Raw genomic sequence first — 56,496 nt, 5'->3', positions numbered from 1 at the left:
GTCGCGGCCGACGACGTCCGGTTCCGCCAGCTCGAGATCGGGCGCGGGATCCTGCCGTTCGGTGGTGCGACGATGCGTGCACCGCGCCAGCTCGGGTGGGGCAACGCCATGCGCTGGCTGTTGACCGCCGAGGAGTTCGGTGCCGCCGAGGCCCACCGGATCGGCCTGGTCCAGGAGGTCGTGGCGCCCGGCGAGCAGCTCGACCGGGCGACCGCGCTCGCCCACCTCGTCGCGCGCCAGGCACCGCTGGGTGTCCGGGGCACCCTGGCCAACGCCCGGGTCGCCCGGGCCGACGGCGACGCCGCGGCCGCCGACCACCTGCGGGGCCTGCTGGCCGAGGTCCTGGCCTCCGAGGACGCCGCCGAGGGGGTCGCCTCGTTCCTCGAGCGCCGGGAGGCACGCTTCACCGGCCGGTGAAGCCGGCCCCGGGCCCCCACGCGGGAGACATCCCGGCCCGGTCGAGCCGGGCGATACCGTGATCGGTCGACCGGGAGGGACCGATGCTGAGAGAGACCGGACTGCACGCCGCACTGGTGATGGCGGCGATCGTGCTGGTGGGCACGATCCTCGACAACGTGGCCGTCGGTGCCGCGGTCGGCCTGCTGGCCGCCGCGCTGGTGACCCGGCAGTGGCCACGCCGGACCCTCGCCGAGCAGCCCGCGACCGACGAGGTCGCATGAGTCGCGGCGTCGCCTGGGCGATCGCGATCCCGATCGGGCTCGCGCTCGGGTTGGCCCTGGACGACCTGGTGCTGGGCGTGCCGTTCGTGATCGCGTTCGCGACCGCCTTCGGTGGCTTCCGGGGCCTGGGCGCGTCCTCCGACGAGCCTGACGGACCGAGCCGGGGCGATGGCTGACGACGTCCGTCGGTGGCTGGACCACCCCGTCGAGTCCGGCACCGCGGCCGGGTTCGGCCTGTACCTCCACGTGCCGTTCTGCAGCCACCGCTGTGGCTACTGCGACTTCGCGACGCACGTCGCCGACCCCGCCGATGCCGATGCCCAGATGGCCCGGTATGCCACGGCGCTGCGGCGACGACTGGTGCGCGTGCTGGACGGTGGGCGCGACGGTGCCGGCGAGCATCCCTGGCCCACCGTGACCTCGGTGTTCGTCGGTGGCGGGACCCCGACCCTGCTGCCGCCGGACGAGCTCGCGTCGATCCTGGCCACGGTGGACGACCACGCCGACCTCGCCGACGACGTCGAGACCACGGTCGAGGCGAACCCGGAGACCGTCGGCCCCGCGATGTTCACCGCCCTGGTCGACGCCGGGGCGACCCGGGTCTCGATGGGCGCCCAGTCGTTCGCGCCCCACGTGCTGGCCACCCTCGAGCGCGGCCACACGGCCGACCGTCCCGTGGAGGCCGTGGCCGAGGCACGTGCCGCCGGCATCGCGCAGGTCAGCCTCGACCTGATCTACGGCACGCCGGGCGAGACCGACGACGACTTCGCCCGCAGCCTGGAGGCGGCCCTGGGGGCAGGGGTCGACCACCTGTCGGCCTACGCCCTGTCGATCCACACCAATACCCCGTTCGGTCGTCGACGCGCCCGCGGTGAGCTGCCCGACGTCGACGACGACGTCGCCGCCGACCGCTTCGACCTGGCCCGTGACCGCCTGGCCGCGGCCGACTTCGAGCACTACGAGGTCAGCAACTGGGCCCGGACGCCCGGGACACGCTCACGCCACAACGTCCTGTACTGGCGCCATGGGGACTACCTGGCCTTCGGGGTCGGGGCCCACGGCCACCTCGACGGCCGGCGCTGGTGGAACCCGCGAGGCGTGGGCACCTGGCTCGCGGCGGTCGAGGCCGACGAGGATCCCGCGGCGGCCACCGAGCAGCTCGACCTCGACGAGCGACGGCTCGAGCGGCTGCTCCTGGGGCTGCGGCTGCGCGACGGCCTGCACCCCCACGACGTCCCGCCGCTGGACCCCCTCGCCCTGGAGGACGCGATGGCCCACGACCTGGTCGAGACCGCGTGCGGCCGGGTCCGGGCGACCGACCGCGGCTGGTACTTGCTCGACGAGGCCGTCCGTCGGCTCGCCTGATCGCGTGCCGTGGACCCAGGCAGCCGGCCATCGTCCTGCCGGGTGCCGGCCATAGGCTCGACCACGACGAGGATGCACATGATGGGTGACCACCTTCCCCCGCCGGTCGGCCGAACCGACGACCGGCCGGACCACGACGGGGACCGTCCCGAGCCTGGCGACCGGCCGCCTGCTGCACCGAGCATGGACGGACCGCCCCCCGCACCGGCGGTGGAGCCGGTCACGACCGCGGCCGAGGGGGTCACCGCCGACCTGTGGGCGTTCCGGTTCGCCGACCCCGTCATGGCCCAGGAGGCCCTGCTCGCCGCCATGCGCATGCAGTCCCACAAGCGTCTCAAGCTGGACGACGCCGCGATCGTCGTCCGGGACGGGCGGGGCCGGATCCGCATCACCCAGACCCGCGAGATGTCGACCGTGCAGGGGGCCATGTCCGGCAGCTGGGTCGGCCTGCTCGCCGGGATGTTCGTGCCCGGCGGTGGTGCGCTGGTCGGGATGGCGATCGGGGCGGCAGCGGGTGGGTTGTTCGCCAAGCTGCGGGACAAGGGCATCAACGACGACGAGATGAAGCAGTGGGGTGAGCAGCTCGGGGACGGCGAGGCCGCCCTGTTCCTGCTGGTCGAGGACTGTCACCAGATGCGCGTCCTCCACGAGGCGTCGAGGTTCCCGGCCACCCTGCTGACGTCCACCGGCGACCCGGAGTTCGCCGACAAGCTGCGGGAGCGCTTCGCCGTGGACCCCTGGGGACCCTGACCCGCTCCTCCTGCAACGACGAAACCCCGTGGAAGGATCCCACGGGGTTCCGTCAGGCGATCGTGTCTAGCGGCGGCCGGCGAAGTAGGCGGCGGCGGCGCCGGCGGCGATGGCCAGCACCAGCACGAGGCCGACCTTGCCCGAGCCGCCACCGTCGGAGTCGTCGTCCTCGGGAGGTGGGGGCGGTGGTGCCAGCGGCCCGCCCGCGGCGGGCTGGTTGGTGGCGGTCGTGCCGAACGCCCGGGCCAGTTCCTCGGCCTGGATCCGTGCCGACTGGCGCTCGGCGTTCGTCGCGGCCTTCTTCTTGCGACCCGAGGAGGCCTTCTTGAGCCCGAACCCGGCGGCGACGACGGCTCCGAGGCCACCGAGCACCTTGGGTCCGATGTTGCCGGCCGCCTGGCCGGCCATCTCGGTCACGACGTCGGGCACCGAGTCGACCAGGGCGTTGACGTCGCGCTCGAGTGCGGCCTTGGTCTGCTCGATGTCACTCAGCGCTTGATCTGTTGCCTTGCCCATGCGGCGTCCTCCTTGATCTTGTCGGTCGCCACGCTCGGGGCGGAAGACCCCTTGGTGGCCTGCGAACGAGCGATGAGCAGCGCGATCAGCGTCAGGAGCAGGAACACGCCCCCGACGATCAGGTACGCCGCCCAGTCGGGGACGACCCGGGTGAGGCCCAGGGCCCCGGCCACGCCGAAGAACCCGACCATGTACAGCGCCAGCACGGCCGCGGCCCCGCCGGCACCGGCCGCCTTGCCGAAGTGGGCGGCGGCCTCGGACAGCTGGGCCTTGACGAGCGCGATCTCCTGGCTCACCAGCGTGGTGAGGTGGCCGACGATCCGGGTGATGGCCTCGGCCGGGTTCTCCGACCCGCCGCCGGACCCGCCGGAACGCGGCGATCCCTGTTGACTCATGGTGGGCTCCTTCCTTCGCAGGGACGGTAGGGGATCGACTGGTGCGGTGCGAAGGCCCGATCGGGAAATCCGCCCCACCCCGGCGCTCGCGCCCGCTCGCCGTCCCGCCGACCGCCGGCACGCCGCCACCGGGGAACGTCGTCGAGCGACGGTTACGATGGCCGTCGGCGAGGAGCAACGATGCACGACGACGGGATCGCCCTGGACCTGGACGAGCGCAAGCAGTTGATCCTGCGTGCGATCGTCACCGAGTACATCGCCGGCGGCGAGCCGGTCGGGTCGGCTCGCGTGGTTGCGGTCGCCGGCCTGGACTGCTCGGCCGCGACCGTGCGCAACGAGATGGTGGTGCTCGACGACCTCGGCCTCATCCGCGCGCCCCACACCTCCGCCGGCCGGGTGCCGACCGACGCCGGCTACCGCGCGTTCGTCGAGATGCTGCGCGAGACGGCCCGTCACAGCAGCATCGAGACCAGCCAGCGCGAGCTGGTGGGCCAGCTCCTGTCGGCCGCCACCGACGTCGACGACCTGCTCGACCGCACCACGACCGTGCTCAGCCAGCTCACCCGGCTCGTCTCGCTGGTGATCGCGCCGGTGTTCGACGACGCCCGGCTGAAACTGGTCGAGCTGGTCTCCCTGACCCCGCACTCGGCCCTGCTGCTGCTGGTGTCCGACACCGGGTCGGTCACCAAGCGGGTGCTCGAGCTCGGCGAGGCCACCAGCGACGACGACGTGACCCGGGTCCGCGAGGCACTTCGCCCCCGGCTGGTCGGCCGTCCGATGGGCGAGATCGCCGAACTCGTCTCCGGCCTGGTCGACGAGGCGCCCGCCGAGCTGCGCAGCGTGCTGTCCGCGGTCGCCGCGGTCGCCGCGTCCTCGGTCGCCGACGAGGCGGTGACGCGCATGCTGGTGTCCGGCCGCGCGTCGCTGGCCACCGAGGGGCTGCCACGCAACGACCTGTCCCGGGTGCTGGCCCTGCTCGACGAACAGTCGACCCTGGCCCGGGTGCTGGACACCTCGGCCGGGGACGAGGACTCGCCGGTCGTGCGGATCGGCCAGGAGCACGAGCTCGCCGACCTCGAGTCCACCTCGCTGGTGGCGCAGCGCTACCAACTGGTCTCGGCCGGTGCCCTGGGGGTGCTGGGGCCGACGAGGATGGACTACGTCAACGTGCTGGCGACCGTCGGCGCGGTCGCCGAGCAGCTCCAGGCCACGCTCGCCGACCTGTCGAGCTGAGCCGCCCACGCGCCGGGGTGGCGGCTGGCCGTCGCCGCGTGCGACTCAATACCATCGGGTGTCCGGTGCCGATCGGCGCCGGTTCCTGCCTGTCTCCTCCTCCACCACGAATGCCGCGATGACTGACCTCTACGAGAAGCTCGGCGTGTCCCGTGACGCGTCGGAGGCCGAGATCAAGAAGGCCTACCGGGCCCGCGCCCGGTCGGCGCATCCCGACGCCGGTGGTGACGAGGAGGAGTTCAAGCAGGTCCAGCACGCCTACCAGGTGCTGTCCGACGCACAGGCCCGGGCTCGCTACGACCGCTTCGGCGACGACGGTACGCCCAACGGCCGCCGGGCCCAGGACCCGTTCGGGTTCTCCGGGGGACAGGGCGCCGGCTTCGGTGGCATCGGCGACGTCATCGACGCCTTCTTCGGGCAGGCCTTCGGCGAGCAGCCCCGGCGCGCCCGCCAACGCTCCAGCCAGGGCCGCGACGTCCTGGTCCGCACCGAGATCGAGCTCGCCGACGTGCTCACCGGCCTGAGCCGCACCGTCGAGGTCGAGGTGCCCGGCACGTGCCCGGACTGCGACGGCTCCGGCTCGGCGTCGGGCCGTGGACCCGTCACCTGCGAGGCCTGCAACGGCCAGGGCCAGGTCCAGCAGGTCGTGCGCACCGCCTTCGGCCAGCTCGCCACCGCGGTCCCGTGCGCGGCCTGCCGTGGGACCGGCTCGGTCGTCGCCGACCCGTGCCCGACCTGCGAGGGCGAGGGACGGGCCATGGACACCTCGTCGATCACCGTCGAGATCCCGGCCGGCATCAGCGACGGCGACCGCCTCCGCGTCACCGGATCGGGCGAGGCCGGTCGCAACGGCGGGCGGCCCGGAGACCTCTACGTCGAGGTGCGGATCGCCGACCACGAGATCTACGAACGGGACGGCCGCACCCTGCTGGGCGAGGTCGTCCTGCCGTTCTCGCAGGCCGCCCTCGGTGCCACGCTGACCGTGCCGACCCTCGACGGGGACACCGACCTGGACGTGCCGGCCGGCACCCAGCCCGGCAGCGTGCTGACCATCCGCCGACGCGGCCTGCCCGCGACCGGCGGGGGCAGCCGGGGCGACATCCGCCTGACCGTCCGGCTGGAGGTCCCCCGCAACCTCACCGACGAGCAGACCGAGCTGCTCGAACGCTTCGCCGCCATCCGCGGCGAGGACGCCCCTGGGGCGTCCGGGCTGTTCGGCCGGCTCCGGCGCGCCTTCTCCTGATCGCGCTGGTCGACCGGTGACCCCCTACGTCCTGCTCGCCGACAACGCCCTGGCCGACGCGGTCCCGGGCAGTGTCGTGGCCCTCGACGACGACCAGCACCACCACCTCGTGCGGGTCCGGCGCCACCGTGACGGCACCGAGGTCACGGCCAGCGACGGCACCGGCCGCGAGGTCGCGGCGGTCCGCGACGGTCACTCCCTGGTCGTCCGGTCCGTCACCGACCGGCCAGCGCGTGGCCCGGTCCTGGAGGTGTGGCAGGCGCTCGGCAAGCAGCGCAAGCACGACGAGGTCGTGCGGATGCTGACCGAGGCCGGTGTCGACGCCGTCACCGCCGTGACGACCCGCCGCACGCAGGTCGACCTCTCCGGCAAGGCCGAGCGGGTGCGCGAACGCTGGCGGTCCGTCGCCGACGCCGCCTGCACCCAGTCCCGCCGGTCACACCGCCCGCGCGTGGAGGGTCCGGTCGAGCTGGCCGAGCTCGTCGCCGACCTGGCGTCGTCGGCACCCACGTCGACCGATGCAGGCACGTGCGTCCTGGTCGCCGATCCGTCGAGCGAGCGGTCGCCCCTGGACGCGCTGCCGGCCGACCTCCCCGAGCGGATCGTGCTCGTGGTCGGGCCGGAGGGTGGCCTGGCCGAGGACGAGGTCGCCGACCTGGTGGCCGTGGGTGCGACCGGGGTGACCCTGGGCCCGACCGTGCTGCGGACCGAGCACGCCGGGTTGGTGCTCGCGGGGGTCGTGGCCGCCGGCACCGGACGGATGTCTGCCCGGTGACGACCCGGGCCGTCGGCAGCCCTCGCCCGGTCCGGGGGCGGCGTCCGTGCGGCGGGGGCCGGAGGTGGGCGTCGGCCCGGTGCCGGCGCCGTCCACGGCGCTACCCTGCAGAAGGCCGAACACTCCTGCTTCCGAGCAAGGCCACCTGATCTTCGTGTGCACCACGCCCGACCCGGCGGCGGCTGCGTGAGCGAATCCGCCGCCACCGCCCCCCACGCCTCGCCCCCTGGCTCGACCCCTGGCCCGACCACGGACTCCACGACGGCCCGGCTCGACGTGCCCGGCGACCAGGACATGGTCGCGCTGCTCGGGCCCGGTGACCGCCTGCTCGACCTGGTCGCCGACACGCTCGACGCCGACATCCACGTCCGGGGCAACGCCATCACCGTGTCCGGTGCACCGGACACGGTCGATGCCGCCATGACGGCCTTCCGCGAGCTCCTCGACATGCTGGACTCCGGCCACGGGCTGGACGAGCCCACCGTGCGCCAGGTCCTGCGCATGGTCACCGACGACACCGACGACGACCTCACCCCGGCCGCCGTGCTGTCCGAGGCCCTGCTGACCCACCGTGGACGCACCATCCGGCCCAAGACCATCGGCCAGAAGCGCTACCTCGACGACATCCGGGCCAACACGGTGGTGTTCGGGATCGGTCCGGCCGGGACCGGCAAGACCTACCTCGCCATGGCCATGGCCGTCCAGGCGCTGCGTGCCCGCCAGGTCAACCGGCTGGTGCTGACCCGTCCCGCGGTCGAGGCCGGCGAGCGACTCGGGTTCCTGCCCGGGACCCTGCACGAGAAGATCGACCCGTACCTCAAGCCGTTGTGGGACGCCCTGCGCGACATGATGGACACCGAGGAGCTGGTCGACCACGTCGATCGCGGGACCATCGAGGTGGCCCCGCTCGCCTACATGCGTGGTCGCACCCTCAACGACGCCTTCATCGTCCTCGACGAGGCCCAGAACACGACGCCCGAGCAGATGAAGATGTTCCTGACCCGGATCGGCTTCAACTCCAAGGCCGTGGTCACGGGCGACATCTCCCAGACCGACCTGCCCGGCGGGACCCGGTCCGGCCTGCGGGTCGTGCGCGACATCCTCGACGGGATCGACGGGATCGCCTTCGCGCGGCTGACGGCCGGCGACGTCGTGCGCCACCACATCGTCCAGCGGATCGTGGAGGCCTACGAGCGCCACGACGAGTCCGCGCGGGACGACACGTCGGATCCACGCTGATGACCGTCGAGTTGACCGACGAGCAGTCCGACGTCGAGGTCGACCACGAGCGGCTGGTGGCCCTGGCCCGACACGTGCTCACCGACCGACGCGTGCCCGACGACATGGTCACGAGCCTGCTGCTGGTGGACGTCGACACCATCGCCGGGCTCAACGACACCCACATGGGCAAGCCCGGCCCGACCGACGTCCTGGCCTTCCCCATCGACCAGCCCGGCACGACGCCGCCCGACGTCCCGGCGATCCTGGGCGACGTCGTCCTGTGCCCGCGGATCGCCCACGACCAGGCGGCCGAGCTCGGACGCGCCGGGGAGCAGGAGGTCGAGATGCTGGTCGTCCACGGCATCCTCCACCTGCTGGGCATGGACCATGCGACGCCCGACGACGAGCGCGAGATGTTCTCGCTGACCGACGACCTGCTCGCGTCGTTCGCGGACGACCGATGAGCGCACCGGGCTCCGGCCCGCCCCGACGGGGTGGGACGTCGTGACGGCGGTGCTGGTCGTCGCGGTGGTGGTCGGCCTGGCCGCCAGCGCCTGGCTGGCCAGTGTCGAGACGGTGCTGGTCCTGCTCGACCCGGTCACGGCCGTCGGGGCCGGCGCCGATCGTGACGACCGGCTGGCCTGGCTGGTCGAGCACCGTGGCACCGCGCTGAACGCGACGCTGCTCGCCACCGTCGTCGTGCGGGTCGCCACCACGCTGTGTGCGTACTTCCTGGCGAACCTGTGGCTCGACACGGTGCCCGCTGCGCTGGCCGCCGGCGTCGTCGTGGTCGTGGCCGGGATCGTCCTGGCCGAGGTGGGGCCCCGCACGCGCGCCCAGCGGGACCCGATCGCGGCGGGTCGCCGGCGGGCCCGTGGTGCCCGCAGGCTGGTCCGCGCGCTGGCGCCGATCGCCGGGGTGCTGGTCGCGCTGGGACGGGTCCGGGCCAGTGGCGACCAGGGCCCCTATCCGGACGACGAGGAGATGGAGGGCGACGAGCCCGAGCCGTTCGAGGACGACGAGCGCGCCATGATCCGGGCCATCTTCGAGCTGTCGAACACGATGGTGCGCGAGATCATGGTCCCGCGACCCGACATGGTCACCGTCGAGGCAGACACCACCTTCGACGAGCTGGTCGCCCTGCTGATCGACTGTGGCAAGTCGCGCGTGCCGGTGTACCGCGAGGACCGCGAGCACGTGATCGGGATCATCTACGCCAAGGACGTGCTGGAGCGACTCGCGAGTGGACGTCGCCGTCGCTGGATCGACCTGCTCCGCCCCGCGGCGTTCGTGCCGGAGACCAAGCCGGTCGACGACCTGCTCGAGGAGCTGCAGGCGGCCTCGGTCCACATCGCGATGGTGGTCGACGAGTACGGCGCGACCACGGGGCTGGTCACCATCGAGGACATCCTCGAGGAGATCGTGGGCGAGATCGTCGACGAGCACGACGACGAGACCCCGCTGGTCGAGGTGGTCGACGAGCGCAGCCTGCGCATCGACGCCCGGCTGCCGGTCGACGACCTCGCCGAGCAGCTGGGCACGAACCTGCCCGACGACGACTGGGACACCGTCGGTGGCCTGGTGGTGGCCGCGTTCGGGCGGGTCCCGTCCCCGGGCGAACGCGTCGAGGTGGACGACATCGAGTTCCACGTCGAGACGGTGACCGGACGACGGGTGGCCCGCGTGCTTGCGGTCCGACGCGAGCCGGCAGCACAGGACGACACGGTGACCGAAGGAGTGCGTGCATGACCGACCAGCCAACCGGGGACGACGGTGCGGGGGACGAGCCCGTCGACGGGCGTCGCCTGCGGGACTGGGTCGACCGCGCCAGGGTGCAGTCGTCCCGGGCCCACGCCGTCTACTCCGACTTCCCGGTGGGTGCGGTCGTGGTGACCACCGACGGGAACTCCTACGACGGTGTCAACGTCGAGAACGCCGCCTACGGGCTGACCATGTGTGCCGAGCGGGTCGCGATCGGCTCGATGGTCGCCGCCGGTGATCGCTCCGGCATCGCCGTCGTCGCGGTTGCCGGTCGCGGTGAGGACCCGTTGACCCCCTGCGGCTCGTGCCGCCAAGTGATCGCGGAGTTCGCCACCCCCGGGACCCTGGTCGTGTCTCGGGGCCGCGACGGCGACCTGGCTCGGTGGACGGTCGAGGACCTGCTGCCCGAGGCGTTCGGTCCGTTGCGGCTGGCCGCCGGGTCGCGGTCGCGAGATGACGGCGGCGACGCACCCGCCGACGACCCGTCGGCCGACGCAGACCCGTCGGCGGCCGCGGCTGTCGCCGGTCCGACGAACGGGGACGGATCATGACCGAGCTCGACCTCGAGGCCATCCTGGCCGGGGCGGACGAGGACCTGCCACCCGGTCATCGCAGCGGGCTGGTCGCCCTGGTCGGCCGTCCCAACGTGGGCAAGTCGACCCTGCTCAACGCGCTGGTCGGCGAGAAGGTCTCGATCGTGTCGGACGTGCCCGGCACCACCCGCAACGCGATCCGTGGGGTGGTGACCCGCGACGACGCCCAGGTGGTGTTCGTCGACACGCCCGGGCTGGCCAAGCCCCAGTCGCTGCTGGCCCGGCGGCTCAACGACGTGGTCCGGGACCACCTCGACGGCGTGGACGTGGTGGTGTTCCTGGTCGACGTCGAGGCCGGCATCGGCCGCGGTGACGAGTTCCTGGCCAGGGTCGTGCGCCAGGTGCGGGCGCCGGTCCTCGCCGTGGCGAACAAGGAGGACCAGGTCCGCCGCGACCCGGCCCTGCCACCGCAACTGGTGCGGTTGGCCGAGCTCGTGCCGGACGCCGAGATCGTCCCGACGTCGGCGCTGGACGGGTTCAACGTCGACGTCCTGCTCGAGCTGATCGTGGCCGCCCTGCCGGAGGGTCCGCGGATCTTCCCGACCGACCTGGTCACGGACCAGCCGGAGCGGTTGTTCGTGGCCGAGGTGGTGCGCGAGAAGTACCTCGGGCGCCTGCGTGACGAGTTGCCGCACTCGGTGGCGGTCGTGGTCGAGGACATCCGCGAGATCCCGGTCGACGACGACCCCGACGACCCGGACGATCCCGGGGAGATCGCGCTGGTCGAGATCGACGCCAGCATCTACGTGGAGCGTGACAGCCAGAAGGGCATCGTCATCGGCCATCGGGGCGCCACCCTGCGTGACGCCGGCACCGAGGCCCGCCGCGAGCTCCAGGCCCTGTTCGGTGCCAAGGTCCACCTCGACGTCCGCGTCAAGGTGGCCAAGGAATGGCAGCGCGACCCGAAGCAGCTCCGCCGCCTGGGGTACTGACGCCCTGGGTGCTGAGTCCCGGGGGCACTGATCCGGGGATCGTCCATCCCCTGCGGGTCGCGTACCGTTGACCCACGTGCGACCGCTGGAGGCGACCGTGAACGTCTTGTTGAACCTGCTGTGGCTGGTGCTGGCCGGGTGGTGGCTGGCGCTGCTGTACGTCGTCGCCGGCGTCATCAACATCATCCTGATCATCACCATCCCGGCCGGGATCCAGTCGTTCAAGCTGGCCGGGTTCGCGCTGTGGCCGTTCGGCCGCGCCGTCGTGCCCATCCCGGGTCGGTCGCCGACCATCTCGGCCATCATGAACATCATCTGGCTGTTCACGGGCGGGTTCTGGCTGGCGGTCGCACACGTGATCGCCGGGGTGCTGCTGATGATCACGATCATCGGGATCCCGCTGGGCGTCGCGAGCATGAAGATGGCCGGGCTCGCCCTGGTCCCGTTCGGCAAGCAGGTCGTGGACCGCAGTCGCGTGACGGCCACCGGCGACGCGATCGTCGTCGGCGGCTGAGCGAGCGGCAGGTGGAGGTCGAGCCGCCGCGAGGCATGGGCCAGCGCATGGTCACGCGGTTCGCGGCCAGCGGCCCGGGATCGTGGGTGTTCGCCCGGTTGCTGCACCACGTCGACCGTCCGGTCCATCGCCTGTCGCGCGGTCGCCACACGGCCACGAGCCTGGTGTCCGGACTGCCGGTGGCGATGGTCACCACGACCGGTGCCCGCAGCGGGCAGTCGCGCACCGTCCCCCTGGTCGCCGTGCCGACGTCGGACGGCCTGGCCGTGGTCGCCTCCAACTACGGCCAGCCACGCCACCCGGGCTGGTACCACAACCTGGTGGCAGACCCCCACGGGACCGTGTCGGTCGACGGTCGGTCGTGGTCCTTCCGGGCCGAACTCGCCGAGGGCGCCCGTCGTGACCGGATCTGGGCCCGGTGCCTGCGGATCTACCCCGGCTTCGCCACCTACACTCGCCGGGCCGCCGACCGCGACATCGCCGTCTTCGTCCTCCTGCCCACCTGACCCGGCGCCGTGGCCACGACGTGCAGGAGGTCGGCCCGGGACGGGGTCAGTCTGGGCGTGCCGCGTCGAGCGTGGCCTCGAGCGTGGCCGCGAACAGGTCCCCGGTGGCGTCCTCGTCGAGCCATCGGAACTGGCCGTTGAGCTCGAGCGCGACCGCTCCGTGCAGGACTGACCACCAGGCGAGGGTGCGGGCCGCGAACGACGCCGAGACCGGGACCGGCGCCTCCTCGCTGATGGCCTCGGCGAGGCGGTGCAGTCCGTGGGGCGGATCCGCCAGGTCCGGGACGTCGAGGTCGCCGGACTGCCAGGCCACGTACGCGGGCAGGACCAGCGCACGGGCCATCCGGGCGTTGGCACGGGTCGTGGCGCCGTCCAGCGGTGCGGCGTAGCCCTCGATCGGCTGGCCGAACAGCAGGTGGAACTCGTTGGGGTGGGCCAGCGACCACGTGCGGTACGTGCGCCAGGTCGCACGCAGGCGGTCCAGCGGGGGGGCGTCGGCGTCCGCAGCCTCGGGGACCTGGCGGGTCCGCCCCAGGTCCGAGACCTCCTCGGCCAGGCCCTGGGCCAGGAACAGGTGGTCGGCGAGGTCGGTGTAGCCGTCGGTGATGAGCATGGTCAGCAGCGCGTCGCGCCCGTCGTAGTAGCGATACAGGCCGGCGGGGCTGATCCCGACGTCACGCGCGATCGCGCGAAGGGACAGGTCCGCCGGGCCGACGGCCCGCAGTTGGTCGCGCGCCGCCTCCCGGACCGACGCCAGCAGTTCGGTGCGGAGTGCCTCGCGTCGTCCGACCACGATGCTGCCTCTCGGTCGGGGCCCGGGGTCGTGCGCCCATCGCCCACGATGTTACCACCCCTTTCTTCGTGAACACTGTCCACATAAGATGCGAACAGTGTTCACGTCGATGGTCGACGAGCCGGACACGGAATCCAGGACGAACGGAGCGGGTCATGACCACGCAGATCCTCGACGTCACGGTGCTCGGGGCCACGGGCGGTATCGGACGGGCCATCAGCCGGGAGCTGGCCGACCGCGGCCATCGCGTCACCGGCGCGTCCCGCAGTGGGGGACCGGTCGGCGACGACGTCGCCTCGACCACGGTGGACCTCACCGACCGCGCGGCCGCGATCGCCGCCTGCCGGGGTGCCGACGTGGTCGTCATGGCCGCCCAGCCGCCCTACCAGGACTGGCTCGAGCACTTCCCCCCACTGCTCGACAACGTCCTGGCCGCCGCCGAGGAAGCGGATGCCCGGCTCGTGTTCGTCGACAACCTCTACATGTACGCCCCCGCGGCCGGACCACTGGCCGAGGACTCGCCGGAGCACGCCACCGACCACAAGGGCATGCTGCGCCGTCGCCTCGGCGAGACGGTCCTGGCCGCGCACGAGTCGGGCCGGGTCCGCGCCACCATCGGCCGTTTCAGCGACTACTACGGCCCCGAGGGCACGAACTCCGGCCTGTACATGGTCGGCATCGCACCGGGGCTGGCTGGTCGCCGTCCGCGTGGCCTGTTCCAACTCGACCAGCCCCACACCTTCCACTACCTGCCGGACGCCGCCCGCGGGTTCGCGACCCTGGTGGAGGACGACCGCGCCGACGGGTCCGCCTGGATCCTGCCCGCCGCCCCCGCGACGACCCAGCGCGAGCTGCTGCAGCTGGTGGCCGACGAGACCAGTGGGAAGCGCCCGGGCGTCGTCCCCGGGTGGGCGCTGTGGCTGGCCGGACTGTTCGACCCGATGCTGCGCGAGTCACGCTCGGTGGTGGTCCAGTACGACCGCCCCTGGGTCGTCGACGCCAGCCGGTTCGACACCACCTTCGGGTCGATCGACATGACGCCCCACCGAGTGGCGGTGGCCGAGACGGTCGCGGCCTTCCGGGACACGTCGGCCGACGGGTCCAGCTCCGACGCCTCCGACGCCTCCCACGCCCACGCCCGTGCACGGAACTCGGCATGACCGCCTCGGCCGCCCCCTCGCCTGCCGGATCCGAACGATTCGGTGGTGAGCCGCCCACGGGACACGCGACGGCGACCCCTCGCCGCCCTCGCCGCCGGGTCCTGCGCGTGCTCGGAGCCGTCGTCCTGGTGCTGGTCCTGCTGACTGCGGCGGGCGTGTGGTTCTCGCCGATCGGTGATCGCCTGCGTGCCGATGCGGCTGCCCAGCCGCCCGTGTCTGGTGTCGAGGACGTGTCCATCGCCGACTCGACGTTCTCGCCGGCGTCATTGGCGGTGCCGGTCGGGACGACCGTGACCTGGACGTGGGTGGACGGCGAGGCCCACGACGTGGTCTTCGCCGACGGTCCCCGGTCCGACGTCCAGGCGAGCGGGTCGTGGACCCGGACGTTCGACGCGCCGGGCGAGTACGCGTTCTCGTGCACCCTCCACCTGTTCATGGACGGACGGGTCGTCGTCACCGCCGAGTGACGGCCCACGCGACGCGTCATGTCCAGTGGGTGCAGGACCGTGCGGAACGTGCACCGTTCTGCACCCGCTCACCGGCTGGTCGGTCGGGGTTCCGCGAGTGGGTGCAGGACCGAGCGGGATCCGCACCGTTCCGCACCCGCTCACGTGGTCGGGGCCCGCCGTGCATCCGCCAGTCCCGGGGGGGACCTGCCTCAGGCAGCCCGGGCCTCCTCGGCCTGCATCCACGCCACCGTGTCGGCAACGCACTCCTCGAACGGTCGCCACGTGATGCCGAGGTCCTCCTCGGCCGCGCTCGAGTCGCCGCAGGCACGCTGGAGGGAGACCCACAGGCCCTCGGGACCGCCGCCGAGGTCCCAGCCGAACCGGGCGCGGGCCATCCCTGCGAGCCGGGTCGCCGCGGTGGCGACCGGTGCCGGGACCGCCATGGTGCGGCGCGGCCGGCCGGCCGCCGTGGTCACCGCGTCGACGAGCTCGGGCAGGCTCGGGCAGTACGGCGCCAGCACGTAGCGGCGCGGACCACGTCCGGGCTCGACGAGGGCGGCGTGGGCGGCAGCCACGTCACGCACGTCGACCAGTGCGATCCCGGTGCCGCGGGGGAGCATCGACATCAGCCCGCGCATGCAGGCCCGGGCGAGCAGGTGGGACTCGCCCTCGTGCGGGTCGTGGGGCCCCCACACGCCACCCGGGTTCGTGATGACGACCGGGTGGCCGTGGTCCTGCAGGGTGCGTGCGTAGGCCTCCTGCCGGGCCTTGGACCCGGCGTACGGGAAGGGCGCGTCGCCGGGGGCCGTCTCGGTGGTCAGCACCTGGCCGACCTCGCCGTCGTGGATCAGTGCCAGGGTGGACGACACGTGCACGATCGGGTCCATCCCGGCGTCGATCGCCGACTCCAGGACGTGGCGCACCCCCCGCTCGTTGGTGCGGGCGATCTCGTCGGCCCGGTCCGGGTCGAAGGAGTACACGCTCGCGGCATGGACGACCGCGTCACACCCCGACAGGCCGGCCTCGATCGCACCGCGGTCGGTCATGTCGGCCAGCGCCACCTCGACGACGTTGGGGTCGACGCCCAGCGGCTCGAGCGCGGGGGCTACGCCGTGGACCCGGCGAGCGATGATCCGGACGTCGTGTCCGGCGTCCAGCAGGGCCGCCACCGTGTGGCTGCCGACGAACCCCGTTCCTCCCGTGACCGCGACCCGCATCCCGTGCCCCCACGTTCGTTGAACCTCGACGTCCTGCGGTCACCCTAGGTGGCGAAGGACGTCGGGTCGGCCAGGAAGGCGTCACGACAGCCCGGGCCGCAGAACCACACGGTGGTGCCGTCGTGGTCGACGTGCAGCGAGGCAGGAACGGTCGCGACGGTCATGCCACACACCGGGTCGATCGCCGTGTCCTCGGAGGTGTCGCCCGCACCATCCGTGACGACGACCCCGGCGTCGGGGTCGTGCGCGTGGTCCGGGCCCGGGGCCGCCTCGGCTCGATCGGCGCGGGCGGTCACGATCCCGGCCAGGATCGACACGGCGACCTCGTGCGGGGTCGACGCACCGATGTCGAGGCCCGCCGGGGTGTCGATGCGGGCGGCCTCGTCGACCTCCAGCCCCAGCGACGCGACCACCGCGTCGCCACGGCGCGGGCTGGCGACCAGTCCGACGTACGCGACGTCGGCCGCGACCGCGGCGGCCAGGGACTGCTCCTCGTCGCGTCCGTGCGACGCCACCACCACCGCGGCTGCGCCGTCCGGCACCGCGCCGTCCCAGCGCTGCACCTCCCAGCCGATCGCCGCCCCAACCTCGACCAGGGCCCGGGCGATCGGGGAGTCGCCGACCACCACGGCCAGCGGGGTCGGCAGGTCGGGTTCGAGGAAGACCTCCAGGGTCCCGCCCGAGAGGCAGTGGTTGTGCACGACGACCTTGCCGTCCTGGGCCGGTTCGGGATCGGGGGTGATCCGCACCAGCGCCGATCGGCCGGTGCGCAGGACCCGCAGGGACTGCTCGCGCACGGTCGCCTCGGCACAGGTGCCACCGACGAAGCCCTCGATGGTGCCGTCGGCCAGCACGACCGCCTCGTCACCCGGGTTGGCCGAGGTCGGCCGCTCGGCCAGCACCACGCGGGCGTGCACGAACGGCTCGCGGGCGGCCCGGAGCTCCTCGGACCGCCGCACCAGCGCGGTCCCGCTGCTCACTCGATGGCCAGGTCGGTGCGCAGTGGCGAACCCTGCATCGCACGCCACACGGCGGCCGGGGTCAGCGGCATGTCGGCGTGGCGCACCCCGATCGCGTCCAGGACGCTGTTGACCACGGCCGGCGGCGAACCCACCGTGGCGGACTCGCCGACCCCCTTGACGCCGATCGGGTGGTGCGGTGACGGGGTCACGGTCTCGCCCAGCTCCCAGCTCGGACACTCCATCGAGGTCGGCAGCAGGTAGTCCATGAACGACCCGCCGAGGTGGTTGCCGTCACGGTCGAAGGCCATCACCTCCATCAGCGCCATGCCGATGCCGTCGGCCAGCCCACCGTGCACCTGGCCCTCGACGATCATCGGGTTGATCCGCGGGCCGCAGTCGTCGACCGCGATGAACCGCCGCACCTTGACCTCGCCGGTGGCCGTGTCGACGTCGGTCACGCAGATGTAGGCGCCGAAGGGATAGGTGAGGTTGGGTGGGTTGTAGACGGTCTGGGCGTCGAGGTGGCCTTCGACGCCCTCGGGCAGCTCGAGGCTGCCGTGTGCGGCGAAGGCGGTCTCCTGGATCGTCTGGCCCTGCTCGGGGGCCCCACGGACGAACCAGCGGCCCGGCTCCCACTCGAGGTCGTCGGGGTCGCACTCCAGGGCGGTCGCCGCGATGATCCGGGCCTTGTCACGGATCCGGTGGCTGACGACCGCGGCCGCCGCGCCCGACACCGGGGTCGAGCGCGAGCCGTACGTGCCCAGCCCGAACGGGGTGTTGTCGGTGTCGCCGTGCACGACCTCGATGTCCTCGGGTGGGATCCCGAGTTCCTGGGACACGATCTGGGCGAAGGTGGTCTCGTGGCCCTGGCCCTGGGACTGCACGGAGATCCGCAGGATCGCCTTGCCGGTCGGGTGGATCCGCAGCTCGCAGCCGTCGGCCATGCCCAGGCCGAGGATGTCCATGTGCTTGCGTGGCCCGGCCCCGACCCCCTCGGTGAAGAACGACAGCCCGATGCCCATCAGCATCGTCGACTCGCCGTTGTCGTACGCGGCCCGGACGTCGGCCTGCTCGTCACGCAACGCCTCGTAGCCCGCCATGTCCAGCGCCTTCTGCAGGGCGCGCGGGTAGTCGCCGGAGTCGTACTCCCAGCCCGTCGGCGTGGTGTAGGGGAACTGCTCGGGCTGCAGCAGGTTCTTCATCCGCAGTTCGGCGGGGTCCATGTCGAGCTCGTCGGCCAGGCAGTCGACCATCCGCTCGACCAGGTAGACCGCCTCGGTGATCCGGAACGAACACGCGTAGGCGACCCCGCCCGGGGCCTTGTTGGTGTAGACCGCCCGGACGTTGCAGTGCGCCGCGCCGTAGTCGTACGAGCCGGTGAAGATGTGGAAGAACCCGGCCGGGTACTTCGTGGGCTGGGCGACACCGTTGAAGGCGCCGTGGTCGGCCAGGACGTCGACCCGCAGGCCGGTGATGGTCCCGTCGGCCGTCGACGCGATCTCCCCGGTCATGTGGTAGTCGCGGGCGAACGAGGTCGACATGAGGTTGCCGGCGCGGTCCTCCATCCACTTGACCGGCTTGCCGGTCACGATCGAGCCGACCACCGAGCAGACGTAGCCGGGGTAGATCCCGACCTTGTTGCCGAACCCACCACCGATGTCGGGCGAGATCACCTGGATCTTGTGCTCGGGCAGGCCCGCGACCAGTGCATAGAGGGTCCGGTGGGCGTGCGGCGCCTGGGTGGTCGTCCAGATGACGAGCTTGCCGGTGACCGGGTCCATGTGGGCCACCGACCCGCAGGTCTCCATAGGAGCCGGGTGCGTGCGCGGATACAGCATCTCCTGGCGCACGACCACGTCGGCGTCGGCGAACGCCCGGTCGGTCTCGTCCTTGTTGCCGGCCTCCCAGTCGTAGATCTTGTTGTCGGTGCGTCCCTCGACGTCGTCGCGGATCAGCGGGGCGTCGTCGGCCAGCGCCTGCTTGGCATCGGCCACGGCGGGCAGCGGCTCGTAGTCGACCACGATCCGCTGGGCGGCGTCCTGGGCGATGTACTCGTCGTCGGCGATGACGAACGCGACCTCCTGGCCCTGGAAGCGGACCTTGTCGGTCACCAGTACCGATTGGGTGTCGTTGGACAGGGTGGGCATCCACGACAGCCCGACGCCCTCGAGGGTCTCGCCGGTCAGGACGGCGTGGACCCCGTCGACGGCCTCGGCGGCGGAGGTGTCGATCGAGTTGATGCGGGCATGGGCCATGGGGGCACGCAGGATCACGCCGGTCAGCATCCCGGGCAGGCGCACGTCGTCGACGTAGTTGCCCTGGCCGCGGAGGAACCGGGCGTCCTCCTTGCGCAGCATCCGGCCGAACCCGATCGGGTTGCCGGCGTCGCTCAGCGGGACCTCGGTGGTGTCGGCCTCGGTGTCGGACTGGGGCGGGTTGTCCGTGGTGGTCATGCCGTCACCTCGTCGCTCGTCTCGACGTCCGCGGACGCGTCGTCGTCGGTCGCCTCGGCCTCGCCGTTGCCGTGCTCTGCGGCCCAGCGCACCGCCCGCACGATGTTCTCGTAGCCGGTGCAGCGACACAGGTTGCCCGAGATCGCCTCGCGGATCGTGGCCTCGTCGGGGTCGGGGTCGCGGTCCAGCAGCCACTGTCCGGTCATCAACATCCCGGGGGTGCAGAATCCGCACTGCAGGCCGTGCTCCTGCATGAACCCCTCCTGCAGCGGGTTGAGCTGACCCCCGGTGTCGAGGTCCTCGACGGTGCGCACGGTGTGGCCGTCGGCCATCACCGCCAGCATCGTGCAGGACTTGACCGGGGTGTCGTCGACCCACAGCGTGCAGGCACCGCAGTTGGTGGTGTCGCAGGCCCAGTGCGTGCCGGTCAGTCCCAGCTCGTCGCGCACGAAGTGGACCAGCAGCATCCGGGGCTCGACGTCGCGCGTGACCGCCGTGCCGTTGACCGTGATCGTGACCTCCATCAGGCGTTCCCTTCTTCGCTGTCGACCGGATCGCTGCCGCTTCGGGCCCGTCGGGCCGCGTCGGTGAGTGCCCGACGGGTCAGTTCCCCGGCGAGGTGGCGCTTGTAGTCGACCGGTCCACGCTGGTCGGCCGTCGGGGACACGGCGTCGTGGACGATCCGGGCGGCCTCGGCGAAGGCCTCGGCGCTGGCGGGCCCGCCGACCAGGGCCTGCTCGGCGTCGGGGCAGGTCATGTCGGGGGCGCCGACCGCGCTCAGCCCCAGGCCCACCGCGGCGATGGTGTCACCGTCGAGCTGGACGAACGCCCCGGCGGCTGCCACGGCCCAGTCGCCGACCCGGCGCTCGACCTTGTGGTAGCTGCTGCCGACCGACGTGCGGACCGGGATGCGGACCTCCACGAGCAGCTCGGCGTCACCGACCGCGGTCTCCCACGGGCCGGTGTGGAACTCGCGCATCGGGACGGTCCGTCGACCGTTCGCGGACTGGATGACGCAGCTGCCCTTGAGGGCGGTCACCACCGCCGACAGGTCCTCGGCCGGGTCCGCCTGGCACAGCGACCCACCGATCGTGCCGCGGTTGCGGACCAGCGGGTCGGCGATCTTGCGTTCGGCGTCGGCGAAGATCGGGTAGTGCTCCCCGAGGATCGGGTCGTCGAGGATCGCGGCGTGGCGCACCAGCGCGCCGATCGCGAGCTCGTCGCCGTCGAGGCGGACGTGGTCGAGCCCGGGGAGGTCGTTGATGTCGATCAGCACCTCGGGCACGGCCAGGCGCAGTTTCATCATCGGCAGGAGGCTGTGTCCACCGGCGATGACCCGGGCCTCGTCCCCGTGAGCCGTCAGGCGCTGGATGGCGTCCTCGACCGTGCTGGCCCGCTCGTAGTCGAACGTCTCCGGTACCTGCATGCCGCCCCCCCGTTGATTCGATTGTCGATGCAACCGAGGGAACTCGGGGGACCGACCCCTGTCAACGGATTCGCAGAAGTGGTCGTGGGCCGGACGCCGGCCGACGACGTCGTGCCGATGGCGTGCCACCACGCACGTCAGGAGCACACGACGACCGGTCGCTCGCTCGAGCGGGGGGCCGACGCGAGCCGGTCAGTGCTGGGTGTGGTCCAGCGTGGCGTCGTCGGGCCCGACGTCGTCGGCATCGACGTAGTCGGCCTCGTACAGGTCCGGCTCGAGGTAGATCTGCAAGTCGTGGGGGACGGCGTCGCGCACCGCGGCCTCGACGGTGTCGATCGCGTCGGACAGCTGGGTGTTGGTCAGCCCGCGGGTGAACTCGATCTTGCCGGCCACCAGGACCTCCTCGGGCCCGATGTGCTGGGTCCGCAGGTCGATGATCCGGGTCACGTCGGGGGCGTCGCCGACCGCCCGGACGATCGCCGCGGTGTCGGTGTCGGTCGCGGCCTCGCCGATCAGCAGCGACTTCATCTCCCAGGTCAGGAACGCGGCGATCACGATCAGCAGCACGCCGATGCACAGCGTGCCGATGCCGTCCCAGATCGGGTCCCCGGTCGCCACCGTCAGCCCGACGCCGCCCATGGCCAGGACCAGGCCCAGCAGCGCACCCGTGTCCTCCAGCAGGATGACGGGGATCTCCGGGCTGCGTGCCGAGCGCAGGTACTGCCACCAGGTGCGCGTGCCGCGGACCTTCTTCGCCTCGAGGAAGGCGGTCCGGAACGCGAAGGCCTCGGCCACGATGGCGAACGACAGCACGCCGAACGCCCACGCGACCGACTCGATCTCGTGGGGGTCGCGGATCTTGTTGATGCCCTCGTAGACCGAGAAACCCCCACCGACCGAGAACAGGACCAGCGCGACGACGAAGGCCCAGAAGTAGCGCTCGCGGCCGTAGCCGAACTGGTGGCGGTCGTCGGCGATCTTGCGGGCACGCTTGCCACCCAGCAGCAGCAGGCCCTGGTTGGACGTGTCGGCGACCGAGTGGATCGACTCGGCCAGCATCGACGACGACCCGGTGAACAGGTACGCCACGAACTTCGCGATCGCGATGCCGCCGTTGGCGATCATCGCGGTCACCACCGCCTTCGTGCCGCCACCTGCTGCCACGTGTCCACTTTCGTCGTCGGCCGTGTTGCGTCGTCACACGGCGGCTGCGATCATAGGGTGGAGGTGGTGGTCCCACCCACCCGCCGGGACCGCCGAACGATCGTGGCGCGGCCCCGGGGCGGTCGTCCGCCGTGGCCAGCGAGCCGCGCGGACGGCGGACCCGGCCGCTGGATCGCCCCCGCGCGGTGGCCATGCCCGGCCCACGCCACGAACGACCGGTCGTCGACGCCGACGTCGACGACACCACCAGCGACGAGGATCAGACCCACATGGCAACCGCCCGGTTCAACGACACGGTCATCGCCGACAGCGACGACGCGATCATGGTCGAGGGGGCGCTGTACTTCCCGCCCGAGGACGTCAACACCGAGTACCTGCGCGAGATCTCCAAGACCGAGGAGTCGTGGCGCGGAACCGCCCACTACTCCGACGTCATCGTCGCGGGCCAGGTGGTCCCCAGCGGTGCCTGGCACTACCCGGAGGCGGCCGACGCCGCCCTGGACATCGAGGGCTACTACGCCTTCTGGAACGGTGTCGAGGTCACGTCCTGACCGCCGTTCCCGCTGCGGGGGCGTGGTGACGCGCATGCCGTTGCCCGACGCGTTCTCGCTGCGCCAGAAGCCGACCGGGTTCTTCAAGGCGCTGCTGAGGGCGCCGGTGTGGCTGTACCGGTGGGACCTCGGCCGACTCCTGGGAACCCGGTTCCTGCTCATCACCCACCGGGGGCGCCGCTCCGGCGACTCGCACCAGACCGTGGTCGAGGTGGTCCACCACGACGTGGACCAGGGGGAGTGGGTGGTCTGCTCGGGCACCGGGCCGCAGGCCGACTGGTACCGCAACCTGGTGGCCGCTCCTGCCGAGGCGGTCCAGGTGGGCGACCGTTCGTGGACTCCGGCCCAGCGGTTTCTGGATGACGAGGAGGCGGCTGCCACCTACCACGCCTACGAGACCGCCCATCCCCGGACCGCCCGGCGCCTCCTGCAGTCGATGGGCAACAGCTACGACGGAACGCACGCCGGTCGCGTCGCGATGATGGCCGACATGCCGATGGTCGCCTTCTCCGACACCGCCCTCGACCCCGGCACCACCTGACGCCGAGTCGGCTGGCACGTCGCCCGGCACCGGGGTGGCACGGTGGTCGTCCTCCGGGCTGGTCCGCCACGCGCACGTCCGGCCACCACTTCGTCAACAGGGGTTACGGGGAGCCCCCGGCCGGGGTCTACTGTCCGGATGCTCGACACGGGGTCGCACGTCTGCGACCTCACCCGACCAAGGACCGAAGACTGATGACCAGTTCCCTCCCCGCCGCCACGGCGGGACCCCTGCGTCGACGCGCGTTCGTCGTCGCCCTCGCACTGCTGCTGTTGGCGGCCGTCGTGCCGGCCACGAGCGCCGTCGCCAAGCCGGCCGACGTCTGTGACCGGCAGAACAACAACACCCTGCAGAAGTTGCTCGACTGCCTGACCGCCGAGGGCGTGCTCGAGCACGAGCAGGCCTTCCAGGAGATCGCCGACACCGCCGGTGACCCGACCTACCCGGGGACCCGTGCCGCAGGCACCGAGGGCTACCAGGGCAGCGTCGACTACGTCGTCCAGCAGCTCGAGGCCGCCGGCTGGGAGGTCTCGCTCGACCCGGTCGACGCGACCTTCGTCTACCCGGCCATCCTCGAACAGCTCACCCCCGTCCAGGGCGACTACGCGACCGGTGCCTTCACCGGTTCCGGCTCGGGCACGGTGACGGGCAACGTCGTCCCGGTCGACATCAACCTCACGCCGCCGCGGGCCAGCAGCTCGGGCTGTGAGGCCGCCGACTTCGCCGGTGTCGACCTCAGTGGTCCGGCCGACATCGTCCTGGTGCAGCGCGGGACCTGCAACTTCGGTGACAAGGCCGCCAACGCCGAGGCCGCGGGTGCCGAGGCCGTGATCATCTTCAACCAGGGCAACACGCCCGACCGCGAGGGCCTGATCGTCGCCAACGCGTCCACCCTGGGCGACGGCAGCTCGATCTTCCACGGCATCCCGGTCGTGGGTGCGAGCTTCGCGGACGGCGTCGCGCTGTCCCAGCCCGGTTCGACCGCCTTCGTCGAGGTCCTCGACATCGAGACCCGGACCGACTTCAACGTGATCGCGGAACTGCCCGGCGACAACGACGACAACGTCGTCATGGCCGGCGCCCACCTCGACTCGGTCGTGGCGGGTCCGGGCATCAACGACAACGGGTCGGGCTCGGCCGCGCTCATCGAGCTGGCCCAGCTGCTGTCCAAGCTCGAGCCGGTCAACACGCTGCGCTTCGCGTGGTGGGCCGCCGAGGAGCAGGGCCTGGTCGGCTCGGAGGACTACGTCCAGGGGCTGTCCGACGCCGAGCGTGACCGCATCGCGGCCTACCTCAACTTCGACATGATCGCGTCGCCGAACTTCATCTTCGGGGTCTACGACGCCGACGAGTCGAGCTTCGCCGCACCGGTCACCGTGCCGGAGGGGTCCGAGGCACTCGAGGACCTGTTCGAGATCTTCTTCACCTGGCGTGGCGTTCCCTACGAGGACAGCCAGTTCTCGGGTCGCTCCGACTACCAGGAGTTCATCAACAACGACATCCCGGCCAGTGGCCTGTTCACCGGCGCCGAGGTCCCCAAGACCGCGGCACAGGAGGCCATCTGGGGTGGCGTGACCGGGGAGTCCTACGACCCGTGCTACCACCTGGCCTGCGACAACCTGTTCGACGACGACCCGACGCGTGACGCCGCGGTCTACGCCGAGCTGAACGCCGAGTACGACATGGTCGGCAACGTCAACCTCGACGCCCTGGGCACCAACGCCGACGCGATCGCGTTCGCGGTGTTGCAGCTGGCGTACTCCACCGAGTCGGTCAACGGGGTCGAGGGCGAGCCCGTCCCGGCGATCCGTCCGCTCCGCCTGCCGTCCGAGCCCGCGGGCCCGGCCGGGACCGTCGGCACCGGTGGCACCGGTGGCGGCGGCCACCACCACGAGGAGGAGGTCGGCTGACCCGACCCCCATCCTGACCACGGCCGCCCCCCGGATCCCGGGGGGCGGCCGTCGTCCGTGTCGAGCCACGCGTGGCTCCGCGGTGGCGCCATCGGGGCCCGTCCTGGCGTTCGGTGCCGGCTCTGTCGGTGTCGAACGCCACGGGCAGGTCGCTGTGGCGCAATCAGGGGCTGGCCTGGCGTTCGGTGCCTGCTCTGTCGGTGTCGAACGCCATGGCTGGCTCGTGGAGAGGGCAGTTGGCGGGAGATTTGGTCGTTCGGTGCCGGCTCTGTCGGTGGCGAACGCCTGGTCGAGGTGCGCGGTCGGGTCGTGGATGACCACACTGGGAGGTGAGGACGACGGACGGCGAGCGCGGGGAGGGCCGATGCGGCTGGAACGGGTGCGACGTGACGGTCGGGCGCTGGTGGTCAAGCACACCGCGCATCCGGCGGACCTGGAGGCGGAGGGCCTCGCCGCCCTGGCCGACGCCGGGGCGCTGGTCCCGGAGGTGGTCGAGGTCGCTGCCCACCGGCTGGTCATGGAGGACCTGGACGCGTCCGCTCCGGGACCGCCGTCACGTGAGGAGTGGACGCGACTGGGGGAGCGGCTGGCCACGGTCCACCGCACGACCGCCGACCGGTTCGGTTGGCACCGCGACAACGTGATCGGGACCATCACCCAGCACAACACCCCGGCCGAGGACTGGCCGACCTTCCACCAGCGATGCCGGATCGACCCCTGGCTCGGTGCCCTGCCGACCGAGGTGGCCGATCGCCTGCGTGCTGCCGAGGGCGAGCTGGCCCGGCGGCTCGACCACGACGTCGAGCCGTCCCTGCTCCACGGCGACCTCTGGGCCGGCAACGTCATGCACGGACGGTGGCTCATCGACCCCCGCGGTCTGCTTCGGTGATCGTGAGCTCGACCTCGCCTTCGCGACGTTGTTCGCCGGCATCCCGGAGGTGTTCTTCCGTGCCTACGACGACGCGTGGCCACGTGACGACGGGTGGCAGGACCGCGAGCCGCTCCTGCAGCTGTACCACCTGCTCGTCCACGTCGAGATGTTCGGCCACGGGTACGTCCCGGGCATCGTGTCACGCCTGGACGCAGCCGGCCTGTAGCCGCACGCCGGGTGGCCGACGCGACGATCAGCCCAGCGTGGTCGCGAAGGCACGGAACCGGCCGGACGCGCCGCTGGCGATCGTGCGGGAGTGGCCGAAGCAGGCCGATGCGAAGGTGAACTCGGCGAGGTGGCGCAGGCTCGCGTCGAACTCGGGCGTGGCCCGGTTCATCGGACCACGACTGATCGTGCCTCGGCGGGTGACCCAGGCGGCGTCGCCCACGAACATGATCCCGCCCGCCCGGTCCAGCAGGTAGGACACGTGGCCCGGGGTGTGGCCGGGCGTGTCGACGACCTGCCAGTCGTCGGGCAGTCCCGGCGCATCGTCCTCGCGGACGACCGCGCCCGGCTCGACCGGCGGCGGGGTGGGCATCAGCCGGACGAACAGGCTGGCCAACGGCCCGAACCGGGTCATCACCGGTGGTGCCGTCGGGGGCCGCTCGCCGCGTGCGACGGCGGCGTCGCCTGCCGGGACGAACAGTCGTGCGTCGCTGGCCGCCTGCACGTCCGCGGCACTGCCGAGGTGGTCGATGTGGCCATGGGTGACCACGACGGCGGCGAGGTCGTCGAACGTGCGGCCGATCTCGTCGAGGCCCGCAGCGATCGTGTCGAGGCGGCCCGGCACCCCGGTGTCGACCAGTGTCACCCCCTGGTCGCCGTCGACCAGGTAGCCCCGCGAGCCCATCGACAACTGGTGCACACCCGGCAGCACGGACTGCATGTCCCCTCCGATCTCGACGACACGGCCACCCTAGGGGGGCGATGTCGCCGCGGTCTCCGGTCCTGACGCGCCGCGTGGCGACCGAGGGCCGGGCGCAGGCCTGCGCACCCGGCGGCGACGCACGGACCCGGCCAGCACACTGGTCCGGCGCGCCCAACGACGGACGGAGTCGGCCGTGCCACGGAGGAACCGGGTCGACCCGCTCGGACGCATCGTGGGGCTGCCCCAGCGGGGTGCGTTCACCGGCAACCGTGGCGTGCTCACCGACGACCACGGGACGATCGTCCGGGAACAGGCTGCTCGCGCCTGGATCACCTGTGCCCTGGAGTTCGGCGACCGCCGGCGCGAACTGGCCCAGCCGGGACGCTGGACCGAGTTGTTCTTCTGGGACGAGGCGACCGCGCTGGCAGCGGGCCACCGGCCCTGCTTCACCTGCCGTCGCGTCGACGCGGTGGCCTTCCGGGACGCCTTCCGACGGGTGACCGGCCGACCGGACGCCGGGGCGCCGGACGTCGACCGGGTCCTCGCCGACGAACGACGCGTGCCTCGACCCCGATGGGGCTCCGGGCGGCGGCTCGTCATGGTCGATCCGGCTCGGTTGCCCTCGGGTGCCGTGGTCCTCCACCACGACGTGGCCCACCTGCTGGCGGGGCGGGAGCTCCACCGCTGGACGGCACGGGGCTGGGGGGTGACCGTTCCCGTTCCGACCCACGAGCTCGCCCTGGTCACGCCGCCGACGACGACCAGGATCCTGTCGGACGGCTACGAGCCGCTGCTGCGGGTCGGGGAGGTCTCCGGCGCCTGAACCCCGTGGCCCGGGGCCTCCGTGCGCTGTCCTCCGGGCCGCCGTCGTCCGATGCCCGGAGGTAGGTTCACGGGACGTGGTCAGTGCGGACCATGCGGAAACGGGAGGCTGGGTGCGCGTACGTGTCCTGGGACCGATCGAGGTCCGTGCAGAGCCGGACGGGACATGGCGTCGTCCGACCCCCCAGCAGCGACTGGTCCTGGCGACGTTGGCGGCCCCGCCCGGCCGGTCCCGGGACGTGTCGGTGCTGGCCGACGCGATCTGGGACGACGAGCCCCCGCACAACGCGCATCGGCTGGTGCAGGCGCTGGTGTCGCGCCTGCGTGCCGCCCTCGGCCAGGACGGTGACGCCGCCGGGCCGCTCGCGTCGGTCGAGGGTGGCTGGCGGCTGGACCTGGGTGACGACCAGCTCGACGCTGCCCGGTTCGAGTCGCTCGTCGACCGCTCCGTCGCCGAACTGGCCGCGGGCGACCCGCAGGGTGCGGGCGAGCTGGTCGACCGGGCGCTGGAGCTGTGGCGTGGCCGGCCGTTCGGCGAGCTCGGGGACGAGCCGGTGCTGGTCGCGGAGGCGATGCGTCTCGAGGAGCGGCGACTGGACGCCCTCCAGGTCCGGATGCAGGTGCGGCTGGCGGCCGGCGCTCCGGGGCCGGTCATCACCGAGCTCAAGGAGCTGCTGGCCGAGCACCCCCTCCACGAGCAGCTGTGGGGACTGCTGATGGTCGCGCTGGCACGGGCCGGTCGCCGGGCCGAGGCGCTGGTGACCTACCAGCGGGTCCGGGAGCGGCTCGTCGACGAGCTGGGGGTCGAGCCGGGTCCCGAGCTCCAGCAGCTCCACACCAGGATCCTCCGGGACGACGACGCCCGCGACGCCGTGGTCGGTTGGCAGCTCCGGGAGGACGTGGGCAGTTCGCCCGGCGCGGTGATCCGGGGGATGCCGGCGGCGACCACCAGTTTCGTCGGTCGGCGACGCGAGCTGGCGGACCTGCAGCGGCTGGTCGGCGCCGAGCGGGTGGTGACGGTGGTCGGACCGGGTGGCGTGGGCAAGACCCGGCTCGCCAGTGCCGTCGCGGCACGCGTGGCGGCGGGCTACCCACGGGGTGGGGCCTTCGTCGACCTGACCCGGGTGTCCTCGGAGCGGCTCGCGGCGGCGATCGCGTCCGGCCTGGGCGCCGTCGGCTCGTCCCGCCAGCCGGTCCTCGCGACGCTGGTCGAACACGTGCGTCGGGGCCCGACCCTGGTCGTGCTCGACAACTGCGAGCACCTCCTGCCCGACGTGGCGGAGCTGGTCGCGGCCCTGGCCGCGGCCGGTCCGGACCTCGTCGTCCTGGCCACCAGTCGCGAGCGCCTGGGCGTCGCCGGTGAACGCGTCTACGCGCTGGCGCCCCTCGCCACGGAGGTCCACGGGGCAGGTCGGGACGTGGCGGACCGCGCACGTCGGGAGCCGCCCGGCCTCGTCGGCGACGCCGGTGGGGCGGCGGTCGGCCGGAGCTCCGGCCCCGACCCGGCCGGCTCCTCGGAGACGTCCGACGCCGCGCGGCTCTTCCTCGACCGTGCCCGGGCCGTCGCCCCGGGCTTCCGGGCGGACCCACCACGGGTCGAGGACCTGTGTCGCCGGGTCGACGGCCTGCCCCTGTCGATCGAGCTCGCGGCGGCTCGGGCGGGCTCCCTGGGCATCGACGGCCTCGTCTCGGGCCTGGACGACCGGCTCCGCCTGCTGCGCTCGGCGCGGGGGAGTGTCGCCCGGCACGGCTCGCTGCGGGCGGTGCTGGACTGGAGCCACGACCTGCTGGAGGACGAGGAGCAGGCGGCGTTCCGGCGGCTCGGCGTGTTCACCGGTTCCTTCGACCTGGACGCCGCAACGGCGGTCGTCGACCTCGGCACGCGCCCGTCGTCCGGCACGGGTGGACGTTGGGTGCGCGGTGGCGGGACCGCATGGGTGGCCGACCTGGTCGGGCGGCTCGCCGACAAGAGCCTGCTCGTCCACCAGGACACGAGCCACGGCAGCCGATGGATCCTGCTGGACTCGGTCCGGGACTACGCCCTGGAGCGCCTGGCCGACGGGGACGAGGCAGCGACGGTGCGTCGGCGGCACCTGCGCTGGGCCGTCGCCACGGCGCTCGACCTCCGGGAGCGCATGGGCGCGGGTGCCGACTGGCGCGAGGCGTTCCGCCGGGTCGAGGGTGACCTCCGCGCCGCGCTGGCCAGCCATCCGTCCGACCTCCCGTCCGAGCCGTCGGCCGGCCAGCCCGCCGATGGTCCGGCCGCCGGCGAACCGGCCGACCGCGATGACGCCGATCGGCTCGACCTGGCCTTCGCGGTCGCGGCGCTGCAGTCCCGGACCGGGTCCTACCACGCCGCGCAGGAGGCATACGAGACCGCGATCGGGCTGGCGCGCTCGGTCGGAGGGGCCGACGCGCTGGCACGCGCGGCACTGGGGGCGTCGGTGTCGGGCATGGTCTTCGGGGTCTCCGACCGGGGTCGCGTGGATTGGCTGGAGGAGGCGCTGGCGGCACAGGGCGAGGCACCGACGTCACTGAGGGCCCGGCTGCTGGCCCGGCTGGCCATGGAGCTGTACTGGTCGGCCGATCGTGGCCGGAGCCAGGAGCTCGCCGACCATGCCCTGGAGGTGGCGCGAACGGTCGGAGGCGACGCCGTGCGGGCACACGCCTTGTTCGCGTCGCACTACACGACCCGTGGCCCACAGGATGCCCGGCAGCGACTGGCCCTGTCCGCCGAGGTCGTCGAGCGGGCCGAGCGGGGTGGCGCGATGGACCTGGCGCTGGCCGGGCGCGCCGCCCACGTCGTGGACCTGCTGTCGGTCGGTGACCTGACCGGCATGGACGCGGCCCTGGGCCTGCTCTGGGAGGGCGCCGACCGGCTCCAGCGACCCGCCTTCCAGTGGTACACCGACGTCTATCGTCTCGTGCGTGCCCTGCTGGAGGGACGCTTCGCCGACGCGGACGCCCTCGCTGCCACCGCGATCGCCGCCGGCCGCAACGTCGCCGAGTTCACGGTCGGCCTGGACTTCGCCGAGTCGATCACCGACCTGCGCGACCCGGACCCGGCCGGGCATCGTCGCCGCGCCGAGCGACTCGAGGACATGGCCGTGCGCTTCCCCGGCGTGCTGGTCTGGCGGTGCCTGGCGCTGCTCGACCAGCTGGCCCTGGTCCATCCCGGGCCGAGGTCGGTCCTGGACGCGCCACTGCCGACCGCCCGGCACGAGGGGGCGGACGACGTGCGTGCGGCGGCGCGGTCGTTGGCGGACGAGGTCCTGGACCGTGCACCGCGGGACGCACACTGGGTGGTGGAGACCTGCCTGCTGGTCGAGCTCGCGGCCGAGCTGGGTGACGCCCACCTGGCGGCACGTGGCGAGGCGGCCCTGCGTCCCCACGCCGGCACGCTGGCGGTCGCCGGCCGGGTCGGTGCCTGTCGGGGGTCGGTGTCCCACGCGCTGGGCCTCGCGAGCTGGACCCTGGGCGACCTCGACCGGGCGATCACCGACCTGGACGAGGCGGTGGCCACCCACGATCGGTTGCACGCGTTGCCGTTCCTCGCGCGCAGCCTGGCCGTTCGGGCACGGGTCCACGAGGTGCGCGACGGGGCGGGCGATCGCGCTGCGGCGGAGCGCGACCGGGCGACGGTGGCGACCCTCGCACGCGACCTGGAGCCCCACGTGACGGCGTCGTCCCGGTCATAGGTCGTCGCGTGTCGTCGTCGGGCGTCGTCGACCGGCGGGGGGATCGATGTGTGGACGCGACCGCAGGCGGCGTCCACACCTCGATGGCCGGGGATGCCCTGCATGCCAGTCCGCCGGTGACGTCCTCCCCACGGGACGTACCCGGCCCGCCCCGTCGCCCTCGGGCGTCGGAACCGACATGTCGAGCACGGTGCCCCCACGCACCGCCCGGCCGCACCGCGTGCCGGCCGGTGTCGACCGGCCCCGGTGCGGGTCTGTCTCCCCGCGCGTCAGCCACGTCATCCACCGGTGCGACGGACGTCGCCCTGCCCCGGCTCCCGGCCCCGCGGGAACCTGGACGACGTCCGTCGACGCACCGGTGGATGGTCCAGTCACCTGGAACGTGGTGAGGAGTGTTCCCGCACGTGTTGGCGAACTGTTGACGCCCGCGTGGCGCGATGGTGACGGTTGGTGTGCGGCCGCCGGCGGCCCCGGCGACATGGCACCCTCGCCCCGCACGTCCACCGACGCAGGAGGACACCGTGGACCGACCTGACCGCGCGCTCCTGCAGTCCTGGCTGGACGTGGCCGTCGACCAGGCGATCGCGGGCCGTGACGGTGGCGGCATCCCGATCGGTGCCGCGCTGGTCGGCCGCGACGGCGACGTGCTCGGCCGAGGCCACGACCGACGGGTCCAGGACGGCGATCCGTCGATCCACGCCGAGACCGCGGCGTTCCGGGCCGCGGGTCGCCAGCGCAGCTACCGCGGCACGACCATGGTCACCACGCTGTCGCCGTGCTGGTACTGCTCGGGGCTGGTCCGCCAGTTCGGCATCCCCCGGGTCGTGATCGGCGAGGCGACGACCTTCCACGGAGGCCACGACTGGCTGGCCGAGCACGGTGTCGAGGTCCACGTCCTCGACGACGCACGCTGCATCGACCTCATGACCACCTTCGTGCGTGACCATCCGGACCTCTGGAACGAGGACATCGGCGAGGACTGACGCGCGACCCCGAGGTGGCTGCGTCGATCCCTTGGCGGTCGTAGGGTCGGTTCCCCCGTCCACCAGCGAGGAGCGGGCATGCCCGAAACGAGGTTCGAACGCCAACTCGACCCGGAGTTGTTGCCCGGGTTGGAGGTCTATCGGATGCTCGGGTTCGACGAGACCGACTTCTCGCCGGACAACCTCGCCCGGATGCGGGCGACCCTCACCGGGTTCATGGCCGCTGCCCAGGCCGAGCTGACGGACAACGACGGGGTGGCCAGCGAGGACCGGGTCGCGCCCGGTCCCGACGACAACGACGTCCCGGTGCGGGTCTACCGCCCGGTCGACCACGACCCCTCCACGCCCCTGCCCGGGATCTACTGGATCCACGGTGGCGGCATGGTGTTGGGCGACCTCGACGGGTCGGACCCCGGCTGCGAGGCCTGGGTCGACCACCTCGGCTGTGTCGTCGTCTCGGTGGACTACCGACTCGCGCCGGAGCATCCCCACCCCGCACCGGTCGAGGACTGCTTCGCCGGGCTGGTGTGGATGGCCGAGCACGCCGGCGAACTGGGCGTGGACGCGTCCCGCATCGCCGTGGCCGGTGCCAGCGCGGGTGGGGGCCTGGCAGCCGGGACCTGTCTGCTGGCGCGCGACCGAGAGGGCCCTGACGTGGCGTTCCAGTGTCTCGTCTACCCCATGCTGGACGACCGCAACGAGACGCCGTCGGCCCGGGAGTTCGCCGGGATCGTGTCGTGGAGCCACGAGCACAACACGTCCGGCTGGGCAGCCCTGCTGGGCGACGCCGCCGGCGGCGACGACGTCTCGCCCTACGCCGCCCCGGCCCGGGCGAGCGACCTGTCCGGGCTCCCCCCGACCCTCGTGCAGGTGGGTGACCTCGAGGTCTTCCGCGACGAGGACGTCGACTACGCCCTGCGCCTGATGCAGGCCGGGGTCCCGACCGAACTGCACGTCTATCCCGGCGCGTTCCACGCCGCCGACGGCTTCGCGCCCGAGGCCGACCACAGCGCCCGGTTCCTGCGCGACCAGTTCGACGCCCTCGCGCGCGCCCTGGGGGGCTGACGGCCCGCGCGCCCACTTCAGGAGGCCGATCGGCCCGGGAGCCGGGGCCCGGTCGACGCTTGGCCGACGCCGCGGCGGGGCGTATGGTCGATGGACCGGCTGACAGGAGGCTCCCATGGAGACCCACACGGACGTCGTGGAGACCGAGAAGGACGTCGTGCTGTCGATCCACCTGGAGGAGGACGACACCGAGACCCGAGCCACCGCGACGCTCGACCTGCGCGGTGACCACTTCGAGGCGTCGGGGCGCGCACGACGCAACCCGATCGACCCACCCCGACCGCTGATCGGCGAGGAGCTGGCGATCCTCGGGCCCTGTCCAAGCTCGAGGAACGCATCATGGACATGGCCCAGGACAAGATCGACCGCTACCTCGTGCACGAGACCACCTGATCGGCGGCGCCAGTCGCGGCTCGCGGTGCCGGTCAGGCGCGGAGCTGGGCCAGGATCGAGGGGTCCTGGATCCGGTGGTCGCGTGCCAGCAGGACCACCTTCGACAGGACCTCCGCCGTCCGCGGGTCGTCGTCGACGAACGGCAGGAACAGCCGCCCGCGGTGCTGGGCACCGACGGGGACGATGCACACCGCGTTGCCGGGCCGACGATGGACGACCGCCGAGCCGAGGTGGATCGACCACGTCCCGCGGGTGCCGGTCACGATGACGTGGTTGCCGGTCAACTCGACGTTGTCCAGCCCCAGCATCCGCGCGGTCTCGTCGACGAGCGTCGCGCGCATCTCCACGGTCGACGCCGTGGCCTCGGGGTCGACCCCGCCGGCATGGGCCACGGACACCACCAGGTCGAGGTCGCGCATCACCTCGCTGAAGAGTCGGGGCGGGACGTCGTCGATCGCCAGTGGCCGGTCCTGGTCGCTGGACACGAACCAGACCGATTCGATGGTGGTGTCCTCGACCTCACCGGGAGTGCCACGAAGTCCGAGGGCCGTCACGTGGCTCGTGATCCCGTGGCGATGCCAGGTCCGGAGTGCACCCCCGTCCCGGTGCACCACCCAGCCCCGTCGCCCGAACAGTGCTGCGGCCTGCCCTGACTGCACCTGGTGGCCCGCCCAGCGGTCCGACCGGGTCGCACCACCGGTCTCCGACCCGACGGGGAGGTACAGCTCGCGGAAGACCTGGCGGAACGGCTGGCGGACGCGCTCGTCGAACAGCTGCCGCTGCCAGTGGTGCCATCGACCCTCGGCGAGCAGGTCGACCGGGTGGGCGATCCGGACGACGCCCCCGACGTCGGTCGTGGTGTCGTCCAGGTCCACGAGGCGCCGGCCGCCCTCGGCGGGACGGGCGGTGTGTCCGGTGCGATCGACCACCACGAGGGTCGCCAGCTGGGCGGCCATGAGCGGGTGGGTCGCCAGGTCGGCGAGCTCCTGGGAGGTGAAGGTGTCGCCGCGGACGCACGACTCCTCGAGGCTTGCGCGCATGCGTGTGGCCTGGTCCCGCAGCGTCCGGACGCGGTCCTTGAGCGCCACGACGCCGGGGTCCTTGGCTGCGTCACGGGGCACGTGCTTGAGCACCCGCCCGGCCCGGTCCACGCCCAGCTGCGGTGCGCCGTCGTCCGAGATCGACAGCGCGACCGTGACGTCGCCGACCGTCGTGGTGACGGGCCCGTCGGACAGGTCGGCGACGGACTCGGCCTCCATGGCCCAGCGGAGTCGCTGGGGATCGGCGTGGCCGGCGGTCCGGGCGAGGTTGTCCAGCGCGATCTCGACCGCCGCCGCCTCGCTGGCGCGGCGCTGCTGGCCGAACCGGCGGCCCTCCTTCTGCCAGGCCATCAGCCGCTGCCAGCGCGCCAACGTCGTGGCGGCGGCCTGGTCCGGGTCGTCGGGCAGCGGCAGCAGGCCGAGGGCCCGGACGCTGTCCTGGTGGCGCGTGGCGTCCATGCGGTCGAGCACCTCGTCCTCGTCGAGGACCCCACGGATCGCGTTGGCGAACAGGGTCGCGCGGATGTGCCCGCCACTCGACGAGGCGTACTTGGCGACCCCCAGCAGCTGGTCGAGGTGCGCGTCGCCCAGCCGTGCCCGAACTCGCTCGAACCAGGCCACGTCGACCGCGCCGGCGACGAGGTCACTGCTCGTCAGCGGGGTGTGCTCGTGGCTGCGCGCGGCCCACTCGGCACGCACGTCGGCGTCGACCGACCAGCGCTCGTCCTTGGTGTGGGCGTGCAGCCACCACACGGCGTCGGCCAGGCCCGGCCAGTCGAGGTGTGCCTCCACGAGGTCGGCCCACTGGGGGGCGTAGACGGCCAGCTCCCGGACCCGCCGGACCGGCAGGTCGTGGCGGCGGACCGCCGCGGCGAAGGTGTCGGGGGTGTCGTCCGGGGCCGGGAACGCGACCCGGACCAGGTGGCTGAGCACCGCGGGACGGCTCGTGTCCCAGGTGTGGCCACGCACCAGGTGCTGCCGCCCGAGCGCCGCCAGCACGCGCCCGACCACGTCGGCCCCGACCACGGTCCGCAGCTGGCGGGCGGCATGGGTCGCCGCGGTCGGCAGGTCCCCGCGGGCCAGCTCGACCTGGAGGATCCGGTCGCGGAGGTCGTCGACGACGTCGACCAGCCAGGGGTGGTCGAGCAGCAGGCGGGTCGGCCTGCGGCGGGTGAGCTCGCCGAGCGGGGCCGCCCCCACCGTGCCCCACGTGTGGTGGTGGCGGGGCCGTGCCGGTGACCGGTCCGGCCCCCTGTGGTCGGCGCGCGTCTCCTCGGCGACGACGAGGTCGGCCAGGTCCGCGGCGGTGGCGACACCGTCGTCGACCGCCCGCACGGTCGCGGCCAGGGGTGGGAAGCGGCGCGCGGGTCGGGAGGGCAGGTCGTGACGGTGGTGCGAATGGACGTGCTCCTTGGCCACCCGTGGGGTCTCCGGGTCGTGGTTGCCGGCGGGCTCGTCGACGAACCGCAGCAGGTTCCACAGACAGCTCCGCTGGTCGGTGGACCACGTCTCGGGTCGGACGGCCTCGAGGAGGACGGCGGTCGACATCGCCGTGCGGATCCCGTCCAGCGCCCGGAAGTCACGCTCCACCGACCGGCGGTCGAGCCAGGTGCGAGGGGTGTTGACGAGGTCGGCGACCGACGGGAGCCGCACGACGGCGTCGCTCGGCACGGCGGTGAGCAGGCCCGACGCCAGTGCCAGCACGCCGTCGATCGCGGCAGGCGTCAGCTCGCGCAACGCCAGCCAGCCCAGCAGGTCGCAGGCGAGCTCGGGGAAGGTGGTGTCCGCCAGGGCCGCGCTCGTGCGGGGCCAGGCGGCGGCCAGCCGCCGGAGCCAACGCGGCGGGGAGGGGAGGCCGTGCTCGTCGGCCCAGGCGTCCGCCGTCACCAGCTCCCAGACGGGCCGGACCAGGTGGAGCTCCAGCCGGCTGTCCGACCAGTCCGCGGTCGTGCGATCCCACCAGGGCTCGACGATCTCGGGCAGTGGCAGGCGGGCGGCCTGGACGTCCCATGGCTCGTTGGGGGAGGGTTGGGGCACGCCCACGAGGTCGCCGAGCAGGCGCACGTCCGGTCCGTGCCACCGGGCGACGGTGACCTCGACGTCGCGGTGCTCGACCAGCCAGCGGTCGAGCGACGACACGACGCCCGCCACCGCGTCGTCCCAACCGGTGACGACGGCGAGGTCGCCGTCCGGCGGCAGTGCAATGGTCCGGCTCGCCTGGTCGACGAGGTCCTCGACCGCGTCCAGCCTGGTCAGGCCCCGCTCGTCGCCCAGGGCCGGGGCGAGCCGATCCCGATCGCCTTCGGCCAGGTCGAGCTCGGCGACCAGCCGCAGGGCACTGGCACGGATCGCCGTGGCGTGGCGCCCGCCCGCCGTGGCGTCGGCGTCCTGGACCTCGACCAGGAGTTCGACGGCGCCCCGCTGCTGGCCGGTCGTCCCCGTTGCGAGGCGATCGACCGACTCCATGACCGCCGAGGGGTCCTGGCGCAACAGCAGCAGCACGACGCCACGGCGCAGGTCGGACGGCTTGCGTCGCAGCAGGTCCTCGAGTTCGCGGGCCTCGTCCTCGGACGGTGGCGGCGCGGTTTCCAGCACGCGGAACACGCCGTCGCGGACCATCGAGGACCGGTCCTTGGCGAGTGCGAGCAGGTGCGACCGGTTGGCGGCGACGTCGCCCGCCAGGTGCCTGGTCCAGGCCCGCCGACCGTCCGGGCCCATCCGTGCGACCACGGGTGCCAGGGACGCGGGCGGCCGCCCGGCCAGCGCATCGGGCAGGGTGTCGCAGACGTCGCGTGGCGAGAGCGACAGGGTGTGGGGCCGCAGCAGGCCGACCGGCAGCTCGACGGGGTCGTCCAGGCGGTCCTGCAGGGCCCAGAGTGCGTCGAACAGGCCGTCGGGATCGCGCCCCCGGCGAAGCCAGTGCTGGCTGCCGATCGCGTCGAAGGCGACCGCGGCCACGCGCAGGTCGTCGTCGGCGAGGGCCGGGACGAGCACCTCGTGGGCCATCGGCAGTTGCGTGGCGCGCAGCAGTCGGGCGGCCGCCAGGCGCGTGTCGGCGTCGCGATGGGCCAGCAGGTCACTCGCCCGCACGATGGCGGCGACGGCGTCCGCGTGGGCCTCGGCCCACAGGGCGAGGAAGGTCCGCATCGGCTCGGCTGGGCGTGCGAGCGCCGCATCGCGACCGTCCGGGTCGTCGAGCAGGCCCACCAGGACCTCCAGGTTGTCGGCGACCTGGCGACGGTCACGCACCTCGAACGGCTCGCCGAACCAGACCCCGACCGCCCGGACGGCCGCCGCGAAGCGCAGCAGGTCGTGTTCGAGCACCACGCCCAGCAGCCGTCGGAACGCCGTCGGGTGGGCCAGGTCGACCGCCTCGAGGATCGACTGGCGCAGTCCTTCCTGTCGTCGTGCGGCGAGCAGCAGGCGCTCGATCGCGTCCCAGCCCTCCGGGTCGGCCGCTCCCAGCAGGCCGACCGGGACGTGCCCACCGAACACGGCCGTGGGATGGGTGTTGGCGACGGTCGCGAGCAGGACGTCGCGCACTGCCGTGTCGCCCCGGTCGATCGCGGTGGCGAACACCTGTCCGAGGGCCGGCGCGTTCCAGCCGAGGTGGCCGGCCCAGGCCGCGAACCAGGCAGCGTCGCGCGGATAGGGCAGGGCAGTGGACAGCGCCACCCGGAGCCACTGGCCGCGGGACGTCGCGGAGACCTGCGGATCGTGGGGCGCCCGGAAGCCGCGACGCAGGTGGCCCATCGTGTAGGGACGTTGCACCAGTGCGTCGAAGGTGGCGTGCAGGTCGTCCCCGAGTGCGGGATGCAGGGCGCGGAAGAAGCGGCCGGTCGCGCGCCGCGGCGTCCGATCGATCGCCATCGCCAGGTCGTGGGGTCCCAGGCGACGCTCCGGGTCCAGTCGGGGCTCGAGGAGGCTCTCCACGGCAGGACGCAGCAGTGCCGGTGACTTCCAGGCGGCCCGGCGCCGTGCCGGCCCCACTGGGTCCTGATCGCGGACGGATTCCAGCACCGCCCGTGGGTCCGTCGGGTCGGCCGACGCCATCAGCCACCCGCCAGGGCGACGAGGCGCACGAACCGCACCACGGTGTCGTCGGCAAGGTCGACGCGGTCGTCGAGGTCGTCGATCCGGACGTCGTCCACGAAGGTGAAGTAGATGCCGTCCTCGAACGCCTGCAGGGCGGCGAGGACCGCCTGGCCCACGTCGACCGGGTCCTCCGCCCGGTGGGCAGCCGGGTCGATGGCACCACGAGCGGCCCCGTCGGCGAGGTCGTCGGCCGTCAGCACGCGGACCAGCCGGCGGGCCCGCTCGCGGCTGGCGTAGGCGGCCACCTCGTGACGGACCACGGTGGCAACCAGGTCACGGAGGAGGACCGACCCGGGGGAGATGGCCACACGGGTCGGCTCGACGACGGCGCCACGCCGTCCCAGCGTGCGTGCCTCGACCAGCATGGTCGGCCCCTTCGCGCGCCGATCGCGCCCCGATCCTAGGCCTTCTCGCGGCATCGAGGGGTCCCTCCCGGGACCGTTGTCTCGGTCTCGCACCTGCCTGCCACACCGGCAGGGACGGGCCCGTGGGGAACTGGCGTCGGAGGCGGGTGGTCGCGGTCGGGCCCGGGGGTTGGTCGGACGAGGGTGGCGCGATGCGCGAGTCGTCCCCGTGGTGACGTACGGTTCGGTGCTTCGGAACCACGACGTGGAGGCACACATGACCGGCGACGACAGCCATCCGGCGACGGAGGGCAGTGAGCACCGCGGCGGCATGGGCGCGATCGTCCACGACGAGGGGGTCGCGTTCCGGGTCTGGGCACCCAACGCCTCGGCCGCGTGGGTCGTGGGTGACTTCGACGACTGGGGCGGCACCGAGCTGGTGTCGGAGGGCAACGGGTACTTCTACGGCGACGTCGCCGGCGCGTCGGCTGGGGACGAGTACAAGTTCCGACTGACCGGTGCCGACGGCGACGAGCGGTACCGGATCGACCCGTACGCGCGCCACGTCACGAACTCGGTCGGTAACGGGATCGTCCACGACCCGGCCGCGTTCGACTGGGGCGACGACGACTTCGCCTGCCCGTCGCACGACCAGCTGGTCGTCTACGAGACCCACGTCGGGTCGTTCGTGGGTGGGCCTGGGGGGCCGGGGGACCTCGAGAAGGTCGCGGGCAAGCTGGCCTACCTCGCCGACGTCGGGATCAACGCGATCGAGCTGATGCCGCTGATGGAGTTCTCCGGCGACGTGTCGTGGGGCTACAACCCGGCCCACGTGTTCGCGGTCGAGTCGGCCTACGGCGGTCCGGACGCCCTCAAGGGCTTCGTCAAGGCCGCCCACGAGCATGGCATCGCGGTGATCCTCGACGTCGTCTACAACCACTTCGGGCCGTCCGACCTCGACCTGTGGCGCTTCGACGGCTGGTCCGAGCACGACAAGGGCGGCATCTACTTCTACAACGACCACCGCTCGGCCACGCCGTGGGGCGACACCCGGCCCGACTACGGGCGCGAGGCGGTCCGCAACTTCATCCACGACAACGCGTTCATGTGGCTGCGCGAGTACCGGGTCGACGGGCTGCGGTTCGACATGACCCCGTTCATGCGCAGCGTCGACGGCACCGGCAAGGACATCCCCGAGGGCTGGGACCTGATGGGCTGGATCGCACGCGACGTCCGCGACCAGTTCCCCGACGCGATCATGATCGCCGAGGACCTCCACGGCGACCACCTGGTCACGTCCACGGCCTCGGACGGCGCTGCCTTCCACAGCCAGTGGGACACCCACTTCGTGCATCCGGTGCGTCGGGCGTTGACGGCCGTCGACGACGATGACCGTTCGATGACCGCCGTCGCCGACGCGATCACCTACGACTACGGCGACGCCTTCGCCCGGGTCGTCTACACCGAGAGCCACGACGAGGTCGCCAACGGCAAGGCGCGGATCCCCAGCGAGGTCGACGGCGACAACCCCACCGGCTGGCACGCCCAGAAGCGTGCGGCCCTGGGCCTGGCACTCGTGCTGACCTCGCCCGGCATCCCGATGCTGTTCCAGGGCCAGGAGTTCCTGGAGGACGAGTGGTTCCGCGACGACGTCCCGCTGGACTGGCCCCGTGCCGAGCACTTCCGCGACCTCGTCCGGATGGTGTCGGACCTGGTCCACCTGCGGCGCGACGTCGATGGCACCAGTGGCGGACTGCGTGGCCAGGACACCCGGCTGTTGCAGGTCGACGACGACGCCAAGGTGGTCGCGTTCAGCCGTCACCGCGAGGACGCTGCCGACGTGGTGGTGATCGCGAACTTCCAGGCCGAGTCGGTCGACGGTCACCGGGTCGGTTTCCCGGCCGCAGGACACTGGTCGCTGCGGTTCAACTCCGACGCACGGACCTACTCGAGCCTGTTCGGCGACCACGGCTCGGGTGACCTCGACGTCGGCGACGACGGGGTCGACGGCCTGCCGGCCAGCGCGGTCGTGGACATCGGCCCGGCCAGCGTCCTGGTCTACACCCGCGACTGACCCTGGGCCGTTGCGTCGGCGGTTGAGGCGGCGGCCGGTGTCGCGCTCGTGTCCGCGGTCGTCACACCGCCCGGAGGTGTCGGGCCCGTCCGGCCGGGTGACGGGCCATGGCCGCCGTGCGTGCGGCGGTGTCGAACCGGTCGAGCTCGCCGTCGTGCAGCCACGGCTCGGCGAGCCAGACGACTGCGCCCGGATGGAGCACCTCGTCGTGGACGACCTCGGACGGGTGCAGCACCCGGGTGGTCCGCAGTCCCGGTGTCGCGGTGGCTGGGGCGACGCTCATGCCGTGGGTCCTCGTCGGGGCTCGGACACGAGAGGTCGCCTCCCACACCCCTGATACGCCCGATCCTGCCCCACCGTCCATGGCCGTTGCGTTCGGCCGGCGCGACGTCGGCGTGGAGGGCCGACGTCGTGGCCGGTCAGTCGCCGGCGGAGGCGTTGACCATCCAGTCGATCCCGAACCGGTCCGTGCAGCTGCCGAACCAGTCGCCCCAGAACTGCGGCTCGAAGGCCAAGGTGACGGTGCCGCCCTCGGCCAGGGCGTCGAAGATCCGGCGGGCCTCGTCGACGTCCTCGGGATCGACGCTCAGGCTGACGTCGTGTCCGGACGGCACCGGGTCCATGTCGCTGGTCGTGTCGGAGGCCATCAGGGCGCTGTCGCCGACCGGCAGGGACATGTGCATCATCCGGTCGGCGTCGGCGGGGTCGACGTCGTTCCCGAGAGCCTCGGAGAAGCGCTGCTGGGCGGTGAACTCCCCGCCGAACACCGACTGGTAGAAGGTCATCGCCTCCTCGCAGTTGCCGTTGAAGGTGAGGTAGGGGTGGATGATCATCGGTTCGTCCTCGCTCGACGTGATGTGGCGGTCCGCCGCACGCGACCTCGTCGACGGGGCGACCCTGCACGCATTCTGCCCCACCGGTGCGGCGCGGACCCCGGCCAACCGGTTCGCCCTTCCCCGCCAGCCGGGGCATGCTGACGACATGACCACCTTCGCCGCTGCCGTCGCCGCCAGCCCCGTCGTGCTCGACGGCGGCCTGGCGACCCACCTGGAGGCGCGGGGCAACGAACTGTCGGACCATCTGTGGTCCGCTCGCCTCGTGCTCGACGAGCCGGACGAGGTGGTCGCGGCGCATCGCGACTTCTACGCCGCGGGCGCCCGGGTGGCGACCACCGCCTCCTACCAGGCGTCGTTCGACGGACTGGCCCGCATCGGCCTCGGTCGGGTCCCGGCGACGACCATGCTGCGTGACACCGTGCGTCTGGCCGACGTGGCCCGGCGGCGGTTCGCCGAGGACTCCGGTGACGACCGACCCCGCTGGATCGCCGCCTCCATCGGGCCCTACGGGGCCTACCTCGCCGACGGGTCCGAGTACCGCGGTGGCTACGGCCGGTCGGTCCGCAAGCTGGAGCGGTGGCACCGTCCACGGCTGGAGGTGCTGGCGGAGGCCGGGGCGGACGTGCTGGCGCTCGAGACCATCCCGAACCTGGCCGAGGTCGAGGCGCTGCTGTCCCTGGTGCGCGGCAGCGGGGTGCCGTGCTGGCTGTCGCTGACCCGCGAGGGGACCAGGACCCGGCGGGCGAACCGCTCGAGGAGGCCTTCGCGATGGCCGCGGACGTCGACGAGGTGGTCGCGGTCGGCGTCAACTGCTGCACGCCCGCCGACGTCGCTCCGGCCGTGGAGCTGGCCGCGACCCATGCCGGCAAGCCGACCCTCGCGGAGCCGAACAGCGGGGAGTCCTGGGACGCCGTCGGACGGGGCTGGTTGGAGGACCCGGACGGCATCGGGACCCGGGACGGCCACCGGCTCGACCACCTCGTCGACACGGGTGCCGACCTGGTCGGTGGCTGCTGTCGAACGACCCCGGCCGACGTCGCCGCGCTGTCCGCCCTCCTCGCCGAGGCTCCCGGGACGGCGGCCTGACCCGTCCGCGCCCGACGTGCCGGGTGGCGGATCGCGCTTGCGTACAGGCCGGACTCCGTCGGCGGCTGCGGGTGGACATGCAACGACGCCGGCCGCGAGAAGCGACCGGCGCCGGTGCACGGACCCTGCACGTCCGTGGGGGAGATCAGGGTGTCAGCTGTCCTGCTTGATGGCCGACAGGTCGAGCTCGAGGGTGACCTTGTCGCTGACGAGCACGCCGCCGGCGTTGAGCGGGGCGTTCCAGTTCAGGTCCCAGTCCTTGCGGTTGACCTGGACGCTGCCCTCGAAGCCGACACGCTCGTTGCCGAACGGGTCGGTGGCGGCGCCGGTGAACTCGAACGGGATCGTGACGGACTTGGTGGTGCCCTTGATGGTCAGGTCACCGGTGACGTTGAACACGTCGCCGTCCTTGGTCACGTCGGTCGAGGTGAACCGGATCTCCGGGTGGTTCTCCATGTCGAAGAAGTCGTTGGAGCGAAGGTGGGTGTCCCGGTCCTCGTTGCCCGTGTCGATGCTGGCAGCCTGGATGGTGACCGCCGCGTTCGACTCGCCGGGGTTCTCGGGGTCGAAGTGGCCGCTGGCCGAGAACTCGCTGAACGAGCCGCGGACCTTGGTGACCATCGCGTGCCGCGCGACGAAGCCGAGGCGCGAGTGGCTGTCGTCCAGCACGTACTCGCCGGTGAGGGTGGGGGTGGCAGTGGTGGTGCTCATGAGAAGTCTCCTTGAGTTCAGTTGACGGTTCAACTGACGTCCACCCAAAAAAACACGCTTGAGGCTTCAAGTATTCCAGCGCCACGGACGAATCTCGGGACAACGGTGCGAACCGGGCGGCTCGACCTGCTGGACCGACCCGGTGGGTCGATCGGCCACGGCTCTTGCGGGAACGAGGCGTGCGGTGCCCGGTTCGGCATGTCCGCCGGCGCCACGACTCAGTCTGGCGCGTCCGCCGGCGTCACGACCTCGACGGTCGCGCGCCCGGTCGACTCCGTGGTCCCGGCGATCGCCGTGTCGTGCTGCTCCCGGGTGATCGAACCCTCGGCGAGCAGGTCGCCGAGCATCGCCCGGCGCGCCTCGGCAGTGGACCCGTGGGCCAGCCAGGCACGATCGGGTCCGGCGACGATCGCCACCGTGTCGCGCCGCCGGGCGACCTCCTCGTCGCCCCGGAGCAGGTGCAGTGTCACGTCGATGCTGCTCTCGCTCGGCTCGTCGACCGTGCCGGCCGGGACGTCGACCACCAGGTCGCCCGTCGCGGTCCCACCGGGCGCCAGGTCGTCCACGTCGACGCTGAGCTCCGCCGAGGCGTGGCCCTCCACCTCCGTCGACAGCCGCGCGGCGTCCCAGGTCGGCTCGGACGTGCCGACCGTCACGACCACCGGCACCCGGACGGCGGATCCCACCTCGACCGGCCCCGCCAACTCCACCGTGATCGCGGTGCCAGTAGCCGGTTCGCTTCCGGGCTCCCCGGTCCCGGGCTCGACCGGCATGTCGGACGGCGACGCGGAGGGATCCGCCGGCTCGACGCCGGGTGCCGGCGGACTGGTCGCGTCCTGCTCGACGGGCGATGGGGCAGTCCCGCACCCCACCAGGGCCGCCACCACCACGATCAGCAGGACGCGGCGCCCCGCGCTGTCGATTCCCGTCCTGAGCCCGGTGCTGGTCATGGTTCCTCGTCGTCGGCTCGGGCAGGGGACCGCGAGACGCCCGGCGGCTCCCCCGTTACCGCGCCTGGACGTCGGCAGCAGTGGGGACTGTGGGAGGGCGCTCGCACGTGGTCGCCGGACGGTCGGCTTGCCCCGTGAACCGTTCGACGCCGTCCGTGCCCCCGATGGTTGCACGCCGTGTCCATCCCCACGTCCCGCCCATGGCGGCGTGCGCGTCGGTGACCTTCGAGGGCGCAGTGACCGGTCGCGAACGGCGTTGGGAGATGGAGCTCGCGGGCGGTTGGCGTTCAGAGCCGGGTTGATCGGTCGGGAACGGCTTGGGCGGGGTGCGATCGCCGACTGCTGGCCTCGGGAGCCGCGTCGATCGGTCGCGAACGGCGTGGTGGACGGTGTCCGGACTGCCGCACGATCTTGGTTGTCGTGGCGTTCGTGGCCGAGTCGATCGGCCGCGGACATCGAAGTTCGAGGATTGGGCCCTGCTCTGCGCGCAGGGTGCACGCCGTGGTCACATCCCGTCGAGGCGCGTCGTCAGTGATGGTGACTCGCACACGACAGGAGTTCGTCATGGAGATCTTCGTCACCGGCGCCACGGGTGTCCTCGGTCGGCGGGTGCTGCCCGACCTCGTTGCCGCGGGCCACGCGGTCACGGCGGTGGCCCGCAGCCATCCTGAGGCCGTGCTCGCCGCGGGTGCGACGCCCGTGCAGGTGGACCTGTTCGATCCTGCCACCGTCCGGGACGTCGTGGACGGCCACGAGGCGGTGGTCGACCTCGCCACGAGCATCCCGCCGACCAACAGGATGATCCAGCGCTCGGCGTGGCGGATGAACGACCGCCTGCGAACCGAGGCCAGTGCGAACCTGGCCGACGCCGTGCTGGCCGTCGGCACCGACCGCTACGTCCGCGAGTCCTACTTCGGCGTCTTCGCCGACGGCGGCGACGGCTGGGTCGACGACACCTCGGCGGTCGACCCGGTGTGGCCGGCGCTGACCGCGCTGGACGGCGAGGCATCCGCACGACGGGTGACCGCGGCCGGCCACGTCGGCGTGGCGCTCCGCTTCGCCCAGTTCGTCGGTCCCGACGCCGGCCACACGCGCGACCAGGTCACCACGGCCCGTCGGTGGGGGATCGCGCCGTTCTTCGGGGATCCCGACGGATACCTGCCGACCATCCACCTCGACGATGCTGCTGCCGCCGTCGTGGCCGCCCTGGACGCACCCGCCGGGACCTGGATCGTGGCCGACGACCGTCCCCTGCGTCGTCGGGAGCACGCCGAGGCCCTGTCCGCGGCGGTCGGCCGGCGACTGCGGCTCCCCCCACGCTGGATCAGCCGAGTCGGTCCGCTCCGGATGCTGGACCGCTCGGTGCGCCTGGACGCAGGCGCCTTCCGCGACGCCACCGGGTGGGCCCCGACGTTCTTGGACGCCGCGTCGGCCTGGCACCAGGTGGTGGCGGCGATCGACTCGGCGCCCGACCTCGACGACGCAACGTCGGTCGATGGCCGGTCATCGGACGAGGACGGCCTCGCGGCACGCAGAGCCGGTCCGGGTGGAGTCGCAAAGACCGCCGACACCGCGGCGCCGCCGACTCCTCGGCGAGGTGGCGTTCGATGACTGGGGTCCGTGCACGCTCCGGCCGGGCGGCCGCCACGCCACCGGACCAGGACGGACGTCGGCGAGAGGCCGAGCGCCGCGTGCTGCTGGGAGTCGTCGCGGCGACGCTCGTCGGCGTCGGTGGGTGGGCGCTGCTGGCCCCGGCGTCCTTCTACGCCGACTTCCCGTTCGGTCGTTCGTGGGTCGCGCTCGACGGCCCCTTCAACGAACACCTCGTGCGAGACGTCGGCGCGCTGCAACTTGCCCTCGGGGTCGTGGCCGGCCTCGCGGTCACCAGGCCGTGGTTGACCGGCGTCGCGGCACTGGCCACGCTCGTCTTCGCCGTGCCCCACCTCGCGTACCACGCCACCCACCTCGCGCCGTTCGGCGTCGGCGACGCGGTCGCGCAGTTGGTCGCGCTGACCGTGCAGGTGCTTGTGCCGCTGCGGCTGCTGCGCATCGAGCCGGGACTGGCGCCGGCTCCGGTCCGGCCAGGCAGACCGCCGGGAGGTGCGTCGTGACGACGGGACGTGTCGACCTGGAGGTGGAGCGGCGTCGGCTGTTCGGGCTGGCCTACCGGATGATCGGCGAGGTCGCCGAGGCCGAGGACGCGGTGCAGGACGCGCTGGCCCGCTGGGCGGCCGCCGACCAGGACTCGATCCGCGAGCCGTCGGCGTGGCTGACGACGGTCACGACGCGGATCTGCATCGACCGGCTGACGTCGGCTCGCCGGCGGCGCGAAACCTACGTCGGACCGTGGCTGCCGGAGCCGGTCCTGACCGGTGACGAGCGTCGCACGGACCCTGCCGACGCGGCAGCGACGGCGGATTCGATGACCCTGGCGTTCCTGGTGGTGCTGGAGTCGCTGTCGCCGGCGGAGCGGGCGGTCTTCCTGCTGCACGACGTGTTCGGGCACCCGCATGCCGAGATCGCGCGGATGCTCGGACGGTCCCACGCCGCGGTCCGCCAGCTGGCGTCGCGAGCCCGCAGTCACCTCGACGACCGACGCCCCCGCTACGAGGTCGATCCGCAGCGTCGGCACGACGTCGCGGCGGCGTTCCTCGCGGCCTGTGAGGGAGGCGAGGTCGAGGACGTGCTGGCGGTGCTGTCGCCCGACGTGACCCTGGTGAGTGACGGCGGGGGCAAGGCGTCGGCCGCTCGCCGTCCCGTCGTGGGCCCAGACCGGGTGGCGCGGTTCCTCCTCGGGGTGTTCCGCCAGGCGGGTGGCGACGCCGTGGCGAGCACCGTGGACGTCAACGGCGAGCCGGGACTGGTCGGCTGGGTCGACGGCGAGGTCGTGGTGCTGTTCGTCCTCCACGTCGAGGACGACCGGATCGCCGGGATCCAGGCGATCCGCAATCCCGACAAGTTGTCCCACCTCGCCGGCCGCGTCGACACGCCAGGGCCCGTCGAGGAGACGTCCGACGACTGACGTCCTGGCCGGCCGACCCGATCGATCCGGCCGTCGACGCTGCCGGCGATGATCCGTCACTCCACGGGACCCGCTCATTGGCCAGGGCTGAGGTGGCGGTCGTGAACGTCGGTCCTTCCCCTGGGCGTGAGCCTCCTCGCACGACGGCACGGCGTCCGGGGGTCAGAGGTGGTGGGCGGCGACGTCGCCCCAGTGGGCGTCGAGGTGTTCGACGAGGAGGCGGCGGTGGCAGTGGTCGGGGTCGCGCTCGCTGCACAGCAGCACGGTCGGTCGGGCGAAGTCGTCCGGCGAGAAGAGGTCGTCGATCCGGTCGGTCGCGATCTGGTCGCGGTACGAGGTGGCGAAGTCCTCCCAGGCCAGGTCGCCGGCGCGCCACGAAGCCAGCAGCTCACTGGTGGGGGCGGCCTCGGGTCGGTGGACGTACTCGGCGCCGAGGATCCGGTCGAGGAACCAGGCGAGGTCGTCGCGCTTGGCGAACCCGGCCAGCTGCGAGGTGTTGTGGCGCCGCACGTCGACGAGCCGCTCGATCCCTGCCTGCTCGAGGGTCGTGAAGAACGACGCCGCCGTCCGCTGGGTGAACCCGATCGTGAAGATCTCGATGCCTGCTCCCTCCCGGGAAGGTGTCAGCTGGTCCTCGTTGCGACCGTCGCGTGTGGACAGGGCTTCGTCGCGGGCCCACTACTTGGCCGCCCGCGCGGGTGCCGTGCAGATCGGCGGAGGGTGGCGGGGCGCGAGTCGTCGACCACCTCAGCCGGTGACGACGGACTGGAGTTCGATGATGTCGACGGTCGCGGTGTCGTCGATGACGATGCCGGTGACCGTGTTCGTGCCGACACCCTCCAGGGTGAGGACGACCGTCCAGGTGTCGGTGGCGGTGATGTCCACGGCACCGTCGTCGATGTAGACGTGGCGGATCAGCCGTTCGTCGTCCAGGTCACCGTCGACCTGCTCGTAGGTCGCACCGGTGCCGGTGACGGTCTCGACGGTGCCGTCTCCCCAGTCGATCGTGGTCGCCGCCTGGAGGTCCGCCGAGAGCGTGTAGTCGGTCCCGAACAGCGTGACCGTGATCGGATCGGCGCTGAAAACCGGTTCCCGCCCGAGCTGGACCAGCACCGGCACGCCGACCACGCCCTCGCCGGTGGGTGGCTCGATGCCCAGGCCCGGTGGAGGCACGAGCGTCTCGACGTACGCCTCGGCCGCCAGCAGCAGTTCGACGTCGGTCGGCCCCGCCGGCACCGGCGGAGGCGCGGGTGCTGCCGGATCGGGTGGCGTCGCCGGTGTGCAGTCCCGTGGCGCCGCCCCGGTCGCCGCGATGTGCGCCCGCACCGCCCGGTCGACCCCACCGGTCCCGGCCGCCATCGGGCTGCTCCCGACCGGCACCCAGACCTCGTCGACACACGCATCATCCGCCCCCGGCACCCCCCGGAACACGTCCACCCGATACCTCGGTGGCGCCTCCTCCGAACCTGTGCTGGCGGGTCTGACATCGACGCCTCCTCCGGCTCCTGTATCGCCGGCGTCGACTTCTGGCGCAGTGTTGGTCACAGACCCCTCCCGGGCGCTTCGCTGACCGCCGATGTTGCTCTCTACAAAGTCCGACGCCGCTTGCGACTCGAAGGAGGGGGTGTCGGCGTGGGCACTTGGTGCAGCCACCAGGCTCATGATCAAGAACAGCGTAATACCCAGAAGGCCAACCGAAGCGATAGGGCGTCGGTCATGGACACCGGCCCTACTCACAGGAGCCCCCTGAGACGTCTTCAGGGACGGCGCGGTTTGTCAGTTGCCAAGGCGTTGGTTGGGTCCCAGAGGCATCGATCTCGGGTTTCGGTTGGAAGAGGGCGATCCGTTCGACGACGGCCTCGGATTGGGGTAGCGAGATGACGTCACGCGAGTCTTGGACATACCTAACGAAGAGGCAGTCCTGTGTGGCGTCGATGAGTTGGATGTTCGAGAGAGTTGTGCTACCCGGCTCTGGTTGAAACGAGCTGTTGCCAGGGTCGACGATGGCGTTCAGGATCGCTTCGCGTTCTGGCTCGAGGGCGTCGCCCGCGTACAGGGATGCAATGGCTGCATGGACGTCCGGCGGTAGCTCGGAGTGGCTTGGCGCCCACGGCGACGACGTCGGCGGGGACGTCGGGTCGGCCGAGCCGCTGCCGGTGCAGGCGGCGACCGCGACAGCGAGGGCCAGGATCGTGACGTGGGGGATGTGGCGTCGCATCCAGCGGAGCCTTGGGACCGGGGGGAGGGGTCGAGCATGAAACTACGTCATGTCCTCCCACGATGCCACCGGTTCCCGATCGCCTGTGGACAACTCGATCCGGACGGGGTTGAGTGTCGATCCGCCGCCGGGAGACGCACTCCCGACGGCTCCGCCGCGCTGGCCGACGCCCCCCGATCGGACGCCACATGACCACGCTGCCCCGCCCGTATCCCCCGGACGTCTACCACGGCGAGGGCGGCGAGGCCTCCACCTGGATCCGCCCGGACGACACGCCACCCGACGTGGCCTACGGCAACGGCGTCACCTGCGAGTACCTCGCCACCGGAGACCAGGCCGAGCAGCGCTTCGGCCTGTACCGCTGGACCTTCGGCGAGGGCGTGAGCGGCCCCGACCCGCACTTCCACCGCTCGATCTCCGAGCAGTTCTACGTCCTCCAGGGCCAGGTCGAGTTCCACGACGGCACGGGCTGGACGACCGGCGAGGCGGGCGACTTCGTCTACGTCCCACCGGGCGGCATCCACGGTTTCCGCGGTCGCGACCACGCCTCCATGCTGCTGTTGTTCGCCCCGGGCGGCCCGCGCGAGGACTACTTCGAGACGCTCGCCCGCACCGAGCCCATGGACGACGCCGAGCGTGCCGCCTTCATGGCACGGCACGACACCTGGTGGGTCTGAACGCGACGCGACCCGGGCCGGGGGTTCGGCGCAGGGGGGGTGGGGGGTCAGTCGCCGTGGTCGCGGCGCAGCCAGTCGACCAGGGCGGTCTCGGCGTGGTCGAGGTGGTCGGCGAGGGTGGCCTGCGCCCGCTCGCGGTCCCGCGCACGACAGGCCGCCAGCAGCTCGACGTGCTCGGCGTGCGAGGTGGCGGCGCCGCCCAGCTTGCGGGTGTAGAGCAGGACGTACGGCGCGACCGCCGCGTGCAGGATCTCGACCATCGCCAGGCCGCGCTGCCACCCCGCCGCCCGGTACAGGGCCCGGTGGAACGCCCAGTTGGCCTCGGTCGGTGACAGGCCGGACACCGGCCCGTCAGCGGCGACGTCGGGGGAACCGCGCACCGGCCCGTCCTCGAGGTCCCCGGAGGAGCGGCCCGCCCCGTCGGGCGGCGACGCGGCCACCTCGTGCGGTTCCAGCGCCAGCTCGGCCTCGGCGAGGTCGACGATGCTCAGCCGGGGGAGGGCCTGGTCGAGCAACCTCGGCTCGATGCCTCGCCGCAGGGCGTAGGTCTCGATCGCGTCGGCGGCGGTCAGCTCCGGGACGACGGCGCCGCGGTTGGGCTCGAACCGCACCAGCCCGAGCCCGGCCAGCCGCTGCAGCCCCTCGCGCACCGGGACCCGGCTGACCCCGATCCGGGTCGCCAACTCGTCCTGGCGCAGCCACGAACCCGGGGCGAACTCCCCGCGAAGGAGGCCCCGCACCACGTGCCGCTGCACCTCGTCAACGGTTGACATGGCTCAAATCGTATGCAATTATTCACTCGATGGCAACGACGCGACGACGCGCCCTTCCGGCACGCCGATCGGCCGGGCCGACGATCCGGACGGGCCACTTCCGCCCGTCGCAGGGTTCGTCGGCCACCGCCGCGCCGGTGACGTCGCGCTGCGGCACAGCCGAGCCCGCCCGCACCTCAATCGACGACCACCGCGACCACCCGCCCAACACCACTTCGAGGTTTCCATGTCCCTGGACGACTTCCGCCGTGAACCGCTCCTGTTCGGACCTTCGCCGGTCCACCCGTTGCCACGCTTCAGCGAGGCGCTCGGGGGACAGGTCGAGGTGTGGGCCAAGCGCGAGGACTGCAATTCCGGGATCGCGTTCGGGGGCAACAAGGTCCGCAAGCTCGAGTATCTCGTCGCCGAGGCGATCGACACCGGCTGCGACACGCTGGTGTCGATCGGGGGGATCCAGTCCAACCACACCCGCCAGGTCACCGGCGTCGCGCGCCACCTCGGCCTGGAGGCGGTCACGGTCCAGGAGGGCTGGGTCGACTACAACGACATGGCCTATGACAAGGTGGGCAACATCCAGCTGACCCGGATCATGGGTGGCGACGTGCGCATCGACCCGGCCGGGTTCGACATCGGCGTCCGCGATTCGTGGCAGCGGGCGCTGGAGTCGGTCGAGGAGGCAGGTGGCACGCCCTACGCGATCCCGGCCGGTGCGTCCGACCACCCGCTGGGCGGCCTGGGATTCGCGAACTGGGCCCGCGAGGTGGCCGCACAGGAGGCCGAGCTCGACACCTTCTTCGACACGATCGTGGTCTGCACGGTCACCGGTTCGAGCCATGCCGGGATGATCGCCGGCTTCGCCCTGGAGGACCGTGACGACCGAACGGTGATCGGCATCGACGCCTCGGGCACGCTCGACCAGACCACCGACCAGGTCGCCCGGATCGCGCGCGACACCGCCGCACGCATCGACCTCGCCCGTGACCTGCGCGACGACGAGATCACCGTGGTCGACGGCTACGCCGGTCCGGCCTACGGGCTGCCGGACGCCGGCACGGTCGAGGCGATCCACCTGGCCGCCCGCACCGAGGGCATGCTGACCGACCCGGTCTACGAGGGCAAGTCGCTGGCGGGGCTGATCGGCATGGTCCGGTCCGGCGAGATCGCGCCGGGATCACGCGTGCTGTACTGCCACCTCGGCGGCCAGCCCGCCCTGCCCGCCTACGCCGGCTATCCCGGCCTGGGATCTCCCGAGCGCGAGCTGTCCACGCACTGACCCGGCGGGTCGGCCCGTCCGGCTCGTGGACGAGGAACCCAGGACCAGGAACGCCGGACGAGGAGGCCAGGACGAGGAAGGCAGGTGGCGGGCGACGACGGGCATGGCGGGCCGCCGTCCGGAGCCGGGCATCGGCGTAGGGTGGTGCCGACCGGCGATCGGGGGAGCGTTGTCCCTGCGACTGGTGGACCTGCTGGCGGGGCTGTCGCGCGTGGCGGACCTGGGGTTCGGGCTGCCGGCGGGGGAGTCGTTGCGCTCGGCCGCGCTCGCGGTGCTGCTGGCCGACGAGCTCGACCTGGACGACGAGCACGCCCGGGCCGGGCTGTACACGGCACTGCTGCAGCACCTCGGCTGCATCGGGTTCGCCCACGAGGCTGCGGCCCGGGTCGGTGACGAGTTCGCGATCAACCGGGCGGCCCTGCAGTCCGACGACGCCGACCCGCTCGACGTCGTGCGCACCTTCCTGCCGGCACTGGTGGCGGGGCGGTCACCACGCCGGGGTGCCGTCCTGGCCTGGCGGATGCTGCGCGCCGGGCCCGACTTCGAGCGCGACTACGTCACCACGGCGTGCGAGGTCGGCCGCCACGTTGCCGTCGACCTCGGGCTGCCCGGCGACGTCCGGGACGGGCTGTCCCACGTCTACGAGTTGTGGCAGGGAGGTGGACACCCCGACGGGCTGGCGGGCGACGACCTGCCCATGGGCTCGCGGCTCGCCCGGTTGTCCGGCATCGCCGTCGCGCACGCCCGGACCGGCGGGACCGACGCGGCCGTCGCCGCGGTGACACGACGGGCCGGCGGGATGCTCGACCCGACCCTGGCCGCCGCCTTCGTCGCCGACGCCCCACTGCTGCTCGACCTGCTCGACACCGGCGACCCGCTGGCGGTCGTCCGCGACCACGAGCCCGACCCGCACCAGCGCGTGCTCGAACCGGACCTGGTTGCCGTGGCGACCGTGTTCGGCGACGTCGCCGACCTCAAGTCGCCGCACACCGTGGGCCACTCGCGCGGGGTCGCACGGCTCGCGAGCGGGGCGGCCGACGTGCTCGGACTGCCCGACGTCGAGGTCGAACGGCTCCGGCTGGCCGGACACCTCCACGACCTCGGCCGGGTCGCCGTGTCCAGCCGGACCTGGGACCGGCCCGGTCCCCTGGACGCGACCGCGTGGGAGCAGGTCCGGCTGCACCCCTACCACTCGGAACGGATCCTGGCCGGGTCCGGGCGGCTGGGGGACCTCGCCTCCCTGGTCGGCGCGCACCACGAGCGACTGGACGGCTCGGGCTACCACCGGGGCTGCGACGCCACGCAGTTGTCCGTGCCCGCCCGGGTGCTGGCCGCCGCCGACCGCTACCGGACCGCGGTGGAGCCACGACCGCACCGCCGTGCCGCGACCCCGGACGCCGCCCGGGACGGCCTGCAGGTCATGGCCGACGACGGACGGCTGGACCCGGAGGCGACCGCCGCGGTCCTGGTCGCCGCCGGCCACGCGGTCGACCCGGTCACCCCGGAGCCGCCGGCGGGGCTGACCCCGCGCGAGGTCGAGGTGCTGCGGCTGGTGGCCACCGGGTGCAGCAACCGCGAGATCGGCGACCGGCTGGTGATCTCGCGGCGCACGGCCGAGCACCACGTGCAGCACGTCTACCGCAAGCTCGGCGTGTCCAGCCGGGCCGCCGCGACCCTCTTCGCGGTCGACCACGACCTGCTGGAACGCCCCGGTCGGTGATGCCGCCGCGGGGTCGGTTCGTGTGGACGGCCGATGCGAGGGTGGACGTGCAAGGATGGGTAGGTCTACCGATGCGGGCGCGGGGGCGTGGCGCGACGGTGGGTGCGAGGTCGGACGCCCGGGGCCCGACCCGCGTCGGGAAGGGAGCACGTCATGGACACGACCACATCGGTGACGGCCAGGTGGTCGTCGGTGCCCGACGCGACGACGGCGGTCATGTACGGGCTCGCGGTCACGCTGGGTGCCGGCAACTTCGTGGCCGTGCGGGTCAGCAACCGTGAGCTCGCGCCGTTCTGGGGTGCCGGGCTGCGGTTCGGGCTCGCCGCGCTGCTGTTCGTCGCGATCGTGGTGGTCCGGCGCCTGGACTGGCCCCGCGGACGCGACCTGTGGCTGACGGCGTGGTTCGGCGTGTTCGGGTTCGCGGCGTTCTACGCCCTGATGTACTGGGCGCTGACCCAGGTCGAGGCGGGCCTGGCCAGCGTCGTGCTCGCGATCGTCCCGCTGGCGACCGTGCTGATGGCAGCGGCGCAGGGACTGGAGCGCCTGCGCCCGCGGGTCGTCCTCGGCGCGGTCGTGGCGGGCGTCGGCATCGTGTGGATCGTGGTCGGTGACGGGGGCTTCGCCGTGCCCGTCGGCGCCCTGCTGGCGATGCTGGCGGCGGCGGTGGTTACGTCCGAGTCGGTGATCCTCGGCAAGCAGGTGTCGGGCAACCACCCCGCGGTGACCAACGCCGTGGGCATGCTGGTCGGCTCGGTCCTGCTGCTGGCGATCTCGCGAGTGGCCGGCGAGACCTGGGCGTTGCCGACCCGGACGGACGTCGTCGTCGCCGTCACCTACCTGGTCGTGCTCGGGTCGGTCGGCCTGTTCGCCCTCGTGCTGCTGGTCGTCCGGCGCTGGACCGCCTCGGCCACCTCCTACCTGTTCGTCCTGTTCCCGGTCGTGACGATGCTGCTGGACGCGTGGGTGTCGGACGTGCCGTTGACCGTTCGCGGCCTCGTCGGTGCGATCGTGGTGATGGCCGGCGTATGGGTCGGGGCGCTGTCACGTCAGGCGCGCGCACCCGACCTCGGCCCGGGACGGCCGGATCGCCGCGCGGCGCCCGTCGTCCCGACCCGGACCGCCGAGGCGCACGACCCGACGTCGACCTGAGGCATTCAGTCCCGGGTCCAGGTGCCGCAGTGCTGGGTCTCGAAGCCGGCGTCGTCGGGGCTGATCTCGACAGTGACCGGGTCGTTGCCCGCGTCGATGCTCTCGGACAGCCGGCCGCTGAACCCGGCGAGCCGACTCCAGTAGCAGAACCCCTCGCCCTGGCCGTCGGCCGTGTAGCTGCCGGGCTGGACGTGGACGCCGACCTGGAAGGTGCCGTCGCCGAACCGGGTGGTGGGCTCGTCGGGAGCGGTCGCCTCGACGGGATACCAGGTGCCACAGCCCTGGGTCTCGAACCGGACGTCGTCGTCGGCGAGCGTCAGGATCGTCGGGAAGCTGCCGTCGGCGATGATCTCCTCGACCTCCCCGCGGAAGCCGCCCAACCGCGACCACGAGCAGATGTCGGTGCCCTCGCTGCGGTACGTGCCCGGCTCGAGGTCCTCGCCGAGGATGTACGTGCCGTCGCCGAACCCCTCGGCGGCCGGTGTCGGTGCGACCGCCGGGCCCGGCTCGGGCGTCCGAGTGGGCGTCGGCGTCGGGGACGGCGTCGGAGTAGGACTGGGCGTCGGTGACGGGGTCGGGGACGGCGTCGGGGAAGGCGTGGGTGACGGCGTGGGCGTCGGTGGCGGGGTCGGGCTGGGCATCGGTGACGTCACGGGGG

The 56,496-nt window shown here is 72.7% G+C and carries 54 protein-coding genes and 3 pseudogenes (1 of these 57 only partly in view); 36 read left to right on the top strand and 21 right to left on the bottom strand.

Annotated elements, in window-relative coordinates; genetic code table 11:
- The 5 genes from KR546_RS06865 to KR546_RS06845 all read left to right on the top strand — a co-directional run.
- Nucleotides 1-417: the 3' portion of a crotonase/enoyl-CoA hydratase family protein gene (locus tag KR546_RS06865; RefSeq protein WP_238443962.1), read on the top strand. 366 nt of this gene lie to the left of the window's left edge; 417 of the gene's 783 nt are visible here — the last part of the coding sequence; its start codon lies off the left edge, out of view; it ends in the stop codon at nucleotides 415-417.
- An 83-nt stretch (nucleotides 418-500) separates the two neighbouring features.
- A complete protein-coding gene (locus tag KR546_RS06860) occupies nucleotides 501-680 on the top strand; it encodes a hypothetical protein (protein ID WP_238443961.1) in 180 nt (59 codons plus the stop codon).
- Nucleotides 677-856, top strand: a complete 180-nt coding sequence (locus KR546_RS06855) for a hypothetical protein (protein WP_238443960.1) — start codon at nucleotides 677-679, stop codon at nucleotides 854-856. The genes KR546_RS06860 and KR546_RS06855 overlap by 4 nt, the downstream gene beginning before the upstream one ends.
- Nucleotides 849-2,045: a radical SAM family heme chaperone HemW gene (hemW, locus tag KR546_RS06850; protein WP_238443959.1), complete on the top strand. Its 1,197-nt coding sequence runs from the start codon at nucleotides 849-851 to the stop codon at nucleotides 2,043-2,045. Before KR546_RS06855 ends, hemW begins: the two co-directional genes overlap by 8 nt.
- 183 nt (nucleotides 2,046-2,228) lie before the next feature.
- Entirely contained in the window at nucleotides 2,229-2,795 is a 567-nt protein-coding gene (locus tag KR546_RS06845) for a DUF1269 domain-containing protein (RefSeq protein WP_238443958.1), read from the top strand.
- Between the two features lie 66 nt (nucleotides 2,796-2,861).
- Here the strand turns inward: KR546_RS06845 and KR546_RS06840 are convergent, their stop codons facing one another.
- Entirely contained in the window at nucleotides 2,862-3,311 is a 450-nt protein-coding gene (locus KR546_RS06840; protein ID WP_238443957.1) for a hypothetical protein, read from the bottom strand.
- Nucleotides 3,284-3,706: a phage holin family protein gene (locus KR546_RS06835; protein ID WP_238443956.1), complete on the bottom strand. Its 423-nt coding sequence runs from the start codon at nucleotides 3,704-3,706 to the stop codon at nucleotides 3,284-3,286. Before KR546_RS06835 ends, KR546_RS06840 begins: the two co-directional genes overlap by 28 nt.
- Before the next feature lie 180 nt (nucleotides 3,707-3,886).
- On the opposite strand from KR546_RS06835, the gene hrcA reads away from it, so the two are divergent.
- From hrcA to KR546_RS06785, 10 genes are all read left to right on the top strand, one after another.
- Nucleotides 3,887-4,939 carry a heat-inducible transcriptional repressor HrcA gene (gene hrcA / locus KR546_RS06830; protein ID WP_238443955.1) on the top strand — a complete coding sequence of 351 codons (1,053 nt, stop codon included), beginning with the start codon at nucleotides 3,887-3,889 and terminating at the stop codon, nucleotides 4,937-4,939.
- A gap of 118 nt (nucleotides 4,940-5,057) precedes the next feature.
- Entirely contained in the window at nucleotides 5,058-6,182 is a 1,125-nt protein-coding gene (gene dnaJ / locus KR546_RS06825; RefSeq protein WP_238443954.1) for a molecular chaperone DnaJ, read from the top strand.
- A 16-nt stretch (nucleotides 6,183-6,198) separates the two neighbouring features.
- Nucleotides 6,199-6,957 carry an RsmE family RNA methyltransferase gene (locus KR546_RS06820; protein WP_238443953.1) on the top strand — a complete coding sequence of 253 codons (759 nt, stop codon included), beginning with the start codon at nucleotides 6,199-6,201 and terminating at the stop codon, nucleotides 6,955-6,957.
- 294 nt (nucleotides 6,958-7,251) lie between these two features.
- Nucleotides 7,252-8,196 carry a PhoH family protein gene (locus tag KR546_RS06815; RefSeq protein WP_238444024.1) on the top strand — a complete coding sequence of 315 codons (945 nt, stop codon included), beginning with the start codon at nucleotides 7,252-7,254 and terminating at the stop codon, nucleotides 8,194-8,196.
- A complete protein-coding gene (gene ybeY / locus KR546_RS06810; RefSeq protein ID WP_238443952.1) occupies nucleotides 8,196-8,642 on the top strand; it encodes an rRNA maturation RNase YbeY in 447 nt (148 codons plus the stop codon). The genes KR546_RS06815 and ybeY overlap by 1 nt, the downstream gene beginning before the upstream one ends.
- A 40-nt stretch (nucleotides 8,643-8,682) precedes the next feature.
- The gene (locus tag KR546_RS06805; protein WP_238443951.1) at nucleotides 8,683-9,927 is read left to right on the top strand and encodes a hemolysin family protein; all 1,245 of its coding nucleotides are present in this window, start codon (nucleotides 8,683-8,685) and stop codon (nucleotides 9,925-9,927) included.
- Nucleotides 9,924-10,490: a cytidine deaminase gene (cdd, locus tag KR546_RS06800; RefSeq protein ID WP_238443950.1), complete on the top strand. Its 567-nt coding sequence runs from the start codon at nucleotides 9,924-9,926 to the stop codon at nucleotides 10,488-10,490. Before KR546_RS06805 ends, cdd begins: the two co-directional genes overlap by 4 nt.
- Nucleotides 10,487-11,464, top strand: a complete 978-nt coding sequence (era, locus tag KR546_RS06795) for a GTPase Era (protein WP_238443949.1) — start codon at nucleotides 10,487-10,489, stop codon at nucleotides 11,462-11,464. Before cdd ends, era begins: the two co-directional genes overlap by 4 nt.
- 97 nt (nucleotides 11,465-11,561) lie before the next feature.
- A complete protein-coding gene (locus KR546_RS06790; RefSeq protein ID WP_238443948.1) occupies nucleotides 11,562-11,978 on the top strand; it encodes a YccF domain-containing protein in 417 nt (138 codons plus the stop codon).
- 11 nt (nucleotides 11,979-11,989) lie between these two features.
- A complete protein-coding gene (locus tag KR546_RS06785; RefSeq protein WP_238443947.1) occupies nucleotides 11,990-12,484 on the top strand; it encodes a nitroreductase family deazaflavin-dependent oxidoreductase in 495 nt (164 codons plus the stop codon).
- A gap of 46 nt (nucleotides 12,485-12,530) precedes the next feature.
- Here KR546_RS06785 and KR546_RS06780 read toward each other — a convergent pair whose 3' ends face one another.
- On the bottom strand, nucleotides 12,531-13,277 hold the full coding sequence (locus KR546_RS06780; protein WP_238443946.1) for a TetR/AcrR family transcriptional regulator: 747 nt from the start codon (nucleotides 13,275-13,277) through the stop codon (nucleotides 12,531-12,533).
- A 155-nt stretch (nucleotides 13,278-13,432) separates the two neighbouring features.
- Here KR546_RS06780 and KR546_RS06775 point away from each other — a divergent pair, with 155 nt between their 5' ends.
- Nucleotides 13,433-14,437 (top strand): NAD-dependent epimerase/dehydratase family protein, encoded by a 1,005-nt coding sequence (locus KR546_RS06775; protein WP_238443945.1) that lies wholly within the window; start codon nucleotides 13,433-13,435, stop codon nucleotides 14,435-14,437.
- A 107-nt stretch (nucleotides 14,438-14,544) separates the two neighbouring features.
- A complete protein-coding gene (locus KR546_RS06770) occupies nucleotides 14,545-14,904 on the top strand; it encodes a cupredoxin domain-containing protein (protein ID WP_238443944.1) in 360 nt (119 codons plus the stop codon).
- A gap of 191 nt (nucleotides 14,905-15,095) precedes the next feature.
- Here the strand turns inward: KR546_RS06770 and KR546_RS06765 are convergent, their stop codons facing one another.
- From KR546_RS06765 to KR546_RS06740, 6 genes are all read right to left on the bottom strand, one after another.
- Nucleotides 15,096-16,103, bottom strand: a complete 1,008-nt coding sequence (locus KR546_RS06765; RefSeq protein ID WP_238443943.1) for an NAD-dependent epimerase/dehydratase family protein — start codon at nucleotides 16,101-16,103, stop codon at nucleotides 15,096-15,098.
- Nucleotides 16,104-16,147: 44 nt separating this feature from the next.
- Nucleotides 16,148-17,083, bottom strand: a complete 936-nt coding sequence (locus KR546_RS06760; protein ID WP_238443942.1) for an XdhC family protein — start codon at nucleotides 17,081-17,083, stop codon at nucleotides 16,148-16,150.
- The gene (locus KR546_RS06755; protein WP_274387718.1) at nucleotides 17,080-19,518 is read right to left on the bottom strand and encodes an aerobic carbon-monoxide dehydrogenase large subunit; all 2,439 of its coding nucleotides are present in this window, start codon (nucleotides 19,516-19,518) and stop codon (nucleotides 17,080-17,082) included. The genes KR546_RS06760 and KR546_RS06755 overlap by 4 nt, the downstream gene beginning before the upstream one ends.
- Nucleotides 19,515-20,042: a (2Fe-2S)-binding protein gene (locus KR546_RS06750; protein WP_238443941.1), complete on the bottom strand. Its 528-nt coding sequence runs from the start codon at nucleotides 20,040-20,042 to the stop codon at nucleotides 19,515-19,517. The genes KR546_RS06755 and KR546_RS06750 overlap by 4 nt, the downstream gene beginning before the upstream one ends.
- Nucleotides 20,042-20,944: an FAD binding domain-containing protein gene (locus KR546_RS06745; RefSeq protein WP_238443940.1), complete on the bottom strand. Its 903-nt coding sequence runs from the start codon at nucleotides 20,942-20,944 to the stop codon at nucleotides 20,042-20,044. The genes KR546_RS06750 and KR546_RS06745 overlap by 1 nt, the downstream gene beginning before the upstream one ends.
- Nucleotides 20,945-21,136: 192 nt before the next feature.
- Nucleotides 21,137-22,108 carry a cation diffusion facilitator family transporter gene (locus tag KR546_RS06740; RefSeq protein WP_238443939.1) on the bottom strand — a complete coding sequence of 324 codons (972 nt, stop codon included), beginning with the start codon at nucleotides 22,106-22,108 and terminating at the stop codon, nucleotides 21,137-21,139.
- A 191-nt stretch (nucleotides 22,109-22,299) separates the two neighbouring features.
- Between KR546_RS06740 and KR546_RS06735 the strand changes: the two genes are divergently transcribed.
- From KR546_RS06735 to KR546_RS19090, 5 genes are all read left to right on the top strand, one after another.
- Nucleotides 22,300-22,659 carry a DUF427 domain-containing protein gene (locus tag KR546_RS06735; protein ID WP_274387717.1) on the top strand — a complete coding sequence of 120 codons (360 nt, stop codon included), beginning with the start codon at nucleotides 22,300-22,302 and terminating at the stop codon, nucleotides 22,657-22,659.
- Between the two features lie 34 nt (nucleotides 22,660-22,693).
- Nucleotides 22,694-23,200: a nitroreductase family deazaflavin-dependent oxidoreductase gene (locus KR546_RS06730; RefSeq protein ID WP_238443938.1), complete on the top strand. Its 507-nt coding sequence runs from the start codon at nucleotides 22,694-22,696 to the stop codon at nucleotides 23,198-23,200.
- A 194-nt stretch (nucleotides 23,201-23,394) separates the two neighbouring features.
- Entirely contained in the window at nucleotides 23,395-25,110 is a 1,716-nt protein-coding gene (locus KR546_RS06725) for a M28 family peptidase (RefSeq protein WP_238443937.1), read from the top strand.
- A 364-nt stretch (nucleotides 25,111-25,474) separates the two neighbouring features.
- Nucleotides 25,475-25,999: a fructosamine kinase family protein gene (locus KR546_RS06720; protein ID WP_274387716.1), complete on the top strand. Its 525-nt coding sequence runs from the start codon at nucleotides 25,475-25,477 to the stop codon at nucleotides 25,997-25,999.
- Nucleotides 26,000-26,027: 28 nt separating this feature from the next.
- Nucleotides 26,028-26,207, top strand: a complete 180-nt coding sequence (locus KR546_RS19090; RefSeq protein WP_274387715.1) for a fructosamine kinase family protein — start codon at nucleotides 26,028-26,030, stop codon at nucleotides 26,205-26,207.
- 27 nt (nucleotides 26,208-26,234) lie between these two features.
- Here the strand turns inward: KR546_RS19090 and KR546_RS06715 are convergent, their stop codons facing one another.
- Nucleotides 26,235-26,927: an MBL fold metallo-hydrolase gene (locus KR546_RS06715; RefSeq protein ID WP_238443936.1), complete on the bottom strand. Its 693-nt coding sequence runs from the start codon at nucleotides 26,925-26,927 to the stop codon at nucleotides 26,235-26,237.
- A 175-nt stretch (nucleotides 26,928-27,102) separates the two neighbouring features.
- On the opposite strand from KR546_RS06715, the gene KR546_RS06710 reads away from it, so the two are divergent.
- From KR546_RS06710 to KR546_RS19915, 5 genes and pseudogenes are all read left to right on the top strand, one after another.
- Nucleotides 27,103-27,732, top strand: coding sequence for a hypothetical protein (locus KR546_RS06710; RefSeq protein ID WP_238443935.1), 630 nt, complete (start codon nucleotides 27,103-27,105; stop codon nucleotides 27,730-27,732).
- A 112-nt stretch (nucleotides 27,733-27,844) separates the two neighbouring features.
- Nucleotides 27,845-31,429, top strand: a complete 3,585-nt coding sequence (locus tag KR546_RS06705) for an AfsR/SARP family transcriptional regulator (protein ID WP_238443934.1) — start codon at nucleotides 27,845-27,847, stop codon at nucleotides 31,427-31,429.
- A 521-nt stretch (nucleotides 31,430-31,950) separates the two neighbouring features.
- On the top strand, nucleotides 31,951-32,412 hold the full coding sequence (locus KR546_RS06700; protein ID WP_238443933.1) for a nucleoside deaminase: 462 nt from the start codon (nucleotides 31,951-31,953) through the stop codon (nucleotides 32,410-32,412).
- A gap of 78 nt (nucleotides 32,413-32,490) precedes the next feature.
- Nucleotides 32,491-33,477, top strand: a complete 987-nt coding sequence (locus KR546_RS06695) for an alpha/beta hydrolase (protein ID WP_238443932.1) — start codon at nucleotides 32,491-32,493, stop codon at nucleotides 33,475-33,477.
- Between the two features lie 115 nt (nucleotides 33,478-33,592).
- A pseudogene (locus tag KR546_RS19915) lies at nucleotides 33,593-33,772 on the top strand (dsRBD fold-containing protein); the annotation flags it as partial.
- A 130-nt stretch (nucleotides 33,773-33,902) separates the two neighbouring features.
- Here the strand turns inward: KR546_RS19915 and KR546_RS19615 are convergent.
- Together KR546_RS19615 and KR546_RS06685 are read right to left on the bottom strand one after the other, a co-directional pair.
- A complete protein-coding gene (locus KR546_RS19615; protein WP_238443931.1) occupies nucleotides 33,903-38,900 on the bottom strand; it encodes a DUF5724 domain-containing protein in 4,998 nt (1,665 codons plus the stop codon).
- A gap of 62 nt (nucleotides 38,901-38,962) precedes the next feature.
- Nucleotides 38,963-39,370, bottom strand: a complete 408-nt coding sequence (locus KR546_RS06685; RefSeq protein WP_238443930.1) for a hypothetical protein — start codon at nucleotides 39,368-39,370, stop codon at nucleotides 38,963-38,965.
- A 256-nt stretch (nucleotides 39,371-39,626) separates the two neighbouring features.
- Between KR546_RS06685 and KR546_RS06680 the strand changes: the two genes are divergently transcribed.
- On the top strand, nucleotides 39,627-41,423 hold the full coding sequence (locus tag KR546_RS06680; protein WP_238443929.1) for an alpha-amylase family glycosyl hydrolase: 1,797 nt from the start codon (nucleotides 39,627-39,629) through the stop codon (nucleotides 41,421-41,423).
- Between the two features lie 61 nt (nucleotides 41,424-41,484).
- Here the strand turns inward: KR546_RS06680 and KR546_RS06675 are convergent, their stop codons facing one another.
- Entirely contained in the window at nucleotides 41,485-41,706 is a 222-nt protein-coding gene (locus KR546_RS06675; protein ID WP_238443928.1) for a hypothetical protein, read from the bottom strand.
- 136 nt (nucleotides 41,707-41,842) lie between these two features.
- Entirely contained in the window at nucleotides 41,843-42,256 is a 414-nt protein-coding gene (locus KR546_RS06670) for a VOC family protein (protein WP_238443927.1), read from the bottom strand.
- Between the two features lie 148 nt (nucleotides 42,257-42,404).
- On the opposite strand from KR546_RS06670, the pseudogene mmuM reads away from it, so the two are divergent.
- A pseudogene (mmuM, locus tag KR546_RS19910) lies at nucleotides 42,405-43,345 on the top strand (homocysteine S-methyltransferase).
- Between the two features lie 153 nt (nucleotides 43,346-43,498).
- Here mmuM and KR546_RS06660 read toward each other — a convergent pair.
- Both KR546_RS06660 and KR546_RS06655 read right to left on the bottom strand, forming a co-directional pair.
- Nucleotides 43,499-44,056, bottom strand: a complete 558-nt coding sequence (locus KR546_RS06660; RefSeq protein ID WP_238443926.1) for a YceI family protein — start codon at nucleotides 44,054-44,056, stop codon at nucleotides 43,499-43,501.
- A gap of 218 nt (nucleotides 44,057-44,274) precedes the next feature.
- Complete coding sequence (locus KR546_RS06655) at nucleotides 44,275-45,006, bottom strand: hypothetical protein (RefSeq protein ID WP_238443925.1); 732 nt, start codon at nucleotides 45,004-45,006, stop codon at nucleotides 44,275-44,277.
- Between the two features lie 564 nt (nucleotides 45,007-45,570).
- On the opposite strand from KR546_RS06655, the gene KR546_RS06650 reads away from it, so the two are divergent.
- From KR546_RS06650 to sigJ, 3 genes are read left to right on the top strand one after another with little or no spacing between them, the layout of a single operon-like run.
- Nucleotides 45,571-46,617 (top strand): NAD-dependent epimerase/dehydratase family protein, encoded by a 1,047-nt coding sequence (locus KR546_RS06650; RefSeq protein WP_238443924.1) that lies wholly within the window; start codon nucleotides 45,571-45,573, stop codon nucleotides 46,615-46,617.
- Complete coding sequence (locus tag KR546_RS06645) at nucleotides 46,614-47,117, top strand: hypothetical protein (protein WP_238443923.1); 504 nt, start codon at nucleotides 46,614-46,616, stop codon at nucleotides 47,115-47,117. The genes KR546_RS06650 and KR546_RS06645 overlap by 4 nt, the downstream gene beginning before the upstream one ends.
- Entirely contained in the window at nucleotides 47,114-48,028 is a 915-nt protein-coding gene (sigJ, locus tag KR546_RS06640) for an RNA polymerase sigma factor SigJ (RefSeq protein ID WP_238443922.1), read from the top strand. The genes KR546_RS06645 and sigJ overlap by 4 nt, the downstream gene beginning before the upstream one ends.
- 162 nt (nucleotides 48,029-48,190) lie before the next feature.
- Here the strand turns inward: sigJ and KR546_RS06635 are convergent, their stop codons facing one another.
- The 3 genes from KR546_RS06635 to KR546_RS06625 form a co-directional block, all read right to left on the bottom strand.
- Nucleotides 48,191-48,613 (bottom strand): DUF488 domain-containing protein, encoded by a 423-nt coding sequence (locus tag KR546_RS06635; RefSeq protein ID WP_338019114.1) that lies wholly within the window; start codon nucleotides 48,611-48,613, stop codon nucleotides 48,191-48,193.
- A gap of 162 nt (nucleotides 48,614-48,775) precedes the next feature.
- Nucleotides 48,776-49,387, bottom strand: a complete 612-nt coding sequence (locus KR546_RS06630) for a hypothetical protein (RefSeq protein ID WP_238443920.1) — start codon at nucleotides 49,385-49,387, stop codon at nucleotides 48,776-48,778.
- Nucleotides 49,388-49,757: 370 nt separating this feature from the next.
- Nucleotides 49,758-50,246: a hypothetical protein gene (locus KR546_RS06625; RefSeq protein ID WP_238443919.1), complete on the bottom strand. Its 489-nt coding sequence runs from the start codon at nucleotides 50,244-50,246 to the stop codon at nucleotides 49,758-49,760.
- Nucleotides 50,247-50,434: 188 nt separating this feature from the next.
- On the opposite strand from KR546_RS06625, the gene KR546_RS06620 reads away from it, so the two are divergent.
- Nucleotides 50,435-50,923, top strand: a complete 489-nt coding sequence (locus tag KR546_RS06620) for a cupin domain-containing protein (RefSeq protein WP_238443918.1) — start codon at nucleotides 50,435-50,437, stop codon at nucleotides 50,921-50,923.
- A 47-nt stretch (nucleotides 50,924-50,970) separates the two neighbouring features.
- On the opposite strand, the gene KR546_RS06615 is transcribed toward KR546_RS06620, so the two are convergent.
- Nucleotides 50,971-51,696, bottom strand: a complete 726-nt coding sequence (locus KR546_RS06615; protein WP_238443917.1) for a GntR family transcriptional regulator — start codon at nucleotides 51,694-51,696, stop codon at nucleotides 50,971-50,973.
- Nucleotides 51,697-51,922: 226 nt separating this feature from the next.
- On the opposite strand from KR546_RS06615, the gene KR546_RS06610 reads away from it, so the two are divergent.
- From KR546_RS06610 to KR546_RS06595, 3 genes are all read left to right on the top strand, one after another.
- Nucleotides 51,923-52,969, top strand: a complete 1,047-nt coding sequence (locus KR546_RS06610; protein ID WP_238443916.1) for a 1-aminocyclopropane-1-carboxylate deaminase — start codon at nucleotides 51,923-51,925, stop codon at nucleotides 52,967-52,969.
- A 103-nt stretch (nucleotides 52,970-53,072) separates the two neighbouring features.
- Nucleotides 53,073-54,689, top strand: a complete 1,617-nt coding sequence (locus tag KR546_RS19075) for an HD domain-containing phosphohydrolase (protein WP_274387713.1) — start codon at nucleotides 53,073-53,075, stop codon at nucleotides 54,687-54,689.
- A gap of 153 nt (nucleotides 54,690-54,842) precedes the next feature.
- A complete protein-coding gene (locus KR546_RS06595) occupies nucleotides 54,843-55,838 on the top strand; it encodes a DMT family transporter (RefSeq protein ID WP_238443915.1) in 996 nt (331 codons plus the stop codon).
- 5 nt (nucleotides 55,839-55,843) lie between these two features.
- Here the strand turns inward: KR546_RS06595 and KR546_RS06590 are convergent.
- A pseudogene (locus KR546_RS06590) lies at nucleotides 55,844-56,496 on the bottom strand (hypothetical protein); the annotation flags it as partial.

It is taken from the genome of Salsipaludibacter albus (genome assembly GCF_019798055.1).
Lineage (GTDB): Bacteria > Actinomycetota > Nitriliruptoria > Nitriliruptorales > Nitriliruptoraceae > Salsipaludibacter > Salsipaludibacter albus.
Note: the sequence above shows the minus strand (reverse complement) of the source record. Positions and strands in the feature narration are given on the sequence as shown.

Coding starts and splice junctions, on each gene's coding strand:
- ybeY (WP_238443952.1), top strand. CDS start 8,196: ATGACCGTCGAGTTGACCGACGAGCAGTCCGACGTCGAGGTCGACCAC.
- KR546_RS06625 (WP_238443919.1), bottom strand. CDS start 50,246: ATGCGACGCCACATCCCCCACGTCACGATCCTGGCCCTCGCTGTCGCG.
- KR546_RS19075 (WP_274387713.1), top strand. CDS start 53,073: ATGGCGGGCCGCCGTCCGGAGCCGGGCATCGGCGTAGGGTGGTGCCGA.
- KR546_RS06745 (WP_238443940.1), bottom strand. CDS start 20,944: ATGCAGGTACCGGAGACGTTCGACTACGAGCGGGCCAGCACGGTCGAG.
- KR546_RS06645 (WP_238443923.1), top strand. CDS start 46,614: ATGACTGGGGTCCGTGCACGCTCCGGCCGGGCGGCCGCCACGCCACCG.
- KR546_RS06815 (WP_238444024.1), top strand. CDS start 7,252: ATGGTCGCGCTGCTCGGGCCCGGTGACCGCCTGCTCGACCTGGTCGCC.
- dnaJ (WP_238443954.1), top strand. CDS start 5,058: ATGACTGACCTCTACGAGAAGCTCGGCGTGTCCCGTGACGCGTCGGAG.
- KR546_RS06615 (WP_238443917.1), bottom strand. CDS start 51,696: ATGTCAACCGTTGACGAGGTGCAGCGGCACGTGGTGCGGGGCCTCCTT.
- KR546_RS06655 (WP_238443925.1), bottom strand. CDS start 45,006: ATGACCAGCACCGGGCTCAGGACGGGAATCGACAGCGCGGGGCGCCGC.
- KR546_RS06730 (WP_238443938.1), top strand. CDS start 22,694: ATGCCGTTGCCCGACGCGTTCTCGCTGCGCCAGAAGCCGACCGGGTTC.
- KR546_RS06845 (WP_238443958.1), top strand. CDS start 2,229: ATGGACGGACCGCCCCCCGCACCGGCGGTGGAGCCGGTCACGACCGCG.
- KR546_RS06675 (WP_238443928.1), bottom strand. CDS start 41,706: ATGAGCGTCGCCCCAGCCACCGCGACACCGGGACTGCGGACCACCCGG.
- KR546_RS06855 (WP_238443960.1), top strand. CDS start 677: ATGAGTCGCGGCGTCGCCTGGGCGATCGCGATCCCGATCGGGCTCGCG.
- KR546_RS06725 (WP_238443937.1), top strand. CDS start 23,395: ATGACCAGTTCCCTCCCCGCCGCCACGGCGGGACCCCTGCGTCGACGC.
- KR546_RS06660 (WP_238443926.1), bottom strand. CDS start 44,056: ATGAGCACCACCACTGCCACCCCCACCCTCACCGGCGAGTACGTGCTG.
- KR546_RS06775 (WP_238443945.1), top strand. CDS start 13,433: ATGACCACGCAGATCCTCGACGTCACGGTGCTCGGGGCCACGGGCGGT.
- hemW (WP_238443959.1), top strand. CDS start 849: ATGGCTGACGACGTCCGTCGGTGGCTGGACCACCCCGTCGAGTCCGGC.
- KR546_RS06610 (WP_238443916.1), top strand. CDS start 51,923: ATGTCCCTGGACGACTTCCGCCGTGAACCGCTCCTGTTCGGACCTTCG.
- KR546_RS06840 (WP_238443957.1), bottom strand. CDS start 3,311: ATGGGCAAGGCAACAGATCAAGCGCTGAGTGACATCGAGCAGACCAAG.
- KR546_RS06595 (WP_238443915.1), top strand. CDS start 54,843: ATGGACACGACCACATCGGTGACGGCCAGGTGGTCGTCGGTGCCCGAC.
- KR546_RS06620 (WP_238443918.1), top strand. CDS start 50,435: ATGACCACGCTGCCCCGCCCGTATCCCCCGGACGTCTACCACGGCGAG.
- KR546_RS06860 (WP_238443961.1), top strand. CDS start 501: ATGCTGAGAGAGACCGGACTGCACGCCGCACTGGTGATGGCGGCGATC.
- KR546_RS06715 (WP_238443936.1), bottom strand. CDS start 26,927: ATGCAGTCCGTGCTGCCGGGTGTGCACCAGTTGTCGATGGGCTCGCGG.
- KR546_RS06680 (WP_238443929.1), top strand. CDS start 39,627: ATGACCGGCGACGACAGCCATCCGGCGACGGAGGGCAGTGAGCACCGC.
- KR546_RS06750 (WP_238443941.1), bottom strand. CDS start 20,042: ATGGAGGTCACGATCACGGTCAACGGCACGGCGGTCACGCGCGACGTC.
- KR546_RS06695 (WP_238443932.1), top strand. CDS start 32,491: ATGCCCGAAACGAGGTTCGAACGCCAACTCGACCCGGAGTTGTTGCCC.
- KR546_RS06765 (WP_238443943.1), bottom strand. CDS start 16,103: ATGCGGGTCGCGGTCACGGGAGGAACGGGGTTCGTCGGCAGCCACACG.
- KR546_RS06735 (WP_274387717.1), top strand. CDS start 22,300: ATGCCCGGCCCACGCCACGAACGACCGGTCGTCGACGCCGACGTCGAC.
- hrcA (WP_238443955.1), top strand. CDS start 3,887: ATGCACGACGACGGGATCGCCCTGGACCTGGACGAGCGCAAGCAGTTG.
- cdd (WP_238443950.1), top strand. CDS start 9,924: ATGACCGACCAGCCAACCGGGGACGACGGTGCGGGGGACGAGCCCGTC.
- KR546_RS06755 (WP_274387718.1), bottom strand. CDS start 19,518: ATGACCACCACGGACAACCCGCCCCAGTCCGACACCGAGGCCGACACC.
- KR546_RS06670 (WP_238443927.1), bottom strand. CDS start 42,256: ATGATCATCCACCCCTACCTCACCTTCAACGGCAACTGCGAGGAGGCG.
- KR546_RS06720 (WP_274387716.1), top strand. CDS start 25,475: ATGCGGCTGGAACGGGTGCGACGTGACGGTCGGGCGCTGGTGGTCAAG.
- KR546_RS06835 (WP_238443956.1), bottom strand. CDS start 3,706: ATGAGTCAACAGGGATCGCCGCGTTCCGGCGGGTCCGGCGGCGGGTCG.
- era (WP_238443949.1), top strand. CDS start 10,487: ATGACCGAGCTCGACCTCGAGGCCATCCTGGCCGGGGCGGACGAGGAC.
- KR546_RS06685 (WP_238443930.1), bottom strand. CDS start 39,370: ATGCTGGTCGAGGCACGCACGCTGGGACGGCGTGGCGCCGTCGTCGAG.
- KR546_RS06630 (WP_238443920.1), bottom strand. CDS start 49,387: ATGGCGGCCGGGACCGGTGGGGTCGACCGGGCGGTGCGGGCGCACATC.
- KR546_RS06650 (WP_238443924.1), top strand. CDS start 45,571: ATGGAGATCTTCGTCACCGGCGCCACGGGTGTCCTCGGTCGGCGGGTG.